Here is a 56,548-nt window from a genome sequence, read left to right as displayed (position 1 = left end):
TTGGGGCTGCTGCGCAGCCCAGCGGGAGCAAGCTCCCTCGCCACAGGTTGGGTGCAGGCTTGAAAATTCGGGTTGAATGATCGCGTGTGGCAGCGGTCGGAACCTGGGTAAGCATCATTCATTGAAGGAGCACCCATGAAAGCCCAATCCCTCGTTGCCTGCCTGTTGCTCGCCACCAGCCTGTCCACCGCCAGCTTTGTCGTGCAGGCCGGTGATACCCCGCAGGAAACCGTGCAGCCTTCCAATATCAACACCCGCGACTTGAAAGAAGGCGACCGTGCACCGGATATCCTGATGCGCAAGGAATCGGCCGTCAGTGACTGGAAAAAGCGCGGCCTCAAGCAGCCTGAAGCTGACAGCCAGTGGTCGCGGGTGGGCGATAAATTCGTGCTGCTCAAGACCACCAACGGCACCATTCTTGAGATCACCCCCGTGAAGAAATGACCTTGCATTTTGTCCCCGCTCCTGAGTTAAGGTAGCCGGCTGTAGAGGCCGCGTTACCTTGAAAAAAGAGAGCAGGATGCTTGCCACAATAAGAAACTACCCCCGCACCGTGAACCTGTTGCTGTCCGCCACGTTGATGCTGACGTTGGCCAAGGCGATCACCTTTCCCTATCTTGTGATTTACCTGACCAGCCACTTCGGCCTGGACATCACCCAGGTCGGCCTGGTGATTGGCAGTTCATTGATCGTCGGTTCATTGCTCAGCGTGTACGGCGGTTTTCTTGTCGACCGCATCAACAGCTACCGGCTGCTGCTTGGCCTGAGTGTGCTGTTTGTGCTGGGCTTTATCGGTACGGTCCTCGCGCAGAATATCTGGGCGTTCTATAGCTGCCTGATCCTGATCAACCTTGCTTACGCGGTTATCGACATCGCGGTGAAAGCCGGCTTCGCCAGCCTGTTGCCGGAAGAGGCACGCAGCGAGGTGTTCTCCATCAAGTACACCCTGACCAATATTGGCTATGCCGTCGGGCCCGCGTTCGGGGCAGTGGTGGCGAAGCTGGATATCAGCCTGCCGTTTATCTTGTCGGCGCTGTTGGGGGTGGTGTTTTTCCTGCTGTACTGGCGCTGGGGCGACCGCACGCTGACCACGGTGGATGCGACGCAGAAGCCGGTGTCGTTTATGGCCGTTGGCCGCGTGCTGTTGAAGGATCACCGACTGGTGTGCTTCACCCTTGGCGGGCTGCTCAGTGCGGTGGTGTTCGGCCAGTTCACGGCCTACCTGTCGCAATATCTGGTGACCACCACCACTGCGGAATACACCTACACCGTAATCAGCGCGGTCCTTACCACCAACGCCGTGCTGGTGATTGCCTTGCAGTACGTGATTGGCCGACGCATTTCCCACCGTCACCTGAGCCAATGGCTGATTTTCGGCTTGAGCATGTTCATGCTGGGGTTGATCGGCTTTGCGCTGTCTACCAGCGTGCTGTGGTGGGTACTGGCGATGGCGGTGTTTACGGTGGGGGAGATTATCGTGTTTCCGGCCGAGTACATGTTTATCGACCGCATCGCCCCGGACCACCTGCGCGGCATGTACTACGGGGCGCAGAACCTGTCCAACCTCGGCGCGGCCCTGGGACCGGTGTTGTGTGGGCTGGTGCTGGCCAGCCTGCCGGCCCACTACATGTTTTACATGCTGGGGGCGTTTATCGTGGGCGGCGGGGTGTTCTATTTCATTGGGGCGTCGCTGAAGGCCAATCCTCCAGCGTGAGCTTGCCGACGGTGTTGCATTGCAGTTCGTAGCGCAGCTCGTCCACCATCTTTGCCACTTCTTGCGGGGTCTGCAGCCGATTGGTGCTGATCCCGGTCACCACCAGGTCAACCCGGCCGGTTTGTGCGTCGTAGACCTTGAGGGTCAGCGACGCATCCCGGCACAGGGTGAATTCACACGTCAGCGGCGACAGGCCTTCTTCGATGCAATTTCGCAGTTGAGAGAGGGTAAACATGCGGGTTCCTTCAGGGCATGAACTTCGACACCTGAAGGTTATTGATTGCCCGCGCGCGCCATAAGGCGAATTCGCACTAGGTGTACTAGTGCATTTGCACTTCAAGCGCCTACTTTTTAAGCCGCAGTTCACCGGCAAACAGCCCGCGTTCACGGGCCCAGACGATGGCAGCGCTGCGGCTGTGCACGCCGAGCTTGGAGTACACCGTGGCCACATGGTTGCGCACGGTGTTGGGGGCCAGTTTCAGGCGTGAGGCGATCTCCTTGTCGGCCAAGCCTTCGCAGATCAGGCCCAGTACATCCCGCTCGCGGGCAGTCAGGTCGGTGAAGGCCACGTTCGGCAGGTTGGGGCTGTTGACGCTTTTGGCGTTGGCCAGCTTCTCGATCAGCGTCTGGCTGAACCAGGAGGCGTCCTGCATCACTTCTTCGATGGCGGCCACCAGTTCAAGCTCCGAGCGTTTGCGTTCGGTGATGTTCATCAGCACCAGCAGGTAGCAGGGCACGTCCTCGATGATCACGGTATCGGCAGACACCACGCAGTCGATCACCTCGTTACCTTTCTTGCGCACCTTGAGGTCCTGACCGTCCAGGTTGCCGGACTTTTCCAGGGTGGCAAACAACTGCGCACCCGCCTGGGGGCTGTCGATGAAGTCGATGTCTTCGATAGCTTTGCCGATCAGTTCTTCGCTGATATAGCCGGTGATGCTCATGAAGGCTTCGTTGACGTCCACCACTTGGCGGTTGTCGGCGCTGCACACCAGGGTCGGTACCGGTGTCAGGCGGAACGACTTGGCGAAGCGCTCTTCGCTCTGGCGCAGGGCGATCTCCGCCTTGCGCCGTGGCTCCAGGTCGGTGAAGGAAAACAGCATGCAGTCTTCCTCGTTCATGTCCAACGGCTGGCCGGCAACGATCACCAGCTTGCTGCCGCCCGCGGGCAATTTCAGCTCGGCCTGCATCTGCGGGATGGTCGCCCCTTCGCCCAGGCGCTGGATGGCCAGGTCCTTGCGCTCGGCGTGTTCCAGCACGTCCAGCTCATAGACGGATTTACCGATGACCTGGTCGCGGTTGTAGCCGGTCATCTCCAGAAAACCCTGGTTGACCTTGATATAGCGCAGGTCGCTCAGGCGGCAGATCACGGCGGGTGCGGGGTTGGCATTGAAGGGTTTTTCGAAGCGCTGTTCGGCGCTGGCCCACTCGGTGGCGTCGCTGAGGATCAGCACCAGCAACTCCGGTGCACCGTGTGAATCGCTGATCACCAGGCTGCGCAAGCGGTGGACCCAGGTCTTGTCCGCATCGTCGGTGGGCGTGACCTCCACCACCACGTCACTGAATTCATCGCCCGCTGCTGCACGGGCCAGGGGATAGTTTTCCAGCAGCACAGGATGGTTGTTGCGATAACGCAGGGCGAAGCGTTCGGCGTATTCCCGGGTGTTGGCGCCCAGCGCCTCGACGTTATCAACACCGTGCATGCTCAGTGCGGCTTCATTGGCCCAGAGGAGGGTCTGGTCGACTTCGGCGAGGATGATCCCGTCGGACAGGCCGGAGATGATCTGCTGCAATTGGCGGCGGTTGGTTTCTTTGGCGAGGACATCTTGGGGCATGGGGGCTCCGGCGGTTGGGCGCATGGGAGTACGACACCTGGAGCTCAGGATAGTGCAGGGGAGTTGCTTCGTGTGGGCGCGCGGTGTCGCTCTGCACTTGCCAAACCCGCTTGGTTCTGGGAAAACCCCAGCCTTCACGCATCCTACGAGACTTTCATGAGCAACGACGAACTCCAGATCACCGACATCCGCCTGGGCGACGGTAAAACCGTGGTCAAGGGCGCGCTGATCACCACCCAATACACGGGCACGTTGGAAGACGGCACTGTGTTCGACTCATCCTGGGAGCGCGGCAAACCGTTCCAGTGTGTCATCGGCACCGGACGCGTCATCAAGGGCTGGGACCAAGGCCTGATGGGCATGCAGGTGGGCGGCATACGCACACTGTTCGTGCCGGCGCACCTGGCGTATGGCGAGCGCTCGATGGGCGCGCATATCAAGCCCGGCAGCAATCTGCGCTTTGAGATCGAATTGCTGGAAGTGCTGACGCGGGATGAGTGAGGCGGGGTGAACATGGACGTTGATCGACAGGTGTTGCCGGGTTGCACCACTGACGGTATTCGGGTGGTTGAGTTGGGCGACCGTGATGAAGCCGAGTTGCAACGGTTTTTCGAGCAGGCGCCAGAGTATTTCATCGCGGTCAACGGCGAGCCCGCCACGCCGACCGAGGCGCGTGAAGAGTTGCAGGGTGCGTTGCCGGCGGGTTGGCGTTGCACTCGGATGTACTGGCTGGGTTATCGCGATGCCGAAGGCCGCTTGGTTGCCGTGGTGAACATCGCCGCGGATTTATTGGCGGTCGGTGTGTGGCATATCGGCTTGCTGCTGGTGGAGGCGCGCTTGCATGGCACTGGGCTGGCTCAGCGGCTGCATGCGGACCTTGAACGCTGGGCTGCCGGGCAAGGGGCTCAATGGCTGCGGTTGACGGTGGTCGTCGGCAATACCAAGGCCGAACGCTTCTGGCCCAGGCTTGGGTACGTGCAGGTGCGGACTCGCGAGGGGATCACCATGGGGCGGCAGGTGAACAGGGTGTCGATTCAGGTCAAGGCGCTGGCGGGTGGGCAGGTTGAGGACTACCTGGTGCGGGTGGTTCGGGATCGGCCCTGACTCGTCCGGGCTCAAGAAAGTGGTTCCTGAACCTATTCTGAAGAAATTTCCTGTTCACAATACGGACACTTTCCTACGGTTTACTCTCCCGCAGTCGGGGCGTAAGCTTCGCCCGTTTTCATCAATAGCGGAGACCCTCAGTGGGTACTTGTTCGAGCGACAGTTGTCGGCCGGTCCTGGTAACCGGCACAGCCTTGGCAAGGTAACGCGCATTTTCCCGATGCCGTTGTCTCGCCCCAAGCGAGAAGCGGCATCCCGGCAGCAGCCATTCCTGGCGCCTGCCTGAATCCCTCTCATCGACGCTGACCCACACCTGGGTAACCCCGGTGTGCGACCTGCTGCCCGGAACTCCCGTTTCTGCAAAGCCGTGCGGCGGCCTTTCAATGTGCCGCAGCGTTCATGGAGTTTTTTCATGCAAGCCATCAATAACATCAACTTCAATTCCCTGGTCGATACCCTGGTCAGCCTGTCCGCCGCGTTTATCCTCGGTGGCCTGATCGGCTTCGAGCGCCAGTACCGCCAGCGCACGGCGGGTTTGCGCACCAATGTGCTGGTGGCGGTGGGGGCGGCGATTTTCGTCGATATGGCCAACCGCCTGGGCGGCGCGGAAGGCGCGGTGCGGGTGGTTGTGTATGTGGTGTCGGGCATCGGTTTTCTCGGTGCCGGGGTGATCATGCGCGAAGAAGGCAATGTACGTGGTCTCAACACCGCCGCCACGCTCTGGGCGTCGGCCGCGGTGGGGGCCTGTGCCGGTGCCGACCTGATTCTCGAGGCGTTGCTGGGCACCTTGTTTGTGCTGGCGGCCAATACGCTGCTGCGGCCAATCGTCAACAACATTAACCGTCAGCCGTTGGATGTGGTGTCGGCGGAGGTCACCAACATTCTTTATGTCGTTGCGCGGCGTACCCAGCAAAAGGCGGTGCTGGCCTTGCTGGAAGCGGAGCTGGCGCGTTGCAACTATCCCGCCAGTGACGTGGATGTGCGCCCGTTTGGCAGCGAAGAAGTGGAGATCGAAGCGACTCTGGCAGTGACGTCTGTCGATGGTGACGAGCTGGACGCGCTGGTCGCACGCATTTCCACCTCGGCCTTGGTGGTGCAGGCCTTCTGGAGCCCAAGTACCACGGAGTAGTGGGTCAAATGCCTGGCATAGGGTTGGCTATGCTTTTGTGAGGAAAAGTCCTACATGCAATCAGGACTAACCCTTCAATTTAAACACCTCGCCGTTGTTAAAGTTGCGCGCTTGCGGCTGCCCAATAACAAAGGCACGGCATCAGCTGGCAGTGGTGGTGTTCTATTGGAGGGGCCAGGTTGAGCCTGGCGAGTGTCCTGATGAAGTGCAGTGCCGTTTGTCGGAACTGTCATTTTTCACAGGTGCTCGGGTCCCGTGTGATATGTCAGGTTACTTTGTCTTCTCAGGTGGGTTTTATGAGCAAAGCTTTGATTGTCGATGATCACCCGTTTATTCGCGCCACGGTCCGCTATCTCTTGAAGCAGGAAGGCTTCGATAAGATTTATGAAGCGGGGAATGGCGCTGACGCTATGCAGGTTGCCCGAGAGGAGCGCCCGGACCTGGTCATCCTTGATCTGGCGATGCCCAAGCTTGGCGGCTTGGAAGTGATCAGCCGAATAAAGGCGTTGGGCTTGCCGTGCAAGATTCTGGTGCTCACGTCCTACCTGGCAGTGTTCTTTTCCACTCGCTGCATGCGTGCCGGCGCCATGGGATTTGTCGCCAAGACCGGTGAGCTGGACGAGCTGCAAAAAGCGATCAAGGCGGTAATGTCCAACTACAGTTGCTTTCCCAGCCTGCCGACCAGTTCGGTGCGTCGCGATGATCTGCAAACCACCGAGCTCGAGTTGGTGGAGGGGCTTTCGGATCGCGAGTTGACGGTGTTGCAGAAGCTGGCCCTGGGCCTTGGCAACAAGGAAATTGCCGAAGACATGCTGCTGAGCCACAAGACCATCAGTACCTACAAGACGCGCCTCAAGGAGAAGCTGCGCATGTCTTCCGTGGTGCATTTGTCTAAATTCGCCCAGCGCAACCATCTGATCTGAAATGGCCACCCCTCGGCTGGCGAAATTCACTGCCATCCTGCTGATGGGGTCTTTGCCCTGGGTGGCGATGGCTCTGGATGAACCTCATGTGCTGCGATTGCTGGGCCATTCCAGTCTTGAAAAATCCACGGTGCAGCTTGATGAAACGGACTGGCGCTGGCTGCGAGAACGGCGCACCTTGGTCATGGGGGTGTCGGCCCCTGATTACGCGCCGTTCGACCTGAGTAACAACAATGACGAACTTGAAGGCATCTCCGCCGATTATGCGGCGCTGATCGCACAGATACTCAATGTCACGATTGAAGTCAGGCGCTACGACACCCGCGATGAAGTGATCGAGGCACTCAAGTCAGGTGCGCTGGATTTCCTAGGGTCGGCCAATGGTTATGAGGCGGCGGATACACAGTTGGTACTGTCACGCTCCTACGCCAATGACCAACCGGCCCTCGTGACCCGGTCAGGCGCCAGCCAGTCGTTGCCGGCCGACCTGGCGGGAAAGCGTGTGGCGATGCTCTACCACTACATGCAGCCCAATGCCGTCCAGGCGTTTTACCCCCGCGCGCAATTGCAGTTGTATGGCTCGACTCACCAGGCTATTGGCGCAGTGGCATTCGGCCAGGCAGATGTCTACCTGGGTGACGCCATCAGCACCCGCTACCTGATCAACAAGAATCATCTCAACAACGTCCGCATTGAGGATTTCTCTGCCTTGGAGGTCAACCCGTTCGGGTTTGCCTTCACCCTGGATAACGAGCGGCTGCTGAAGATCATCAATGCTGCACTGGCCGCTATCCCGGCCGCGCAGCAGATGGAAATCCTGCGTCGCTGGAGCGCCGGTGGCGGTGGTGCCCTGGGGGCTGAGCGGTTGCGCTTGAGCGACAGTGAGCAACGCTGGCTGGAGAAGCATCCGCGGGTGAGGGTGGCGGTACTCGACAAGTTCGTCCCGCTGTCTTTCTTCAACGAGAACGGGCAGTTTGAAGGGTTGAGCGCCGAGGTCCTGTCGCGGATCAGCTTGCGCACTGGCTTGAAGTTCGAGGTGGTGCGGGACAGCTCGCTGTTGCGGCAAATCGACCAGATCAGCAGCGGTCAGGTTGAAATGCTGGCGGTGATCACCCCGAGCGTCGAACGCGCCGATAAATTGCGCTTTACCCGACCTTACTTGTCCAACCCTTACGTGCTGGTGGTACGCGCCGATGATGACAGCGTGGTCACCCTTGAGGACCTGCCGCGCAAGCGCGTGGCGTTTATCGGCGGCAACAGCCTTGCTGCGCAGATTGCCCAGGACTACCCCGGCATCGAGTTGGTCTATGTGGAAAACCCTGAACAGGCCATGGAGTTGGTGGCCAAAAGTAGCGTCGATGCCACCGTCGTTTCGCTGATCAGTGCGCGCTTTATGATTGCGCGCCACTATCGTGACCGGCTGCGTATGACCAGCACGGTGGGTACTGAGCCCGCGCGGATTACCTTTGGTGTCAATCGCAGCCAGTTGGAGCTGTATTCAATCCTCGACAAGGCCCTGTTGAGCATCACGCCGGAAGAAATGGACGAGTTGACCAACCACTGGCGCAGCGAAGTGATCATCGGCGACAGCTACTGGTTGCGCCATCGCACGGCAATCGTTCAAGGCTTCGCCCTGGCCGCGTTGCTGCTGCTGGCGACCCTGGGCTGGGCCATTTACCTGCGCCGCCTGATTCGTACACGGGTTCAGGCCGAGCGTGCCTTGAGCGACCAGATGCGTTTCATGAGCGTGCTGATCGATGGCACGCCCCACCCGATTTATGTACGCGACCGCCAGGGTCGGTTGATGGCCTGCAACAACGCCTACCTCGATGTGTTTGGCTTCAAGCTGGAGGATGTGATCGGCAAGACGGTGATGGAAACCGACCCCGGCAACCCGCCTCAGGCCCAGTCTTTTCATGATGACTATATGCGGTTGATGACGCGGGGCGAACCGCAGATTCAGGACCGCATCCTCCGGGTGCCCAGTGGTGAAGTGCTGACCATCTACCAATGGATGCTGCCCTACCGTGATGGCGATGACAGCGTGGTGGGCATGATCGCAGGCTGGGTGGATGTCAGCGAACGCCAGCGTCTGCTGGGCCAGTTGCAAGACGCCAAGGATGACGCCGACGCCGCCAACCGGGCGAAGACCACCTTTCTGGCGACGATGAGCCATGAGATCCGCACGCCGATGAACGCAGTGATCGGCATGATCGAACTGGCCTTGAAAAACGCCGAACAGGGGCGGGCGGACCGTGATGCGCTGGAGGTGGCGTCGGGGGCCTCGCGCAGCATGCTGGAGCTCATCGGCGATATTCTTGATATCGCGCGCATCGAATCCGGCCATTTGTCCCTGGCCCTGGAACCGGCGAACCTGAAAGAGCAGTTGGCATCAGTCGTACGGGTGTTTGACGGGCTGGCACGGGCCAAGGGCCTGGTGCTACAGGTTGAGCTTGATTCGACGATCGACCGAGCGGTACTGATCGATCCGCTGCGCTTCAAACAGGTCGTGTCGAACCTGTTGAGCAATGCGATCAAGTTCACCGCCAGGGGGCAGGTGCAGCTCGGTGCGCAGGGGGTGGTGGCAGGAGACCAACTGACGCTGCGGTTATGGGTGCAAGACAGCGGCATTGGCATCAGCGCGGAGGACCAGCAACGGCTGTTCAACCCGTTTATCCAGGGAAGCAATACCGAGCAGTCGGCACGCAGTGGCTCTGGTCTGGGGCTGGTGATCAGCCGCAATCTGTGCGAAATGCTCGGTGGCCAGTTGCACTTGAGCAGTGTGCTGGGGCAAGGCACGCGGGTCGATGTGCGGATGGTGTTGGCGGTAACGGCGGCTTTGCCGGCCCAGGTGTTATCGGCGGTGCTGGAGACTCCACCGCCCCAGGCATTGGATATCCTGGTGGTGGACGACTACCGTGCCAATCGACTGTTGCTGGGCCGACAACTGAGCTTCCTGGGGCACCGCATCACCACTGCCGACGACGGCCTGCAAGGGGTGCAATACTGGCAGGCGGGGCACTTTGACGTGGTCATCACCGATTGCAACATGCCGCTGAAGAACGGTTATCAGTTGGCGCATGACATCCGCGCCCAAGAGCGTCAGCGAGGCCTGGTGCCGTGCTTGTTGTTGGGCTTTACCGCGAATGCCCAGCCAGAGGAGGTGGAGCGCTGTCGGCAGGCGGGTATGGACGGCTGCCTGTTCAAGCCCACCAGCCTTGACGACCTGCGGTTGGCACTCGCTTCGCGCGCCGCGCGCGTTGCCCAGGCTGACGGCCTGCCGATGCTGGATCTGAGCACACTGACCGGACTGACCGGGGATGACCGGGGCGCCCTCAAAGAATTACTGATCCCGTTGATCGAAAGCCTGAAAGCCGACCTCGAGTGGTTGTCGTTGCCTCAACAGGCGTTTGATTTTGCCAGGCTGCATGACCTCGCGCACCGTGCCAAGGGGGGCGCACGAATGGTCAAGGCGCAGGCGCTGATCGACCGGTGTGAAGCATTGGAGGCTGCGTGTGAGACACAGGACAGGCAGGCGCTGGGGCCAGCGATTGAGGGGGTAAGCGCAGCGATCAGCAATCTGCATCAGGCATTGAGCGTTTATTGCAATCAACTCTGATTGCCGCTCAGTTGATTTGGGATAACTCCTACGCGAAGAGGGAACATACCTGATTTTGTCTGCGGTATATGTCTGGAAAATGGTCCGCGCTCACTGCCGAGCACTGCCTACCCAGGGGTTTGCCATGCCGAATAAAGCACTGACCATCCTGATTGCCGACGAGCAACATCTGCAACGGTTGTACATCGAGAAAATGCTCAATCAACTGGGATATCACCGGATCGTGCCAGTGCAAACCTTCGACGAGGCCCAGGTGCTTGCCGCCGTTCCGGCTGAGCCGTTCGACGTGCTCATCATCAATGCGGGGCTGGCCGCCCAGGCCAGCGGGCCCCAGCTCCAGGTGCGCCATGTGCTGGTGTATGACCACCTGGACCTGGGCCAGCCTGCCGGCATCACGCCAGCGGTGCTGGTACGGCTGCCTGGCGTGCCGGACAACGTCAACCTCGAACACTTCATGGATATCATCGACCCTCCCGAAGCCGCCCGCGGCCTGCGGGTATTGCCCTGGCTGCGGGAGTTGTCCCGAACGCCCGTCGCCGGGGCTTAGTCCCACAGCGGCGCGATACCCTTGGGGCTGGTCAGGCGGTGGCCGCGTTCCAGGCCGGCAATCTTCGCCAACTCGGCGGCGCTCAAGGTCAGTTGCTGTGCCTTGAGGTTGCTTTGCAGGTTGGCACGTTGGGTAGACGACGGGATCACCGCGTAACCCATTTGCATGGCCCAGGCCAACGTGACTTGTGCCGCCGTCGCCTGGTGGTGTTCTGCGATTTGCTGAATCACCGGATCGTTCAGCACTTCGCCATAGGCCAGGGTCATGTAGGAGGTGATCCGAATGCCGTGGGCGGTAGCAAAATCCACGACCTTGCGGTTTTGCAGGTAGGGGTGCAGTTCGATCTGGTTGGTGGCGATATTTTCGGCGCCCACAGCGGCAATCGCCTGTTTCATCAGGTCCAGGGTGAAATTGGAAATACCGATCTGGCGCGTCAGGCCCAGACGCTTGGCTTCCAGTAACTGCCCCATGAATTCGGCAACGGGTACCTGGTCTTCCGGGGACGGCCAGTGGATCAGGGTCAGGTCGAGATGGTCGGTGCGCAATTTGCGCAGGCTTTCGCGCAGGCTGGGGATCAACTGGCCTTCGGCGAAATGGGCGATCCAGATCTTGCTGGTGATGAACAGCTCGTCGCGCGGGATACCGCTGTCGGCGATGGCCTGGCCAACCTCGGCTTCATTTTCGTAGATCTGCGCGGTGTCGATGGCGCGGTAGCCCAGTTCCAGGGCAGTGCTCACGGAGTCGATCACCACCTTGCCCTGCAAGCGGAAGGTGCCGAGGCCGAAGGCTGGAATGGTGTGTGGGGCGGTGGACATCGGTAGCTCCTGAAGGGATATCAACAATGACGACGAGTATCCGTCCGTTGTGCCTTCGGAAAAACCGCCGATTCTGAAAAGGACTCTTTACCCCAGGTCACGAATCGCGACCGGGGTTTGCATGGTCCAGGTGTGGGAGGGAGGCCCTCCCACATGTCTGGCGGGTCATCGGTCAGGCGAGTGTGGTGCGTTCGCGCAGCCGCTGCGCGGCATTGCGCAGCAGTTGCTCGGTAGCGTCCCAGCCCAGGCAACCGTCGGTCACCGATACGCCGTATTGCATCGATGCACTGAGTGGCTGGCAGCCCTCGAACAGGTGACTTTCCAGCATCATGCCGATCAGCGAGGAGTCGCCTTGCAGGCGCTGCTCCAGCACCTCGTTGAACACCGCTGGCTGACGCAAGGGGTCTTTGCCACTGTTGGCATGGCTGCAATCGACCATGATCCGCGCCGCCACCTTGGATTTGGCCAGGTCGTGTTTCACCTGGGCGACGCTTTGCTCGTCGTAGTTCGGCCCACGGTGACCGCCGCGCAGCACCAGGTGAGTGTCGGGGTTGCCCGGGGTCTGGATGATCGCCGGATGGCCTTGGCTGTCGACGCCGAAGTGACGGTGCGGGTGGGAGGCCGAGCGCATCGCATCGCAGGCAATCGCGACGCCGCCGTCGGTACCGTTCTTGAAGCCCACGGGCATGCCCAGGCCGCTGGCCATCTCGCGGTGGATCTGCGACTCGGTGGTGCGCGCGCCAATCGCTACCCAGCTGAGCAGGTCATCGAAGTAGCCGGCGGCCATGGGTTGCAGCAGTTCGGTGGCAACCGGCAGGCCCAGGCGCAGCATTTCGCGCATCAATTGACGGGACAGGGTGAGGCCGGCGGCCATGTCATCGCTGCCGTCCAGGTGCGGGTCGTAGGCCAGGCCTTTCCAGCCGATGGTGGTACGGGGTTTTTCGACGTAGGCGCGGATCACCAGCAGCATCTGGTCACTGACTTCCAGGGCCAGTTTCTTCAGGTTGCGTGCGTACTCCATGGCCGATTCCGGGTCGTGGATCGAGCACGGGCCGACAATCACCAGCAAGCGCTTGTCTTCGCCATTGAGGATGGCGCGCACGGCTTGGCGATGGGCGTGGATCTGTTCGTTGAGGAACGGGCTGAGAGGTAGCTGGTGCTTGAGCTCAAGGGAGCTGGGCAGGCGCTGGGTCAGGGCTTCATTGGCGCTGGACAGATTGGTAACAGGCAGAGCGGCGGTGGCAGCGTTCATATTCAAGGCTTCCTGGGCAAGCGGCGGGTTATTCCCGCACGCTTGGCCCTACTGGGGTGTTCGACAATTGGCCGTATCGGCTACGTGTGTTGGCTTGCCACCAATAGGTGACCGATCGGAGGCGGCAGGCTGTCCCGAACGGAGCTTGCTAAATCGCCATGCAGTGCAAGTGTCGTAGCGGTAATAGGTGGCGTAGTTCATGTCGTGATTCCTTAAGTGTTCTTGCAAAATTTTATGAAGGGCTTTTGTCTGCAGGCCAAAAAACAAAACCCCCGGTCGGGGAGCCGACCGGGGGTTAGATTTCTCTGGCAGGCGACCCCTTGAGTAGTGGCCGCCGATTTCAGGTATCAGGCGCGCCAGTGGCTAAACCAATACCCAAAATAAAAGCTTACCGCTGCGCTCGAACCGCATACACGGGTAGCCGACACCGAGCGCGGGGCGCTGGCAGCAGGGCAAACCTGGGTGTGGGTGAGTTGCAACATGGTGTGTCTCCAAATGATGGGGGGGAGCTTACTCGAGGCACGCAGGAGGATTCAATGGGTAATCTCTATGGCGTGGGGGTACTTAGCGCTATTGACCGAGATATGCTTGTAACACTTTGATATTGATTGCCTGGACGCGACCATGACTGCCTTTGCCCTTGCTGCTGCTCAAACGATCGCCGTTGCGGGCGACATACCTGCCAATCTCCAGCGGCATCTGGCGTTCATGGGCGTGGCAGCGGAGCACGGTGTGCAAGTGTTGGTGTTTCCAGAGTTGTCATTGACAGGCTATGAGCCGGCATTGGCTGCCGGGTTGGCAATCGCCCCGGATGACACGGTACTCGCGCCGCTGCGTGAAATGGCGCAGGCGCTGAGGCTGACGGCGGTGGTGGGGATGCCGATCCGTTTGGCGCCTGAGGCCGGTGTGTCGATCGGCGCATTGGTGTTGGGGGCGGACGGCTCCCTGGCGGTGTACACCAAGCAGCACCTGCATCCGGGTGAAGAGGTTGCATTTGTCCCGGGGCAGGGCGGTGCTGTACTCGAGTGGGGTGGCGAGCTGATTGCGCTGGCGGTGTGTGCGGACTTTTCCCACGCAAGTCATGCACTTTCTGCCGTTGAAACCGGGGCGAATGTGTACGCCGCAGGTGTGTTGATCAGTGAAGGCGGCTACGCAACAGACAGCGCCCTACTGCAGGGCTACGCCGCCGAGCATGGTCTGTTGGTGTTGATGGCCAATCATGGTGGCCCATCCGGCGGCTACGTGTGCGCGGGCCGCAGTACGATCTGGGCCGATGATGGTCGTTTATTGGCTGCCGCGCCGGGTGTGGGGGACGCGTTGGTAATAGCCCGCCGCGAAAGCGGGCAGTGGTCTGGCCAAGTGATGGCTCTGTAAATGGCATTCCACCTGCGCGCCGCGACGGATCGCGACCTGACATTCGCACGCACACTGACCCATGAGGCCATGAGCGGCTATTACACGCAATATGGCCTGCTGTGGTCCAACGACGGTTTTGATACCGCGTGGGCCGGTCGGGAAAACTGGCTGATTTGCCGCGACGACTGCGTCCTCGGCTTTATCAGCCTGAGTCGTGACAGCCGGGCGCTGTATATCCGCGAACTGCATCTGCTCGAAAGCTGTCGCAAGCAGGGTGCTGGCAGTTGGGTGCTGGAGCAGATGGCGCTCAAGGCCTGTGCACAGGGCTTGTTGCGCTTGACCGTGTTCAAGACCAACCCGGCGAAACGCCTCTATCAGCGCATGGGGCTGAACATCGTCGGGGAGGAAGATTGCTTCTGGCGGATGGAGCGCGTCTGCCCCTCAAGCTAAACCTGCGCCGAATCCTAATAAGCGCATACTGACCTTAGGAGACGACTTCCTGATCGTTGTTTTGGCCATCAGCCTCAGAAAGGATGATCCCTTCTTTCATGCCCAAAAGGACCGCTACCTTATGGGCCTCACCACGCCGTCCCTTTTTGCGTCCAGCGAGCACTTGATAGGTGGTTGCCGGATCAACGCCATGTTCACGGGCGAACGCTTGAACTGACTTTCCTTGATGTTCCAGCCAGGCCTTGGCTTGTGCAGCAGTACGGATTCCGGGCATAGTTCAAAACCGTTCAAGTTCGTTTAACAAAGAGATGAGTGTGTCACCTCTTGGGGTGTGCCAAATAGGATCATACATCCAAATGAGTGGAATCGGTTCGCGTTTGAGGCAAGAAAGAGAGCGACTTGGCCTGTCGCAAAAAGTTTTTGGTGAGATCGGAGGCGTTGAAGCCAATGCACAAGGTAAATATGAAAGTGGAGGGCGCGCGCCTAAAGCGGACTACTTGTCTCGTGTCGCCGAAAGAGGTGTAGATATCCTGTATGTGTTGACCGGGAATGCCACGCCGATTCAATCGGAACACCTAAGCCGGGTCGAAGAGAAAGTATTGGGCGATTACCGGGCGATGTTCAAGGAAGATCAGGATGCTATCCGCCGATTGACTTCAACCCTGGCCGAGCATTCATTTCATTTGAATGGCAAAGCCAAGGCGCAATCCCAGGATTCCTGACGTTTTACCCCGCAAACTCGGTCGCCCGCCATTCGGCGGGCGAGTGCGGTTCGTTCAAACGCTATATATATGACGCTTGCAGCTAGGTCTGCGCCTTGGTTTTTTGCTAAGGTGTTCAGCAACCTATAAGACCATATCGCGAGGTGTCTGCTTGATTAGGGTGCTAGTAGTCGATGACCATGATCTCGTTCGTACAGGCATTACACGAATGCTGGCTGACATCGATGGCCTGCAAGTAGTCGGCCAGGCTGAGTCCGGGGAAGAGTCCCTGATCAAGGCGCGTGAGTTGAAGCCCGATGTGGTGTTGATGGACGTCAAGATGCCGGGCATCGGCGGTCTTGGCGCAACGACCAAGTTGTTGCGCAGCCACCCGGATATCAAGGTCGTGGTGGTGACAGTGTGCGAGGAAGATCCTTTCCCTACGCGCCTGCTGCAGGCCGGGGCCGCGGGTTACCTGACCAAGGGCGCCGGCCTGGCCGAGATGGTGCAAGCCATTCGCCTGGTGTTTGCCGGCCAGCGCTACATCAGTCCGCAGATTGCCCAGCAGTTGGCGATCAAGTCCTTCCAGCCCGTGAGTGATTCACCGTTTGATGCGCTGTCGGAGCGGGAAATCCAGATTGCCTTGATGATCGTCGGCTGCCAGAAGGTACAGACGATCTCGGACAAGCTGTGCCTGTCGCCCAAGACCGTCAACACCTACCGCTATCGCATCTTCGAGAAACTCACCATCAGCAGTGATGTTGAACTGACCCTGCTCGCGGTACGCCACGGCATGGTGGACGCCAGCGCCTGACATGACCACGCCGTTTGATCCGAGTGCCTTTCTCTCAACCTGCAGTGGCCGCCCTGGCGTGTACCGCATGTTCGACAGCGAGGCACGCCTGCTTTACGTCGGTAAAGCCAAGAACCTGAAGAACCGCCTGGCGAGCTATTTTCGCAAGAGCGGCCTTGCGCCCAAGACGGCGGCACTGGTCGCGCGCATCGCCCAGGTCGAAACCACCATCACCGCCAACGAGACCGAAGCGCTGCTGCTTGAGCAGACGCTGATCAAGGAATGGCGGCCGCCCTACAACATCCTGCTGCGCGACGATAAGTCCTACCCCTACGTGTTTTTGTCTGACGGCAACTTTCCACGCCTGAGCATCCATCGCGGGGCGAAGAAGCAGAAGGGCAAGTACTTCGGCCCGTATCCCAGCGCTGGCGCGATCCGCGAGAGCCTGAGCCTGCTGCAAAAAACCTTTTTTGTGCGCCAGTGCGAAGACAGCTTCTACAAGAACCGCACCCGGCCGTGCCTGCAATACCAGATCAAGCGCTGCAAGGCGCCGTGCGTGGGCCTGGTCGAGCCCGCCGAGTACGCCGAAGATGTGCGCCATTCGGTGATGTTCCTCGAAGGACGCAGCAATGCGCTCACCGATGAACTCTCCGCCGCCATGGAACAGGCCGCCAGCACCCTGGATTTCGAGCGCGCCGCCGAGCTGCGCGACCAGATCTCCCTGCTGCGCCGCGTGCAGGACCAGCAGAGCATGGAAGGCGGCACCGGCGACGTCGATGTGATCGCCGCCTTCGTCAACCCCGGCGGCGCCTGCGTGCACCTGATCAGCGTGCGTGGCGGGCGGGTGCTGGGCAGCAAGAACTTCTTCCCGCAGACCGGTATCGACGAGGACGTGGCCGAAGTCATGGCTGCGTTTCTCGGCCAGTACTACGTCAGTAGCCCTGAGCGCGACCTGCCGTCCGAACTGATCGTCAACGTGGTGCACGAAGATTTCCCCACGCTGATCGCGGCGATCCACGAACTACGCGGCCGCGAGCTGGACATCAGCCACCGCGTACGCGGCACCCGGGCCCGCTGGCAAACACTGGCGGTGACCAACGCCGAGCAGGCCCTGAGCGCGCGCCTGGCCAATCGACAGCACGTTGCCGCACGCTTCGACGCCCTGGCCGAGGTCCTCAACCTGGACGAGCCACCGCAGCGCCTGGAGTGCTATGACATCAGCCACTCCAGCGGCGAGGCCACCGTGGCCTCCTGCGTGGTGTTCGGGCCGGAAGGGCCGATCAAGTCCGACTACCGGCGCTACAACATCGAAGGCGTCACCGCCGGCGACGACTACGCCGCCATGCACCAGGCCCTGACTCGGCGTTTCAGCAAGTTGAAGGACGGCGAGGGCAAGTTGCCGGATATCCTCTTGGTGGACGGCGGCAAAGGGCAGCTGTCCATGGCCCGTGACGTGCTCAACGAACTGGCGGTGCCCGACCTGATCCTCCTCGGCGTCGCCAAGGGCGCCACGCGCAAGGCCGGCTTCGAAACGTTGTACTTGAATGATGCCGCCCATGAGTTCACCTTGAAGGGCGACTCACCCGCACTGCACCTGATTCAACAGATCCGCGACGAAGCCCACCGTTTTGCAATTACCGGCCACCGCGCCCGTCGCGGCAAAACCCGGCGAACCTCAACCCTGGAAGGGGTGGCGGGGGTTGGCCCGACGCGACGTCGCGACTTGCTTAAACATTTTGGTGGCTTGCAAGAGCTCTCCCGTGCCAGCATTGACGAAATAGCCAAAGCACCCGGTATCAGTAAAAAGCTCGCTGAGCTGATTTATGCCAATCTGCACAGCGAATAGAATGCCTTTCCACCTCGTAGCCAGTTGTGCCGATGAATATCCCTAATCTGATCACCGTTCTACGCGTCCTGCTTATTCCGATTTTCATTCTGTTGTTCTATTTGCCGTACGAATGGAGCTATGCCGCCTCCAGCTCCGTGTTCGCCTTTGCGGCTGCCACTGACTGGCTCGACGGCTACCTGGCCCGCCGTCTTGAACAGAGCACGCCCTTCGGTGCGTTCCTCGACCCCGTGGCTGACAAACTCATGGTGGCCGTAGCCCTGGTCCTATTGGTGCAGGAACACGGCAACCTGTGGCTGACCTTGCCAGCCGCCGTGATCATCGGCCGCGAGATCGTCGTCTCGGCGCTGCGCGAATGGATGGCTGAAATCGGCGCCCGCGCCCACGTCGCCGTGTCCAACATGGGCAAGTGGAAAACCGCTGCGCAGATGCTCGCGCTCGTGATCCTGCTGGCCAACCCATCGGACTTCTCGTTCTGGGTCCTGACTGGCTACGCTTTGCTGCTGATCGCGGCGGGCCTGACGCTGTGGTCCATGCTCCAGTACCTGCGTGCCGCCTGGCCTCATCTGCGCACCACCGTTGAAAAGAAATAAAACTTTTTTGAATCAAAGGGTTGACCGGTTACGAGATTTGTATAGAATGCGCATCACCAAGCGGGAATAGCTCAGTTGGTAGAGCACGACCTTGCCAAGGTCGGGGTCGCGAGTTCGAGTCTCGTTTCCCGCTCCAAACAAAAGAAAAAGCCACTCAATAGAGTGGCTTTTTTTTGCCTGCGATTTGAGCCTGATGTGCTCACTCCAACCGCCACCCAACCGCCCGCTGGCGTTCCCTCCAGAACCCCGCATACCGTCCGTTCTGCCCCAGCAACTGCGCATGAGTGCCGCACTCCACCAGCCCCCCTTCATCCAGCACCAGAATCTGGTCGGCCGCCATGATGGTCGGCAGGCGATGGGCAATCACCAGCACCGTGGCGCGGTGCATCAGCGTGCGGATAGCGGCTTGCACGTAAGCGTCGTTCTGCGGGTCGAGCGCCGCAGTGGCTTCGTCCAGCAACAGGATCGGCGCGCGTTTGAGCAGGGCCCTGGCGAGGGACACGCGCTGGCGTTCGCCGCCGGAGAGGCTGGCGCCGCCTTCGCCCACGGGGGTGTGCCAGCCTTGGGGCAGGCGCGCGATGATTTCATCGACCCCGGCCAGGCGCGCCGCTTCGGCCACCTGCTGCGCAGTGGCGTCGGGGCTGCCGACGCGGATGTTGGCTTCCAGGCTGTCGTCGAACAGGTACACGTCCTGCATCACCAGGGACAACTGCGCCATCAGCTGCGAGTTGGTGAGTGCACGCACATCCACGCCACCCACCTTGACCTGGCCCTCGCTGGCATCGAAGAAGCGCATCAACAGACGAGTGATGGTGGTTTTACCTGAACCCGAGGCGCCGACGATGGCTGTCATGGAATGGGCCGGGACTTTGAAACTCAGGTCCTTGAGCACCGAGGGGCCACTGGGATAGGCAAAGCTCACGCGTTCAAACGCGAGGCTGCCGGGCGCCGTCAGGGGCTGGCTGCTTGCCGGTTCCGGCAGGCCGGGTTCGCGCAGGATACTCACCAGTTGATCGAGGTCGTTGCCGGCCATGCGCAACAGGCCACTGCGCGCGGCAGCTTCGGCCAGCGGGCCGACGAAGCGGGCGGCGAGGGCCAGCAGTGCGACCAGTTGGATGGCGTCGATTGCACCGGTTGCCGCCAGGGCGATGCCGACGCCCACCAGCAGGGCGAAGGCCAATTGCACGGTCAGGCCACCGGCGAGCAACTTGGGAAAGGTCTGCGCCAGCATCGAACCGCCCGCGTGTTTCTGCGCCAGGTTAGCCGCGTGCAACGGTGCATAGCCGTCCCGCGCCTGGCCAAAGGCGCGCAGCACCGGCTGGTAGCGGGCGAACTCGACCACGCGGTTGCCGGCCAGGGTCGCGGCGGCTTCGACGCGCTGGTCATTGGCGGCAATGGCGTTAGCCGACCAGTGATGGGTGGCGTAGATCAGCGGCGCACAGAGCACGGCGGTCAGTCCCAGGCGCCAGTCGAACACAAACAGCGTGAGGGCCACCGTGGCCGGCACCACCACCCCGCACACCACTGGCCCCAGGTAATGGGCAAACAGCCCGGTGACCATCAGCGTGCCGCTGGTGGCGCTGCGCGACAGGCGCCCGACCTTTTCCGCGTTGAACCAGCCCAGGGGCAGGCGCATCAGGTGTTGGCCAAGGCGCTCATGCAGGGTCGTCAGCACCAGCAGCGCCAGGGCAAAACCGCGCATTGCCTGCTGGTAGTGGGCGATGCACGTCAGCACCACCATGGCCGCCAGGGCACACAACCAGGCGAGTGCCGCCGGCAAGTCGCCGGCGAACAGCGCGTGCAGGATCGGCACCAGCAACGCCACGGCCAGGCCTTGCAGCACGGCACTGGCCACCAGCCAGGCGAGGTAACGGTAGAGGCGCGCGGCATGGGCCGGGCCCAACAGGGTGAGCAGGCTGCGGATCACAAGGACATCTCCAGGTCGGGGGTGGTGGCGCGCCACATGCGGGCGTAGGCGCCATCGGCGTGCAGCAGGTCAGGGTGACGGCCGCACTCCACCACGCGGCCGTGATCGAGGACGACGATTTGATCGACCCCGCGGATGCTGGCCAGGCGATGGGCGATCACCAGCACCGTGCGCCCTCTGGCCAGCGCCGACAGGGCGTCCTGGATCAGCGCTTCGGAGGCTGGATCGGCGTGGGAGGTGGCTTCATCGAGGATCAGCACCGGCGTATCGGCCAGCAGCGTGCGGGCGATGGACAGTCGCTGGGCTTCGCCGCCGGAGAATATCGCGTCCTCGCCAATCACCGACTGGTAGCCACGGGGCAGCGCCTCGATACGCGTGTGGATCTGCGCCGTACGCGCGGCCGCCTGCACGTCCTCGTCACTGGCCTCTGGCCGGCCCAGGCGCAGGTTTTCAGCCACACTGCCGTGCACCAGTTGTGCGTCTTGCAGCACAAAGCCGACGTGCCGGTACAGTTGGTGCGGGTCGATCTGGCGCACATCGGCACCCCCGACCAATACCCGCCCAGCGTTGACGTCGTGAAAGCGCGGCACCAACTTGGCCAGGGTCGACTTGCCTGCGCCCGACGCTCCCACCAGCGCGGTGACCGTGCCTGCCGGGCAATGCAGCGTGATGCCGTCGAGGATCAGGTGGGCGGGGTCATAGCCAAACTGCACGTTGTCGAAGGTAATGGCACTGCCTTCGGGCGATTGGCAGGCGGTCGGGCTGGGCAGTTCGTCGATGTTCAGCAGGGCTTCGATGCGTGCCGCAGCTGCCAGGGCGGTGCGTTGCGCGGTCAGGCTCTGGTTGATCACCAACAACGATTGCGGGATCACCACCGCCACCAGGGTTTCGGCGAACAACTCCAGCGGCGTGACCCAGCCCCGCGCCAACAGCAGGCTGCCCACGCCCAGGCTGGCCAGCAGAATCAGCGGCACGCTCAAGGCCATCGATGACAACGCTTCAAGGCGCAACAACGGACGCACCCAACCCGCGTACTGCTGGCTGAACTGGTTGACCGCCTGCTGATAGCTGCGATGGGCCTGGCCGCCGCGCCCGAAGGCCTTGACCACCGCAATCCCATGGACGAACTCGACAATCGCCGCGCTGACCCGGGTCATGCTCTGGTCCAGCAACTGCATCTTGCTGCCGAAGCCGCGCATCATCAGGGCGTAGGCCAGCGCGTAGACCGGCAGGGTCAGCACCGCCAGCACCACCAGGTAGCCGTTCAGGCTGGCCAGCCATACCAGCCCGGCGAGGGGCGTGACGACGGCGGCGGTGAGTTCCACGGCGTGATGGGCGACGAGGTGGTGCAGGTCTTCGAGGTCATCCTGCACCACTTTGCGCACCGCGCCGGACGTGGTGTCGCTGTACCAGCCAAGGGGCACGCGCCCGAGTTTGCGCACCATCGCGTCACGCAAGCCGGCTTGCAGGCGGTGATCGGCCACGTGGGTAAGCCACAGCGCCACGCCGTTGGCCATCCAGCCCAGGCTCAGGGCGATCACCACCAGCGCCGCCCACGACCACAAGGTGTGACGCGCGGCGTCGCTGGCCAGGAGCAGCCGGGCCAATTCGGTCAGGCCGATGAAGGGCACCAGGTTGACCAGCGCGCCAATCGCGGCAAACAGCACACCCAGGCGGATCAGTGGGTTGACCGGGCGTTTCAAGGTGTCCAGGGCAGTTGTCATCGGTGTTCCGTAGGTCTTCTGCGGGGCAAACGATGCTAGTCACTCCAGATTTGACGGCTACCCGCATCGAGTCCAATTCGCCCCGCATTCGACATCCCGACCCCACCAGCGGCGCGATACGGTTGGAAAATGACTTGAATCGGGTAGAGGCCCACCGGTGGCCCTGGCTACCGTTCCAGGCTGCCTGTTTCGTGGGCAGGTATTTCCCCCAACCGGTGTCCTTGGAGTGGCAGATGTCAGTCGATTCAGGTTTGCAAGTGCGCGGTCTGCGCAAGCGCTACAACAACGGCGTCGAAGCGCTGCGCGGCGTGGACCTGAGCGTGGGCCCCGGCATGTATGGCTTGCTGGGGCCCAATGGCGCCGGCAAAAGCAGCCTGATGCGCACCTTGGCCACGCTGCAACCGGCGGACGCCGGCAGTATTCATCTGGATGGCGTGGACGTGCTGGCTGACGCCGATCACCTGCGCCAGCGCCTCGGTTATCTGCCGCAGCAACTGGGCGCTTATCCCGGCGTGAGTGCGCGTGACCTGCTCGACCGCTTCGCCTGGCTCAAGGGGCGCACCGATGCCCGGCAACGCCGCGAGGAAATTGAAGGCCTGCTGGGCAAGGTCAACCTGCAAGACGCCGCGCACCGTGCGTTGGCCACGTATTCGGGCGGCATGCTGCGCCGCTTTGGCATTGCCATGGCACTGGTGGGCGCGCCGCGCTTGTTGATTGTCGATGAGCCCACGGCGGGCCTCGACCCGGCGGAACGCAACCGTTTCCACCGGGTGCTGGCGGACGTCGCCGCCGAGTCGGTTGTGCTGCTGTCGACCCATATCGTCGAAGACGTCGAAAACCTGTGCAGTCGCCTGGCCGTCCTGGCGGCTGGGCGGATCATCGTCGAAGGCCGCCCGGCGGACCTGCTGGCGGCCGAGCAGGGGCGCCTGTGGCAAGCGCCGTTTGGCCGTGGCGAACCCTTGCCGGCCGCGTTGCATGTGGCGGCCAGCCCGCAAGGCAGTCGGGTGATCGTGCACGGCGAACGGCCCCTTGATCCGCGTTTTACGCCCCACGCACCGCGCCTGGAAGATATCTATTACCTGGCCTTGGCCCAGGCCGGCGAGGCGCCCGACGCATGAACCACTTTGCCCTGATGCGCCGCGAAGCCTGGGTGGAACTGCGTGCCGGGCTGCGCAGCGGGATTCCCGTGCTGGTGTTCCTCGGCCTGGCCGGCTACTTGCTGATGTCCCTGACCAACGCCGACTACGTGCAGAAAATGGGCGCCAGCGATATCCCGCGCAACGCCCCGAGCCTGATCTACCTGATGTCCTGCGGTTGCATGTTCTTCCTGTTTTTTGCCTGGGCCTGGGTGTTTGCCCAGCCAGCCCTGCGCGACCGCAAGGCGCAGTTGGAAGAGGTGCTGCTGGTCTTGCCGGTGTCGCTGCCGGCGCTGTTGTGGGGGCGCTTTATCGGCGCGGCAATGGTCGGCGGGTTGCTCGCCAGCGCCCTGGTTGTGGGCTTCTTACTCAGCCCGATCCTTGCCTGGCTGGGCTGGGTGCCAGCGGCGAGCATCGGCGCGCCCGCGTGGTCGGCGCTGGGGTTCGCCTGGGTGGCCTTGTTGTTGCCGGTAAGCACCGGCATCGGCGCGCTGTATTACCTGCTGGCGTTGCGCAGTCGCGGGTTGGCGGCGCCGTTTGCGTTGGCCACGGTACTGATGCTGTTGTGGATGTTTGCGGTGGTGGTGCTCAAGGGCGGGCAGATCAACCCGTTGCTGGCGGCCAGCCTCGATCCGTCGTTGTTTACCTTTGCCCAGGCCCAGGTGGAAACCTGGACGGCGGCGCAGAAATCCGAGGCCCTGCTGGCCCTGACCCCAGGCTTCTGGCTCAACCGCAGCCTGTGGTGTGCGCTGCCCTTGGTGCTGTTGGCCTGGGTCTTGGCGCGCACCACGCGTGAGGGCCTGATGGGCCGCCGTTCCGGCGCTGTACTGGCAGAGCCGCCGATGCGCTTGGCCGAGGGTACCGCGGTGCTCGGCCCCGTGCTGCGCAGCCATTGGCTTCGGGCGTTGTGGTACGAAGCCCGTTGGCAGTCACGCCAAATTTTCGCCCGCAAGGTGTGGTGGCTGGCCCTGGCGCTGCTGATGGTGATGGGCGTGCTCAGCGGCTTTGTCCATGGGGTGTGGCACGCCCGTGGGCCGATGGTGCCGAGGGCGGACTTGAGCTTGCCGTTGCTGTCCAGCGCGCTGTTCCTGGTGCTCGCGTTTGTATTGGCGGCGCTGGTGGGGTTGGTGTGCCGACGCGATGACGTCGAAGGCCTGGGCGCGATGCTGAACGCCACGCCGGCCCCGGCGTGGGTGCGCCTTTTTGGACGGGTGCTGTGTGTGGCGGTGGCGACGGTGCTGTTGGCACTGGTGCCGGGTGCCGCCAGCCTGTTGATCACTGCGCTGGTTGCACCGCAAAGCCTGGCCCCGGGGTTTGTGCTGACCTATCAACTGCTGGTATTCGCACCACCGTTGCTGGAATTGGCACTGCTGACGCTGCTGGTACACACGCTGATCCGCCGCACCGGCCTGGCTTACGCGACGTCGATGCTGCTGACGTTTTTCCTGGTGCTCAATCACGAGCTTGGGCTGGTGAGTTACCCGCCCTATGAAATGGCGATCCCGGCCCATGTGGCGTTGTCGGCGTTGACCGGCTGGGCGCCGTGGTGGCCGTATCTGGCGACGCTGGCGGGCTGGAAGCTGGCGGGGTGTGCGGTGATGGTCGCACTGGCGGCCTTGCTCGCGCCCCGTGGAGTCGGACGTTTACCCGCGTCGCTGCTGGCACTGGGTGTGCTGGGCTTGCTCGGCACTGGTGTGTTGTTGCATCGCCACCTGGTGGAGCAGGGCGATTACCGCTCCAGCGCTGACGAGCTGGCCGAACGTGCTGCCTGGGAACAGCGTTGGCTGGCCGATGCAGGCGCATGGCAGGTCGCCGGTGGACAGGTGCAGGTGCAGATCGACAGCGGGCGTCGGCAGGTGCAAGGGCAGTGGCGCCTGGACCGGGTGATCGCCGCCAACGGCCATCTGGACGCCGAACTGCCGCCGGGTTTACACGTGACCGGCGCCAGCGTCATGGGTCAAGCGGTCGCCGTCGAGCAGGCCAGCGACCACCTGCGCATCCCCTTGGGGTCGTGTGCGGCGGCCGGGTGCAGCGTGACGTTGCACTGGACCGTCAGCGCCAGCGGTTGGCCCGCCGACGGTGACGGCCTGTGGCTGACGCCCCAGGCCACATGGCTGGAAGCGCGCCGGGTGCTGCCGCGCCTGGGCCTGGACCCGGAGCGCGCCTTGCGTGCCCCCGCGCAACGCATTGCCGCCGGGTTGCCCGCGCTGATGCCGGTGTTACCGATGGGCGCGGCCGTGGCGGCGCAAGCCGTGGCCCCGGCCGGGGATTGGCAATGGACGATCAGCCTGGATGGGCAGCCGTTCAGCGGCCACAGCCAACATCCCCTGGACTTCGCTTACCGCCCGACGCCACTGGCCTCGGTCCAAAACCTCGACGGCGTGCAGGTGCTGGCCGATGCCAGCCGCCAGCACACCGCCCGCGAAGTGCGCGACGACCTCACGGCGATGACCGCGTGCGTGGCCCGGCGCCTGGGCGCTAGCCCCATCGTCAGCGAACTGAGCCAGTGGCCCAGCGGCATGGGCGCCAGTCGCCTGAGCAACGCGCACCTGCTGCTGGCGCAGACACCGCACTGGGACGTGGCGGCCAGCGGCGTCGGGCGCTGGGCGCGGCGCGCGCAGATCGCCGAACTGCTGGCGCGCCAGCAGCTGATCAGTGCCAGCGACCTGCGCGAACAACCGGGGCATGTGTGGCTCAGCCAGGGCGTGGCCGGGGCCTTGGGCTTGCTCTGTGTGGGCGAGGTGGACGGTCCACAGGCCCGCGCTGCCTTGATCACGCTGATGGCCGATGACCTGACCCGCGCATTGGGCAGCGACGGCGAGCCCGTCGGCACCCTGGCCAGCGCCCGTGCGCAGGGCTGGGCCGCGTTCTATGCACCGCTGGCCAGCCTCGACTGGGTCGCCAGCCAAAGCCCCGAACAACTGCTGGCAATGACTGCCGCCGTGCGCACTGGCCAGGGATGGCCCGTTTCGATCCAGGGCCTGCTCGGCGCGCCCTCGGAAGCCGTGGTGACCCAGGCGCGTGAGCGCTGGGGAACACCGGAATGAATGTCCTGAAACCCTTATCCCTGGAGTTCTACATGCCTGCCCAAGTCACCCTCAAACCCCTGCGCCGACCGCCAGGCTGGCGTGCCAACGTGCTCACCCAAGCCTTGGCCCTGGCCCTGTCCAGCCAGATGTGCAGCGCGTTTGCCGCCGACTACCGGCCCAGCCCCGAGACCCTCGAACTGGCGCCGCTGACGGTCAGCGCGCGGCTGCATCAGGAGAGCGCCAAGGACATCCCGTTCGGCCTGACGGTGCTCGACGGCCAGGCCCTGGAGACCCGGCGCCTGCGCACCCTCGAAGACGCGTTGCGCGCCACGCCGGGGGTGGACGTCAATTCGTGGGGCGGCGCCAACGATGCCAACGTGCGCATCCGTGGTGTCGGTTCGCTGAACCAGATGAGCATGGATGACGGCTCGGTGCAGCTGAATGTAGACGGCGTGCCGATGTCGGTGCGCAATGCGGCCATGGCCACCCTGGATGTACAGCAAGTGGAAGTGCTCAAGGGCCCCCAGGGCACGTTGCTGGGACGCAACAGCGAAGCCGGCGCGATCAACGTCACCACGCGCAAGCCGAGCCGTGAAGTGCAAGGTTATGTGCGCGGCGAAGTCGGCCAGCAAGGCCAATTCATGACCGAGGGCGCGGTGGGCGGGCCATTGACCGACACCCTGGCCGGGCGCATCGCCGTGCGCCGCTCAGGCTTTGACAATTGGGTCGATGATCAACAGGACGGCGACCCATTGACCCGTCCCCGCGACCTGGCCCTGCGCGGCAGCCTGCTGTGGGACAACGACAGCGGCACCACGGGCCTGCTGGTGGCCGAGCGCCAACGCGCCGAGCATTACGCCGGGCTGGAAATGCTGCGCCCGTTCGGCCACCGCCCGCGCCTGGACTACACCCCCGGCGTATTTGACGGCAACCAGAAGACCCACGAGCGCTACTCCTTCGAACTCAACCACGACCTGGCGCAGGCGCGCCTCACCTCGATCAGCGCCTATACCCGCACCGATTTCAATGGGGTCAAGGGCTACGACCGCAACATCACCCGCGCCCTTTACGGTGCGCCATTCGAATACCTGATCGAAGACACCGCCCGCGAGCAAGTGTGGAGCCAGGACCTGCGCCTGGGCTCATTGCCGGACGCCGAGGTGTTCTGGGTCGGCGGGATGAACCTGGCGCGCTCCGAGCGCAGTTTCGATTCGGACAACTTCACCAACGGCTCCTGGCAACAGCGCGACTTCAGTACCAACAGCTACGCGGCCTATGGCGAGATCACCGTGCCGCTTGCCGAGCGCTGGAAGCTCACCACCGGCCTGCGCCACAGCTGGGACCGCAAGACCTATGGCGCCGACTACGCCAGTGGCGGCGCGGTGACCGGCGACAGCCGCCAGCTGCAAGACCACTACAGCACCGGCCGCGTGGCCTTGGCCTATGCGCTGACCGCGCAGACCAACCTGTATGCCGTGTTGTCGCGTGGCTACAAGTCTGCGGGGTTCAATGATTACGCCACCTCGGTCAAGGACAGCGAGCCGTACAAAGCAGCCAAAGTGAATGCCGCCGAACTGGGCTTCAAGCATGAAAGTACCGGCGGTGCGCTGAGTGTGGAAGGCGCGCTGTTTATCACCCGTGTCGCCGATGACCATTTGCTCGGGTACGACTTCACCAGCCTGGCCGTCAGCGCAGTGAACGCCGACACCCGCAGCAAGGGCGCCGAGCTGTCGACGACCTGGCATGTGAACGATGAACTGACCCTGGGCAGTGCCGTGAGCTACACCAACGCGGTGGTGACCTCCGACGCACCGGGCGTCTCCGGCGGCGATGTGGCCGCGGGCAGCCGTGTCCCGGATGTGCCGCTGTGGAGTGGCAATTTCAGTCTGGCCTGGACGCGCGACTTGCCGAACCTGCTGGGCCTGCCCGCGCCACGCCTGAACACTTTGCTCAACTACCGCGTGCAGAAAAACCGCCCGGCCGACGCGCAGAATCACTATGACCTCAAGGGCTACGCCAAGCTGGACCTGCACCTGGGCCTGGAAAGCGGCGGTTCGGAAATCTACCTGTGGGGCGACAACCTGCTGGATGCGCGGTATGACCTGTACGGCGCCTACTCGACCGACGCAGTGCTGACGGGGATGCCGGCGCGCGGGCGTTCGGCGGGAGTGGGGTACAGCTACGCGTTTTGAAGCGCGGGGAGTCGGCACGCCGGCTCCCCGGTTTATTCAGAACTGATAGGTGTAGCCGACGCCCAGGGTGCGGCGGCGTGCCGGGGCGCCATAGGCCACCGGGTCGCTGTAGAAACCGTAGGTGTCGTAGGTCTGGTTCAGCAGGTTGTCGGCGAAGGCATACACCTCGCCGAAGCGGCTTTCGAGGCCTGCGCGCAGGTCGAGTTTCTCGTAGTTGTCCAGGTTGAAATGGTTCTGCGGGTCGGCCGCGCGCTCGCCCACCAGGTGGTAGTTGAGGCTGGTGTTCAATGTGGTGTCGCCGAGGCTGGCGAAGCTGCCCAGTGGGTGTTTCCAGCTGGCATTGAAGTTACCGCTCCAGCGCGGCACGTCCGGGGTGCGGTTGCCGGCGTTGACGTCACCGGCCTGGATGCCCAGCACTGCGCTGGTGATCTTGGCGTCGAGGTAGGTGGCGCTGGCGGCCAGGGTCAGGCCGTGGTCGAAGTGCCAACTGCCTTCGAGTTCGGCACCGCGGGTGCGGGTGTCGGCGTTGAACGCGTTGGTGGCAAAGGTGGCGGCGTCGTAGCCGAGCAGGTGGTCGTCGTGGACGCGGGTAAAGAACAGCGCGCCATTGAGGCTGCCACGGCGGTCGGCGGTTTCGCTCTTGAAGCCCAGCTCGGCGGTTTTGCTGACGGCGGCCTTGTACGGTTGGCTGTCGCTGACCTGCGAGGCATAGTCATTGAAACCACCGGACTTATAGCCCCGCGCCAACTGCACATAGACATTGGTCTGCGGGCTGATGGCGTAGCTCAGGGCCGCACGGCCGGTGCCGTAGTGGTCGGTGAGTTTGCGCGAGTCGTTGACCGCGTCGCTGCCGGCGAAATACTGCCCGTCATAGGTCTTGCGGTCCCAGGAATGGCGGTAGCCGGTGGTCAACTTCAGGCGCTCGGTCAGCGGGAAGGTAGCTTCGCCGTAGCCCGCATAGGTGGTCGTGGTGAAATCGCGGAACTTCGCCCCGGAGGTGCCGTAGGTATTGCGCGGGGTGTCGTAGCTGCGTTCGTTGCGCGTGGCAGCGAGGCCGGTGACCCAGAACACGTCGGCGTCGGGCAGGGCGCTCAGGTGCACGTCCTGGCTCCAGCTGCGCTCGAAGGATTTGTCCACCACCCAGAACTCGCTCGGGGTGCCGTAGAGGGCACCCATCAGTTTGCTGTCATAGGCGATCAGGCCCTCGAAATCGGCGGTGCTGGTGGCGGTGGTGGAGGTCAGGCGGCTGTTGGCGAAGTCGTGGTCGAGCTTGATCGCATAACGCTCGATGGTCTTGTAGTTGTCATCGAACAGGCCGGGGCTGAGGTCCAGGCTCGGGTCGCTGCCGTAGGGGCGCAGCACCAGGGAGTTGGTCGCGCGTTTGGTCTTTTGTCGCTCGGCGCTGAGCAGCACGTGGGTGTCGTCGTTGACGTCCCACAGCAGGCTGCCACGGAAGGCTTCGTTGCGCGGCTTGGTCAGGGGGTGGTTGGTCTGGTCGTTGTCGATCCAGCTGTCATAGCCCGCGCTGCGCATGGCCAGGCGCCCGCTGAGTTGGTCACTGATCGGGCCGCCGATCGCACCTTCGCTGAGGAACTGGCCTTGCTGGCCGACTTCGCCGCGCACATAACCTTGCAGTTCGCGGGTCGGTTGGCGGGTGGTGATGTTCACCGCGCCGGCCTGGCCGATGGCCCCGGACAGCGTGCCTTGCGGGCCCTTGAGCACTTCGATGCGCTCCACGTCCAGCGTCTCGAACCCCAGGCTGCGCGACGACACGGGCACGCCATCAATGTTGAAGGCGACGGAGCTGTCATCCATCGACATCTGGTACAGCGAACCCACGCCACGGATCAGCACGTTGAAGTCATTCGGCCCGCCGGACGAGTTGACGCTGACCCCGGAAGTGTTGCGCAGGGCGCTTTCCAGGGTGTCCAGGCGTTGCACGCGCAGCTGTTCGCCGCTGATCACGCTGAGGCTGATGGGCACTTCCTTGGGGTCTTCCTGAGTCATGCGGGCGGTGACGGTGGAGGCGGGCAGTTGCAGCGCTTCGGCGGGCGCGTCGGCGTAGGCGGAATGACTAAGTGTCAAACTGATGGCTATTGTTATAGTGTAACTACTTTGCGCGAATCGGCGAGTCGACATGATGGGGCCTTGGCTGAGGGTTTTGGAGAGTCGCGATAACGGCCAAGATGCTAGTGATTATCAATTGCGCGACTCTACCCCGATGTGGTCTGATTCGAGCCGTATCCGGTCAGCAGGGAGATTCAACGATGTCAGCTGTTCAGGCACCCACGCCGGTCTCGCAGATCATTGCCAACGGCTATCGCGGCGAATTCGGCCCCGGCAACCAGTGCCGGGTCACCCGCGTGACCTTGCACGGCGGGCTGGACCTCGTGCGCTGGCAAAGCACCTTTGCGCAGCCGGTGGAGCTGCCATTGCAGGACGACAGCGAACGCATCCACTTCAGCTTCACCCACCGCCTCAAGGGCAAGGCCCATTGCAGCTTTCACGACGGTCGCCGGCACACACGCCATGCGATCAATGAAGGCGCCGGCAGCATCAGCTTCGGGCGCAGCCGCGAGGGCCTGTATCACCAGCAGGGTGAGATCGACAACATCACCGTGATGATCAACCCGCAGTTGCTGGCCCAGTGGGACGTGGAGATTGATCCGACCCTGGGCAGTGCGCTGGCGTGTGAGCATTGCTTCCTCGACGGCTACCGCAGCGGCGAAATGAGCGCCACCGCGCACCTGCTGTGCAACGCCATGGACCTGTCCCAGTCGCGCAGCAGCCTGTGGCTGTACGGCCAGAGCGTCACGTTGGTCAGCCTGTTCCTGCAAGCCCGGCGCAACCTCGCCTGCACCTGCCGCCTCAGCCCCCTCGACCGCCAACGCTTGCTGCACGCCCGCGAGTATCTGCTCGCGGACCTGGGCAAGGCGCCCAGCCTGCCCGAGCTGGCGCGGGAGGCCGGGATGAGCCAGCCGAAGTTGACGCGGGGCTTTCGCCAGCTGTTTGCCAACAGCGTCTACGGCGTGTTCCAGCACGCGCGCATGACCCAGGCGCGCAGTCGCTTGATGGAGGGGGAGGCGTCGGTGATGCGGGTGGCGTCGGACCTGGGCTATGCGAATGCCAGCCATTTTGCGACGGCGTTTCGCAAGCAGTTCGGGATCAACCCGTCGAGTTTCAAGGCCGGTGCGGGTCACGATTGACCTGTCAGCTGCAAAAAACCGCCACTCGTACGAGTGGCTTTTTTTTGCCTGGGATGATCGTTCCCACGCGGAGCGTGGGAACGATCAGTTAACCGGCGCGGCGTTTTCAGCCACTTTTACCGGCAAGACAGCATTCCAAAAGCGACCCGATACTTTCCTGAGAGCGACCTGTCGATTTTTTAATGCCTGCGGTTAAGCGATTGAATTCAAACGAGAAAATATAATATCAATTGTGTTTTGTCTGAATTCTATATGTATACAGAGAAAATACATCCTATTGACCGACCCTTTTGCCCATGCCAGTCTGGCTTCACCCAGCCGCGTTTGCGGTGCCGAATTTACCCGTTGTCCCCTCACATCGACCTCCATCCCAGGAGGCTTGAAACTATAACTACAACGTAGATCGAGGCATGCCATGAAGACATTTTGGAAAACCGTTTGTGCGGTTGCGTTAGTGGGGCTGGTGACACTTCCGGTGCAGGCCGAAGAAAAAACCATCACCGTCGGCACCATGTCCTGGGAAGACCTGACGCCCATTACCGGCGTGACCAAGAAGGTCCTGGAAAACGCCGGCTACACCGTCAAGGTGGTCGAGTTCTCCGAGGTTGGCATTGCGTATGCCGCGTTGACCAAGGGCGATGTGCAAGTCCTGGCGTCGCAGACCGACTACGCCACCCAGGATTACTGGAACAAGAACAAGAACCGCCTGGAAAAACTCTCGCCGGTCTCCTACGGCCTGTACCAGGCCATCGCCGTGCCGAAGTACGTCGATATCGACTCGCTGGAACAACTCAACGACAACGCCGACAAGTTCAGCGGCAAGATCATCGGTATCGAGCCGGGTTCGGGCTTGATGAGCGATGCCAACAAAGCGGTGAAGGACTACGGCTTCAAGCTGCAACTGCTCGAAGGCAGTACCGCCGCCATGACCGCCGCCCTCAAGTCCGCCGTTGACCGCAAAGAATGGGTCGCCGTGACCATCTGGGAACCGTCGTGGATGGCGCAGAAGTTCGACCTCAAGTTCCTCAAGGACCCCAAAGGCTCCTTCGCCCCGCCGCAAGCCTACTACTGGATCGGCCACAAGGGCTTCGCCGCCGAAAACCCCCATGCCCGAGAAGTCATCGCCAGCGTCTACGTGCCCCTGGCCGATATCACCGCGATCAACGGCGCCGTCAAGGATGGCCAGACCATGGACCAGGCCGTCGCCGCCTGGGCCGACAACCACGCCGACCTGATGAAGCGCTGGGCCAATATCAAACAATAACCCTCGAAGCATTTTTGCCACTGCCAGGTACGGACAACGCGTTCTGATCCATTAGAAAAACCAGCCCGACTGGTTCAATAGGCTTAGCAATGACAACGGTCAAAATAGACACCAACGAAGTGCTTGTGGATTGCCAGTCGGTCTGGAAAATCTTTGGTCAGAATGCCAAGGCGGCGATGGACGCGGTCGTCCACAAGGGCCTTGGCAAAACCCAGGTCTTGCAGGATTTCAGCTGCGTGGTCGGGGTGTCGGATGTGAGCCTGCAGGTTCGCCGCGGTGAGATCTTTTGCATCATGGGGTTGTCCGGCAGTGGCAAATCCACCCTGATCCGCTTGCTCAACAAATTGATCTCCCCTAGCGCCGGCAAGGTGCTGGTCAAGGGCCAGGACTTGTCCGCGTTGTCGCCCGCGCAACTGCGTGACGTGCGCGCCAAAAACATCGGCATGGTGTTCCAGAGCGTGGCGCTGCTGCCCAACCGCACCGTGCTGGAAAACACCGCGTTCGGCCTGGAAGTGCAGGGCGTCGGCAAGGCCGAGCGCTACAAGGTGGCGGAACGTGCGCTGGCCAAGGTCGGGCTGAGCGACTGGGCCGCGCGCTACCCCAGCGAACTCTCGGGCGGCATGCAACAGCGTGTCGGCCTGGCGCGAGCGTTGACCGCCGACCCGGAGATCATCCTCATGGACGAGCCGTTCAGCGCGCTCGATCCCTTGATCCGTCGCCAGTTGCAAGACGAATTCCGCCAGCTCACCAAAGAGCTGGGCAAGTCCGCCGTGTTCATCACCCACGACCTGGAAGAGGCGATCCGCATCGGTGATCGCATCGCCATCATGAAGGACGGGGTGATCATCCAGGTCGGCACCGCCGAAGACATCGTGTTGAACCCGGCCGACGACTATGTCGCCGAATTCGTCGCGGGCATCTCGCGCTTGCACTTGGTCAAGGCCCACTCGGTGATGACGCCCATCGCGGCGTACCGCCAGGCCTTCCCGCTGTGTGATTTTTCGCGATTACCGCAGACCTCGCCCGATACCGACATCGACGCCTTGATCGGCCTGACCATCGGCGCCGACCTCGAACCGCTGGCGGTGGTCGAGCACGGCGTGGTGGTCGGCATCATCACGCCCAAGGATCTGCTGCGTGGTGTGCAAGGCATCCCCAATGAGGCCCACGCCGTGGCGCCGGTGCTGGATACCACGCCATGACCACCCCGGATTTTTCCGCCCAGTTCGACGCTGCCGTGGACGCGGGCCTGATGTGGTTGCAGGACAACGGCGAGTTCTTTTTCGAAACCGTCAACACCGCGCTGAACGGCGTGTTCAAGGGCGTGTTGTGGTGCCTCGCCGCGCCGCCATTCTATGTCATCGCCCTGGTGATCGGCCTGTTGGGCTGGCGCATGGTGGGGCTGCGGTTTGCCGTGTTGGCGGCGCTGGCCTTGTTGCTGTGCAGCTTTATCGGGCTGTGGCCCGAGACCGTCAGCACCCTCGCGCTGGTGCTCACGGCGACGTTGCTGGCGCTGCTGGTGGCGGTGCCGTTGGGCGTGTTGGCCGGGCTGGCGCCGGCGTTTGACCGCGTGGTCGACCCGTGCCTGGACCTGGTGCAGACCCTGCCGCCGTACATCTACCTGCTGCCGGCGATTGCCTTGCTCGGCTACGGCCCGGCGACGGCGTTGCTGGCGACCTTTATTGTCGCCGTGCCACCGGCCTTGCGCCTGACCTCGCTGGGCATCCGCATGACGCCCAAGGAGTTTGTCGAACTGGGCGATGCCAGCGGCGTCACCGGCCTGCAGATGTTCTTCAAGATCCGCTTGCCGTTCGCCATGCCGAGCATCATGGCGGGGGTGAACCAAAGCCTGATGATGGCGTTCGGCATGGTGGTGATCGCCGGGATCGTCGGTTCCGGTGGGCTGGGTGAAGCCATCTACGGCGCGGTGCGCACCCTGGATATCGCCAAGTCGATCAACGCCGCGTTGGCCATCGTCATCCTTACGATGATCCTCGACCGCCTTGCCCAAAGCGCCGCTGAATCGCGCACCGGAGCCAGCCAATGAACCTGACGGACTTTCGCTTCTCCCCCGGTGCTTTCCTGGCGCCGGCGATTGATTGGCTGAATGCCAACCTGCACGGCCTGTTTGTGCTGATCAGCAAGATCATCGAAGCCACCCTCGGCGCCATCGAAACCGCGCTGCTCGCGCCTCACGCTTATGTATTGATCGCCATCGTGGTGCTGCTGGCGTGGGTGCTGTCCAACTGGCGCGTGGCCGTATTCGCCGGCCTGATGTTGGCGTTCTGCTTGTTTGCCGGCCTGTGGGTGGCGTCGATGCAGACCATCGCGCTGGTCTCGGTGGCGGTGCTGATCTCGGTCAGCGTGGCGTTCCCGCTGGGCATCCTGGCGGCGCGGGTCAAGCGCGTGGATGCGGCGCTGCTGCCGATCCTCAACATCATGCAAACCGTGCCGCCGTGGGTGTACCTGATCCCGGCGGTGATGCTGTTCAGCCTGGGGCGCGTACCGGCGATCATTGCCACCATCGTCTATGGCATCCCGCCGATGCTGCGCCTGACCACGTTGGCGTTCAAACAACTGCCCAAGGACTTGCTGGAGTTGGGCCAGGCCATGGGCGCTTCGCCGCGGCACATCCTGTTCAAGATCGAGTTGCCCACGGCGGCGCCGACGCTGCTGGTGGGGCTGAACCAATGCATTCTGCTGTCGCTGGCGATGGTGGTGCTGGCCGGCTTGGTCGGCGCGGGAGGCCTGGGCGCCGAAGTGACGCGCGGCCTGACCCGCATGGAAATGGGCCTGGGCCTGCGTGCCGGGCTGGCGATTGTCGCGGTGGCTTTGTTGCTCGATCGCTTGTCACGCGGCGCCTTGCAGCGCCAGGCACGGCGGACGTGACGTGGTAGCGCGACGCCAATTCAGCGATGTCATGCAGTGCAAGAACCTGCGTTATCTCAACGATCACCCCGGCCAGGAAGTGCGCCGGGCGCGCGCCGGGTTTGTGCTGCTGGAGCATTTTTCGCTGCCGGCCTTTACCCAGGCGCTGGACACGATTGTCACCGCCAACCTGATCCGGCCCGAGTCGTTTGCCACGCAAACCTTTGGCCTGGCGTTTGACGAAGTGGTCAGCGACCTGGGCCTGGTGATCCGGCCCGATGCGCGCCTGAGCCTGGACGCGGTGCTGCAACTCGACGTGCTGGTGATCTGCGGCGGCTACCGCACCCCGCTGCGCTACAACGATGAGCTGAGCCTGTTGCTGGGCGCAGCGGCGGAGCAGGGCGTTGCACTGGCGGGCATCTGGAATGGCGCCTGGTTTCTCGGCCGGGCCGGGGTGTTGGAGGGCTATCGCTGTGCGATTCACCCCGAGCATCGCCCGGCGCTGGCGGAGATTGCGCGGCTCAGTCATGTCACCAGTGAAGCCTATGTGGTGGATCGCAATCGCCTCACGGCATCGAGTCCCACGGGCGCCTTCTATATGGCGCTGGAGTGGATCCGCAGCCTGCACGGCAAGACCCTCACCGATGGCATCGAGGACATCCTCGCGTTCGAGGCCTCGCGTTTTCGGCGGGCCAAGCCGCTGTTGAGCGTTTCGGTCAGCGGGCCGCTGCGCGAGGTGATCAACCTGATGGACGTGAACCTCGAAGAGCCGCTGCAAATGGAGGACCTGTGCCTGTATGCCGGCCGCTCGCGACGGCAGATCGAGCGGCTGTTCAAGGAGCAACTGGGCACCTCGCCGCAGCGCTACTACATGGACCTGCGCATCACCGAGGCGCGGCGCTTGTTGCAGCACACCTCGCTGACCATCGTCGAGGTCTCGGTGGCCTGTGGGTTTGTCTCGCCCAGTCATTTCAGCAAGTGCTACAGCGCTTATTTCGGGCATCGTCCGTCCAAGGAAATTCGCCTCGTCAAATAGCCGGTAAAGCCCGCAGGCACAGGGCTATCGACGATGTTTTTACTGTGTATATTAATTGTAGACAATTAGAATATTGTTGTTTTATAGTGCGAATACAGGTAGTAGACCGTGTGCACTTACTACTTAGGAAGGTTTCACCATGGCTACCAAAGAACTCACTACGCCGGCTCCGGTCGAGCCCAGCATCGACCGCAAGGCGGTTTTGGGTGAAGCGCTGCGCCGCCGCATCCTCAGCATGGAACTGGCACCGGGTGCCGTAGTGGACGAGTTGGCGCTGTGTGATGAGTTCGGTTTGTCGCGCCCACCGGTGCGGGAACTGATGCGGCAAATGGCGGCGGAAGGGTACATCGACCTGGAAGCCAACCGGGCCGCGCGGGTATCGGCGATGAGTTACCAGTCGCTGCGCAGTTTTTTCCTCGCGGCGCCGTTGATTTATATCGCGACGACGCAACTGGCCTGTTCCCACGCAACCCCGGCTGAAGTGGTGGAATTGAAGCGCATCCAGGCGCTGTTCCGGACCGCCATCGAGGAAAAGGATGTGGAGAACCGGGTGTTGTACAACGACGAGTTCCACCTGCAGATCGGCAAGATGGCCCACAACGCCTACCTGATGCCGAGCTTGCAGCGCTTGCTGATCGACCACGCCCGTCTGGGCAAGATCTTCTACCGCCACCCGACCACGGTGGACATGCAGGAAGACCTGGAAGTGGCCGCCCAGCAGCATGACGACATGATCCGCGCAATCGAACACCACGATCCGGTCTTGGCCGGGGAAATCGTGAAGGCCCACCTCGAACTGTCCCGTCGGCGGATGTCCGAGTACGCGGCGCCCGAAGGCCTGGATGTAGCGCTCACGCTTTGACCTTTTGATGCAGGCCGAAGCGACGCGATGCAGACGGGTAGCTGTTAGCTCTAACAACTATAAAAGAACCCAGGTCGCGAATAATGGCACTCATCAGAAACACCCCGGCAGACGATTCAACCTGTGGCTGGTTCCACCTGAGCCCGCCGCGCGTGGCACGTGCGCGCCATAGTGGTATCAGCGCCACGCGCTGGGCCGTGGTCGGCGCAGGCTTCACCGGCCTTGCGGCGGCGCGCCAGCTGGCGCTGAACTTCCCGGATGACGAGATCGTGTTGATCGAAGCCCAGGAAGTCGGCTACGGCGCTTCCGGGCGCAACGCCGGCTTTGCCATCGACTTGCCCCACGACATCGGCGCCGAAGACTATATCGGCGACATCGCCACCGCCAGGATCAGCATGGAACTCAACCTCGCCGGGCAGTCCATGCTGCGCGCGCTGGTCGAGCAGCACGGCATCGACTGCCAGTGGCGCGATTGCGGCAAGTACCAGGCCGCCATCGAAGACCGTGGCATTGCCGTGCTGGACGCCTACCGCCGTGGCCTCGACAAGCTCGGGCAGGCCTACCAGGTGATCGACGCTGCTGACTTGCCCAGCCGCATCGGCACCGATTTCTATCGCAAGGCGCTGTTCACCCCAGGCACCGCGCTGGTGCAACCGGCGGCGCTGGTCAAAGGCCTGGCGGACACCTTGCCGGCCAACGTGACCCTCTACGAAAACACCCCGATCACCGCCGTCGAGTACGCCGACAAAACCGTGCTGATCCACAAGAACGGCCGCATCATCGCCGACAAGCTTGTGCTTACCAACAACGCCTTCGCCATGAGCTTCGGCTTCCTCAAAAGCCGCATGCTGCCGATCTTCACCTACGCCAGCCTGACCCGGCCACTGAGCGAAGACGAGCAGGCGCGCCTGGGCGGCGACCCGTTCTGGGGCGTGATCCCCGCCGACCCGTTCGGCACCACCCTGCGCCGTACCGTCGACAACCGTCTGCTGGTGCGCAACAGCTTCAGCTACAACGCCGACGGGCGCAGCAATCCCAAATACCTGCAACGCTTTGTGAAACGCCACAAAGAATCCTTCGACCGGCGCTTCCCGCTGCACCGCGACGTCACCTTCGACTACACCTGGGGCGGTTCCCTCAGCCTGTCGCGCAACCACATGGCGCACTTCGGCGAGCTGGCCAAAAACGTCTACGGCGCCCTGTGCTGCAACGGCCTGGGCGTAACCCGTGGCACCGTCACCGGCACCTTGCTGGCCGAGTGGCTGGCGGGCAAAAGCAATCACCTGGTGGACTTCCTGTTGACGTCCCCGGGCCCCAGCAGAAACCCACCGGAGCCGCTGTTATCAGCGGGTGTAAACATGAACTTGTTATGGGGACAAAGCCGCGCCGGCCAGGAAAGCTGATTCGCACCATCATCAACACGTAATACCGAACTTAATCTATTGATTGGACAACAGCAGGCGTTTCAGCGACTGCGGTTTCTGATTGAGACGGCTTTCATTCGCCTGGATTTCAAGTGTGCGTTGTACCCCGGCGAATGAACGAAGCGAAGTAGGAGATAATAATGACAAGTCCGAATGCCTCAGTTGAGGATGTACCTCTTAATAACTTTCACCGATTGCTCACGGCCCGTTCGGGCGGTGGTTCATTTGTCGATGGTTATGTTTTAAGCATTATCGGTATTGCCATGTTGCAAATAACCGATGCGCTGCAATTGACCGAGTTCTGGCAGGGTTTGATTGCCGCATCGGCCTTGATTGGCGTGTTCTTTGGCGGTTTTATCGGCGGTTGGTTGACCGATAAGTTGGGGCGCAAGAAAGTTTATTTCATTGGCCCCTCGTTATTTATCCTGTGTTCCCTGGCGCAGTTCTGGGTTGAATCGGCGTGGCTCTTGTTTGCCCTGCGTTTCATCATCGGCCTGGCCGTGGGCATTGAATACCCGGTGGCCACTTCGTTATTGGTGGAGTTCCTGCCGAAGAAACAACGCGGGCCACGGCTCGCCGCGTTGACCATCCTGTGGTTCGCCGGTGCGGCGTTTGCCTATGTGGTCGGCAACGCCATTATCAACACCGGCGCCGACGATGCCTGGCGCTATGCGCTGGCCAGTGCGGCGGTGATCGGCCTGGTGCTGTTCGTATTGCGCCTGGGCACCCCGGAATCGGCGCGCTGGTTGCTCAGCAAAGGCCGCGACGTCGAGGCCGAGCAGGTGATCAAGCGTGTGTACGGCACGCACTATTCGCTGCGCGACCTGCCGGAGCAGCCGGACGAACGCAAGATGACCTTCCGCGACCTGCTGCGCTCGGGTTACGGCCAGCGCCTGTTCTTTGTCTCGGTGTTCTGGTCGTGCTCGATCATCCCGGTGTTCGCCGTCTACGCCTTCGCCCCCAAAGTCTTGCAAGCCCTCAACCTGAAAGGCGAGTGGGCCTCCTACGGCTCGATGTTCATCACGCTGCTGTTTGTGGTCGGCTGCATCCTCGCCACCCGGCTGATCAACACCATCGGCCGGCGCAGCATGCTGATCCACAGCTTCCTCTGGTCGGGCCTGGCGCTGTTGCTGCTGGCGGCGTTCTCCAACAGCCATGAACTGCTGGTGTTGTGCCTGTTCGGCGCCTACGCCGTGTTTATCGGCGGCGCCCAGGTGCTGCAACTGGTGTACCCGAATGAATTGTTCCCCACCGAAATCCGCGCTTTTGCCGTCGGCATCGGCACCTCGCTGTCGCGGGTCGGCGCCGCCGTGGGCACCTACCTGGTACCGCTGTCGCTGACCTCGATTGGCATCGGCAACACCATGTATGTCGCCGCCGGCGTGACTTTTATCGGCCTGGCCGCCGCCTGGGCCATGGCCCCGGAAACACGCTCGTTGAACTTGCGGGACGCAGCGGCCTTGAGCAGCTGAGCGAAAACACACCTCTTTCACTGTTGGAGAAACACCCATGAAATTTGAAGGCATCTACACCCCGGCAATCACCCCATTGACCGCCACCGGCCAGATCGACAACGCAGCCTTCGCTGACGTGCTCGAATACCTGATCGAATCCAAGGTGCACGGCATCATCATCGGCGGCTCCACCGGCGAGTACTACGCGCACACCGCTCAGGAGCGCATCGACCTCGCGGCCCACGCCAAGGAAGTCATCGGCAACCGCGTCGCGCTGATCGTCGGCACCGGCGCCATCCGCACCGAAGATTCGGTGGAATACGCCAAGGCCGCCCGCGCCATCAAGGCCGATGCGATCCTCGTCGGCTCGCCGCCGTACGCGCTGCCCACCGAACAGGAAAACGCCATCCACGCCCTGGCCGTGGACCAGGCCGCCGGCCTGCCGATCATGCTCTACAACTACCCGGGCCGCATGAGCGTGAGCATGGGCGATGACTACTTCAAGGCCGTCAGCGCCTCGAAGAACGTCGTGGCGATCAAGGAAAGCTCGGGCGACATGGCCCAGGTCCACCGCCTTGCAACTCAGTACCCGCACATCGCGCTGTCCTGCGGCTGGGATGACCAGGCCCTGGAATTCTTCGCCTGGGGCGCGCGCAGCTGGGTGTGTGCCGGTTCCAACTTCGTGCCGCGTGAACATATCGCCCTGTACGAAGCCTGCGTGATCGAAAAAGACTTCGACAAAGGCCGCAAGATCATGAGCGCCTTCATGCCGCTGATGGACTTCCTCGAAGGTGGCAAATTCGTCCAGGCGATCAAGGCCGGTTGCGCCTTCAACGGCCTGCGCACCGGCAGCGTACGTGCACCGCTGCAACCGCTGTTCGAAGACGAAAAACAGGCGCTGGAAACCGTCATCAGCAATCTCAAGCGTGACGTCGCGCGCATTGTTGGAGGTGCATGATGACCCACCTGCTCAGCGCCGCCGAATACGCGGCCATCGCCAAGGATATCCAGTTCCCCACCACGTCCTTTATCAACGGCGCGCCCTACACCTCGGTGTCGGGCAACACCTTCAGCACCACCAACCCGGCCACCGGTGAAGTGCTGGCGCAAATCACCGCGTGCAACAGCGCCGACGTGGATGTCGCCGTGGCCTCGGCCAAACAGGCTTTCGACGATGGCCGCTGGCACAAGCTCAGCCCCGGCACGCGCAAGAAAGTCCTGCTGCGTTTTGCCGACCTGCTGGAGCAACACTCCCACGAACTGTCCGTGCTCGAAAGCCTCGACAGCGGCAAGCCGGTGCGCGAGTGCCAACTGACCGACGTGCCGGAAACCATCCACATGATCCGCTGGCACGCCGAGCTGATCGACAAGATCTACGACAACACCGCACCGGTGGGCCACGACGCCCTGACCCTGGTGGTGCGCGAAGCCATCGGCGTGGTCGGCCTGGTGCTGCCGTGGAACTTCCCGCTGCTGATGCTCGCCTGGAAAATCGCGCCGTCCCTGGCGGCTGGTTGCTCGATCATCGTCAAGCCGGCCAAGGAAACCACCTTGACCGCCCTGCGCGTGGCCGAGCTGGCGTCCCAGGCTGGCGTGCCGGATGGCGTGTTCAACGTGGTCTCCGGTGGCGGTCGCGAAGTCGGCGAGCCGTTGGGCCGGCACATGGACGTGACCATGGTCAGCTTCACCGGCTCCACCGACACCGGTCGGCTGTTCCTGCACTACGCCGCCGAGTCCAACCTCAAGCGCATCGTCCTGGAACTGGGCGGCAAGAACCCCGCCGTGGTGATGAACGACGTCGCCGACCTCGATTTGGTGGCGGGGCATATCGTCAACGGTTCGTTCTGGAACATGGGCGAGAACTGTTCGGCCTCGTCGCGGTTGATCGTCCACGCCGACGTCAAGGATGAACTGCTCAAGCGCATCGGCGTGCAGCTGCAGGCCTGGAAGATGGGCAGCCCGCTGGACCCGGACAACCGCCTGGGCTCGATGGTCAGCCAGGCGCACTTCGACAAAGTCAGCTCGTACCTGGTGCAGGCCGGCCACGAAAACCTGCGCGTGGTCTTCGGTGGCAAGACCGAAGAGGGTATCTACGTGCAGCCCACCGTGGTCGACGGCGTCAGCGCCGATAGCCTGCTGTTCAAGGAGGAAATCTTCGGCCCGGTGCTGACCGTGACCACGTTCACCACCCTGGACGAAGCCATCGCCCTGGCCAACGACACCATCTACGGCCTGGCCGCGTCGGTGTACACCGACAACCTGCGCCATGCGATCAAGCTGTCCCGCGAGATCCGCGCCGGTATCGTCACGGTCAACTGCTTCGGCGAGGGCGATGCTTCAACGCCGTTCGGCGGCTACAAGCAGTCCGGCTTCGGCGGGCGTGACAAGTCGATCTGGGCCCACGACCAGTACACCGAGATCAAGACCATCTGGATCGACGTGTCCGAAGGCTAAAAAAACCAGGCGCCTCCCTACAAAGCTCCACGCAAGCGGCGATCGAGGCGCCTCCCTTTCCACCGGGTCAACAATAAGAAGTCCACGGCCCAGCTCGTTTTCGCGAAGCTCTTTTCATGACTGCCTATCGTACTGCCCTTACTTCTGCCCATATCACTGCACTGCTGTTTGGCTTGACCGGTATTTTTGGCGCACTGATCCACGCCAGCGCCAGTGTGATCACCTTTGGCCGCGCAGCGTTTGCGCTGCTGGCCCTGGCGGTGTTCGCACAGCTGCAAGACCGTGCGCTGCTGCGCGGCCTGAACCTCAGGAAACTCTCGATTTATGCACTTTCGGGGCTGATGCTCGCCGCGCATTGGGTGACCTTTTTCATCGCGATCAAGGTCGGTGGCGTGGCGGTTGCCACCCTTGGCTTTGCCAGCTTTCCGGCCTTTATCACCCTGCTCGACATGGCGGTCTTCCGTGACCGGCCGCATCTGGCCGAAGCGCTGTTGTTGCTACTGGTGACCCTGGGCCTGGTGTTGGTGACGCCGTCGTTCGAACTCGCCAACCAGGGCACCGTCGGCTTGTTGTGGGGCCTGGCCTCGGGGCTGTCGTTCGCCTTGCTGGCCATGACCAACCGCCGCGCCACCGACGGGCGCAATGGCGTGCAAGTGGTGTTCTGGCAGAACGCCACGGTGGCGCTGATCATGGCGCCGTTTGCGGTGTTTGACCTGGTGGAACTCGATGCCGTTGACTGGACTCACCTGGCCATCCTCGGCGTGCTGTGCACCGCTGTCTCCCAAGCCCTGTTCGTCAAAAGCCTCAAGGGCCTCAACGCTCGCAGCGCCGGCATGATCATCTCGCTGGAACCGGTGTACGCCATCGCCTGCGCCTGGTGGTTGTTCCACGAAACGCCCTCGTGGCGGATGCTCGCCGGCGCGACGCTGATTGTGCTGGCGATCCTGATGTCGGCGCAGGGGGAGGGCAAAAGCGCCGCCGTCATCGACTGACGCAGCGGTGAAAAGTACAAGCGTCTCCATGGAACATCCATTTCACCGCTGACCCGCGCTGGCAATACTGGACACCAAATCCAATAAAAACAGGTGTCCTGATGCAGCCTTCCAATTCCTTGCTTGAAGACCTCAAGCCTCTCCTGCCGACGATCGCCGCAAACGCCCCGCAAGCCGAGCGCGAGCGAAAAGTGCCAGCGCAGAACATCGCCTTGCTCAAAAGCATCGGCCTGCACCGCGCGTTCCAGCCCAAGGCCTACGGCGGCCTGGAAATGTCCCTCCCGGCGTTTTGCGACTGCATCGCACTGCTGGCGGGTGCGTGTGCCAGCACGGCCTGGGCGGTGAGTTTGCTGTGTACCCACAGCCACCAACTGGCAATGTTTCCCCGGCAACTGCAGGACGAGCTCTGGCTGGACCACCCCGATGCCACTGCCAGCAGCAGCATCGCGCCGTTCGGCAAGGTCGAAGAGGTCGAAGGTGGCGTGCGGTTCAGCGGGCAGATGGGCTGGAGCAGCGGCAGTGACCATGCCGAATGGGCCATCCTCGGCTGCCGCCGACAGAACAGCGAGGGCGGCCAGGACTACTGCTTCGCCGTGTTGCCCCGCAGCGACTATCAAATCCTCGACGACTGGTTCGCCCTCGGCATGCGCGGCAGCGGCACCAAGACGCTGAGCGTCGAGGGCGCGTTTGTGCCCAACCATCGCATCCAGAAAGCCAGGGACATGATGGAAGGCACATCCGCCGGTTTCGGCCTGTACCCCGACAGCCAGATTTACTTCACGCCCTATCGCCCGTATTTCGCCAGCGGTTTCTCAACGGTCAGCCTGGGTGTCGCCGAGCGCATGCTTGAGGCTTTCCGGGAGAAGACGCGTCATCGGGTGCGCGCCTATACCGGCGCCCAGGTTGGCGCGGCCACGCCGGCCCTGATGCGCCTGGCCGAATCGACCCATCAGGTGGCCGCAGCCCGCGCCTTCCTCGAAAAGACCTGGCAGGAACACGCCGAACATGGCGCGCGCCAGGTGTACCCGTCCAGGGAAACCCTGGCGTTCTGGCGCACCAACCAGGCGTATGCGGTCAAGATGTGTATCCAGGCGGTAGACCGCTTGTTTGAAGCCGCCGGTGGCGGGGCGTGGATGGAGAGCAATGAGTTGCAACGGTTGTGGCGCGACGCCCATATGACCGGGGCACATGCCTACACCGACTATGACGTCTGCGCGCAGATCCTCGGGCGTGAGCTGATGGGGCTTGAGCCTGACCCGACGATGGTCTGATCGGCCTGTCCACCACACCCATCATCGGCGCCGCGTGCGATGGCGCCAGGAGTCTTGCATGTCTACTGAATTTGATACACGCGCCTTTCGCCGTGCCCTGGGCAACTTTGCTACCGGCGTCACGGTGGTCACCGCCGCCACCGAGCGCGGCCAACAGGTCGGGGTGACGGCCAACAGTTTCAACTCGGTGTCCCTGGACCCGCCCCTGGTGCTGTGGAGCATCGACAAACGTTCCAGCAGCCATGCAGTGTTCGAGCAGGCGAGCCACTTTGCGGTGAACATTCTCGCGGCCCACCAGATCGCGCTGTCGAACAATTTCGCCCGCCCCCGCGAAGACCGCTTTGCGGGCATCGCCCATGAACGCGGTGAAGGCGGGGCGCCGGTGTTTGCCGACTGCGCCGCGCACTTTCACTGCGAGAAGTACCAGCAGGTGGACGGTGGGGATCACTGGATCATGATCGGTAAAGTCGTGCGCTTCGATGACTTTGGCCACGCGCCGTTGCTCTACCATCAGGAGGCGTATTCGATGGTGCTGCCCCATCCCCAGTCAGCGCAGTGATCAACGGATGAGCCACCTGCCGGGGAGTGGCGTGCCTGCCCAGCGTCCTCGAGCCGATAGGCGCGGTTAAAATCGTGGGAGCGGGCTTGCCCGCGATGACAGTGTGTCAGTCACCGGATGCATCAGCGGATACTCCGCTATCGCGGGCAAGCCCGCTCCCACGGGTTGATCGTTCCCACGCTCTGCGTGGGAATGCCGACTATGACGCTCTGCGTCATGCCCTCACGCCGCCGCTTGCCGCCCCGGAATCGCCGCAATCAGCTCGCGGGTGTACGCCGTCGCGGGGCGGTTGAAGATGTGTTCCACCGAGCCATGTTCGATCACGCGGCCTTGGCGCAACACCAGCACCTGGTGCGCGAAGTTGGCCACCACCGACAGGTCGTGCGACACCAGCACATAGGCAATGCCCATCTCCCGTTGCAGCTCTTCCAGCAGGTCGAGAATGTGCGCCTGCACCGACACATCCAGGGCGCTGACCGGTTCATCCAGCAGCAACAGGTCCGGTTTCAACGCCAGGGCGCGGGCGATGGCGACGCGTTGGCATTGCCCGCCGGAGAGTTCGCGGGGCAGGCGGTCCAGGTAGCTGATGGGCAGGTGCACGCGGCTGATCAGTTCGCGCGCGGCCTGTTCCAGGGCGGCGCCCTTGAGCAGGCCGAAGGATTCCAGCGGCTCGACGATACTCTCGAAGATCGTCAAGCGCGGGTCCAGCGCGGCGAACGGGTTCTGTTGCACCAGCTGGATACGCTGGCGCAGCGGGCGGAATTCGCGCCAGCTGAGGTCGGTGATGTCCCGCTGTTCGAAGTGCACGCGGCCGTGGCTGGGCTTCTCCAGGCCGAGGGCGATGCGCAGCGCCGTGCTCTTGCCCGAGCCGGACTCGCCGACAATCGCCAGGGTCTGCCCGGGGTACACCTCCAGGCTCAAGTCCTCCAGGGCCAGGAAGGTGCTGGCTTCGCCCTTGACCTTGGGCAGCGCGAAGGTCTTGCCCACGTGGTGCAGGCTGAGGATCGGCGCCTGCGTCGGGTCCAGGTTCAGCAAGGGCTCGCGGCGCCGGGCAAACGCCGGTGCGGCGGCGATCAGGGCGCGGGTGTAGTCGTGCTGCGGCGCGTCGAGGATCTGCCGGGGCGGGCCCTGTTCCACCAGTTCACCGTGCTGCATCACCAGGATGCGGTCGGCGCGGTCGGTGGCCACGCCGAGGTCGTGGGTGATGATCAGCAGCGAAATCCCGCGCTCACTGACCAGGCGTTGCAGGTGGTCGAGGATCTTGCGCTGCACGGTCACGTCGAGGGCGCTGGTGGGCTCGTCGGCGATGATCAGGCGCGGGTTGCCGGCCAGGGCGATGGCGATCAGCACGCGCTGGCGCATGCCGCCGGAGAGTTCATGGGGATACTGGCGGGCGCGCAACACCGGTTTGTCGATGCCCACCTGTTGCAGCAGCTCGACAATATCGGCATCCACGCCGGGGTAGCGTTTGCCGTGCGCCAGGATCAGCGCTTCAGCGATCTGCTGGCCCACGCGCAACGTCGGGTTGAGGCTGACCATCGGGTCCTGCGGCACCAGCCCGACGGTGCGGCCGCGCACGCCGCGCTTCTGGCGTTCGCTGGCGTGGGTCAGGTCATTGCCGGCGATCCACAGCGCGCCGCCGCTGATCTGCGCGTTGTCCGGCAGCAAGCCGAGGATCGCGTTGGCCAGGGTCGATTTGCCCGAGCCGGACTCGCCGACAATCGCCACGGTTTCACCCTCGGCAATCGCCAGCGACAGCTGTTTGACGGCGGCGGTGAGTTGCCCGCCGGAACGGTAGCTGACACTGAGTTGGCGCACATCCACTAAAGCGCTCATCGCTGGGTTTCCTCGAAGGTGCGGGCGATATGGTTGAGGCTGAACACCACGGCCACCAGGAACAGGCCGGGCAACAGGGACACCCACGGCGCGGTGATCAAAAAGTGCCGGCCGTTGGCGATCAACGTGCCCCATTCGGCGGCCGGGGGCACCGCGCCGAAACCGAGGAAGCTCAGCCCGGCGGTGGCAAGGATCGCCGCGCCGAAGTCCAGGGTCGCCAACACCGCCACCGGGCCCCAGGCATTCGGCAGGATATGGCGCAGCAAGGTGCGCCCCCAACTGGCGCCGCCCAGGCGCGCGGCCTCGACATAGGGCAGGGTCTTGACCCGCAGCACTTCGGCGCGGGTGGTACGGGCGAACCCCGGAATGATGCCGACGCCCACGGCAATGGCCACCGGCACCGTGCCAAAGCCGATAGCGGTGACAATCGCCAGGGCCAGCAGCACCCCGGGCAGGGCCAGCAGTACATCGACAACACGCATGATCAGCGAGTCGATCCGCCCACCGGCAAAGCCCGAGAGGATGCCCAACCCGAGCCCGCCCACCAGCGCAATGCCCACCGCCAGCGACGCCGCCAGCATCGACAGGCGCGCGCCGTAGACCACCCGGGTAAACAGGTCGCGGCCCAGTTCATCGGTGCCGAACCAGTGGGTGAAATTGGGCGCGCGCAGCTTGTCGGCGGGGGCGGTGGCGTAGGGGTCAAAGCCGGTCAGCAAGTGCGGCACCACCGCGCTGAGCAGTGCGAACAGCACCAGCAACAACGCCAGGCTGAAACCGGGTTTGCGCAACAACGGCAGCAACACCGCCGTGGCGCGTTGCAGGCGACTGCGGCGGCGCCACAGCGGTTGGCCGGCCGGTAGCGCTTTGCCGCGCAGGTTCTGCTCAAGGATGGTCATGGTCTAGGACACCTTTGGCGTGTGGGAGATACGCGGGTCGAGCCACGGGTACAGCAGGTCCACCAGCAGGTTGACCAGCACAAACGCCGCCGCCGACACCGCGACGATGGCCAGCACCACCGGGATGTCCTGGCGCAACACGGCTTCCTGGGCCAGGCGGCCGATGCCGGAGCGGGCGAAAATGGTTTCCACCAGCACCGCACCGGACACCGTGTTGCCCACCTGCAAGCCGATCAGCGTAAGGATCGGCAGCGCCGCATTCTTGAAGCCGTGGCGCGCCTGCACCTGGCCGCGGCTGAGGCCCTTGGCGTAGGCGGTGACGATATACGACTCTTTCCACACGCCCTGGAAACTGCGTTGCAGCACCTGGGCGTACACCGCCGCGCTGGGAATCGCCAGGGTCACCGCCGGCAATATCAGGCTTTCAAAGCCCTTGCTGCCGGTGGCCGGAAACCAGCCCAGGCCAAACGCAAACACCTGGATCAGCAACAGGCCCATCCAGAACACCGGCACCGAAAAGCCCAGCGACGGCAAGCGTGTCAGGGCCTTTTTCAACGGCTGCCAGCGGACGTAGGCGGTGAGGTAGGCCAGGCCAATGCCGCCGAGCAACGACAACACAATGGCCAGGCCGGCCAGGGACAGGGTTTGCGGCAGGCGCTCCACCAGCAAATCAGCCACCGGGCGGTTCATCGACAGCGACTGGCCGAAGTCACCGCGCAACGCGCCCCACAGCAGGTCGAAGTACTGCTCGAACACGCCCTTGTCCAAGCCGTAATAAGCGCGTGCCTTGGCCAGGTCTTCCACCGACAGCGCATCGGCCTCCATGCCCGAGGCGCTGAGCATCAGGGACAGGGTGTCGCCCGGCAGCAGATACAGGATGAAGTAGGTGATGCTGTAGGCGCCCCACAACACCAGCAGCGCCTGGCCGACACGGCCGATCAGGTAGCGGCTCATGGCGTGCCGATCTCGATATCACCCAGCAGGGCGAACCCTTCGGCGGTCCAGCGGAAGTTTTTCACCTTGGCCGAGGTCGCGGCCTGCCACACCCGCTCATACACCGGGAAGGCCGAGCTTTCATCAATCAGCAGGTCTTGCAGGGCGCCATAGGCCGCCGCGCGTTGCGGGCCCTGGGTGGCGGTGATGCCGGCATCGAACAAGCCCTTGGCTTTTTCCAGTGTGGCCGGCTCGTAGGTGTTGGTGGCCACGGTGGAGCTGTTGGCGGTGCGTGGGTCGAGGATGGTTTGCAGGATGATCGGGTCGGCGCGGGTCATGTAGTTGATCGTCAGGTCGTAGTTGCCGGCGGAGTTGTTGGCCACCCACTCGGCGCGGGTGACCACGCTGAGTTTCAACTCGATGCCGACCTTGCGCAGTTGGTCCTGGATCAACACGTCGCCGGCGGTTTCCGCCGGGCTGATGTTGTAGCTCAGGCTCAGGCGCTTGCCGTTTTTCTGCCGGTAACCGTCGGCGCCCTTGGCCCAGCCGGCGCCATCCAGCAGCTGTTCGGCGCCCGCCGGGTCGTAGCCGAGCTTGGCCGCCTGGCTCTTGGCGAAGGGCGTGGTCACGTCGAAGATGCCTTGCACCACCGGGAACTCGGCGTTGTACACGGTGCTGGCGTAGCTCGTGCGGTCGATGGACTTCTGCACGGCCAGGCGCACTTGGCGGTCGGCGAGGATGCGTTCGCCACGGGTGTTGGGGTACAGGTTCAACGCCGGGCCCGGCAGCGAGCGGCTCTGGATGGTTGCGCCCTTGGACTGGAACAGCTTGAGGTCCACTTCGGAGAACGGGTTGCGCGGCCACAGGATGTCGGCCTTGCCTTGCAGGAACAGGCCGTTGCGCACGCTTTCTTCGGGGATGTAGCTGACGTCGATCGCATCCAGATGGGCTTCGCCCTGGTTTTTCATATTGGCCGAGGCCCAGGCATAGCCTTTGCGTTTGGTCAGGTGCGCGCCGACTTCCGGGGTGTAGCTCGCCAACACGAACGGCCCGGTGCCGATGATCTTGCCCAGGGAGCGTTCCTTGACCGTCAGCGCATAGGAGGCGGGCGCGAGGATCGCCAGGTTGGTGGTGGAGGTGGCCTGCAAGAAACCCGCGTTGGGCCGCGACAGCACCAGCTTGACGGTGAAGTCATCGACCACTTCGGCATGGTCGTAACCCGCCAGGTAGGTCGCGCCAAACGTGGCCGGCAGCTCGGTGGCCAGGGCCTTGTCGCTGTCGAACGCAGTCTTCACCGCCTTGGCATCGAAGCGTTCGCCGTTGCTGAAGGTCACGTTGTCGCGCAGGTGAAAGGTGTAGGTCAGCGCGTCGTCACTGACCTCCCAGCTTTTGGCCAGCCACGGGATGATCTTGCCGGTTTCCGGGTCCTGGTCGGTGAGGGACTCGGCGACATTGCGCAGCAGCACCCGGTGTTCCAGCCAATAGACCTGGAACGGGTCGACGCTGACCAGAATAGTGTTGTCGCCAAAGAACGCGATATTCAGGGTTTTGTTGGCCTGGGCCTGCTCACCCGCAGGCGAGCAACCGGCCAGGGCCAGCGCCAGGGCGCACGGGGCCAGCAAGCGGCTCATCAAGTTGGAGGTAGTCAATGGGTAGCCCTCATGTGGCGGTTCGGGTGCATGCACGGTGTGGATCAGAAGTCGTAGGCCAGCTTGGTGTACCAGTAGCCGCCGCCCGGGTAGAACGGCGGGTTGCCGTAGGCCGCCAGGCCCAGGTTGCTGTACACCGCGTGCTTGTCGGGGCGCACGTCGAAGATGTTGGTGCCGCCGATGCTCACGGTGAGGTGGTCGACGAAGGTGTAGCTCACGTCGAGGTCGGTGATCCATTTGGCGCCGAAGCTGCGGTCGCCGCTGGGGTTGACCGCGAGGGTCTTGACCGCGCCGTAGCGCGCGGTTTGCAGGTTCACCGCGAGGTCGTCGATCTTCCAGTTGGCGCCGAGGATCCATTTGGTCTTGGGCGAGGCGTCGGTAAGGTCGCCGGCGCGGTCGCGGCCCACCAGGGTCACGCCGGTGTTGGCCAGCGCGGCCGGGGTGTCGCGGCTGTCCTGGATGGTGGTCTTGTTCCAGTTGAAGCCCAGGCTCCAGCGCACCTCGCCATAGGCATCCAGCGGCGTGGTGTGGTCGGCGACCACGTCCAGGCCCTTGGTGCGGGTGTCGAAGGCGTTGGTGTAGTAGTTGACCCAGGTGCCGGACGGCACGCCTTGGGCGGTGAGGATCGCGTTGATCGCGCCGTTGCCGCGGTCGTAGATATTGCTGGTGAGGGCGATGCGGTCGTCGATGTCGATCAGGTAGGCGTCGGCGGTGATGCTGGTGCGCGGCGCCGGTTGCCAGGTCAGGCCGAGGCCGAGGTTGCGCGATTTTTCCGGCTTGAGGTCATCGCCACCGAGGGCCTTGGCCAGGTTGCTGCCGGATGGGGTCAGGCGGGTCACGGCGGGCACCACGTTGCCGTCGGCATCCAGGGCTACGCGGTTGTCGGCGACGGTGTAGCCGATCTGCGTCAGGGACGGCGCACGGAAGCCAGTGCCGACGGTGCCGCGCACGGCCACGCTGTCGGTCAGCTCATAGCGTGAATTGACCTTGAGGCCGAAGGTGTTGCCCGAGTCGTCGTCGTAATGTTCGACGCGACCGGCCACGTCGAGGAACCATTTATCGGTCAGGTCAAAACCCAGGTCCAGGTAACCGGCGACGTTGTTGCGGATCAGGCTGACTTCATCTTCCGGGCGGATCGTCACCGCCGCCTGCGCGCCCGACGCGGCGGGGTAGGTGCCGGTGATATAGGCCTCGCGGTCACCGGCGAAGGTGCTGAAGTGCTCCCAGCGATGTTCCAGGCCGGCCGACACCTGCACCGGCGTGGTCAGGTTGAACAGGCTGTCGTAGCGGCGGGTGAAGTCGAGGTTGTTGACCCACTGTTCAAAACGAAAGGTCGCCAGGTTGTCGAACTTGGTCGGCGACGCGGTGCCCAGGGACGGGTTGATATTCAGGTCGCTGGAGTGGTGCACGTTGTTGCGCCCGTAGGTGGTGCTCAGGTCCCAGTTCCACTCGGCCAACTCGCCCTTGCCGCCAAACAGCAACTGGTAGTCGCGGTCCTTGATGTTGTTCAGCGGGAAGTAACCGTCGGGGAACACCTCGGGCACGGCGGCGGTGCCGGTGGGCAGGCGGAAATAGTTGGCGGCTTCGGCATCGCGTTCGCCGTAGGTGGAGAACGAGTACAGCGTGAGGTTTTCCAGGGGCAGTTCGGCGTTGTAGGCGAGGTTGAAGGCCTTGAGGTCGGGGTCGCCGTTCTTGATCGCCACGCGGTCCCAGGCCGCTTCCTTGGCCGGGTCGTTGAAGGCCTTGACGCTGCGGTCGGCCTTGTCGTTCCACGACGCATTGCCGCGTTTGCGCGCGTCGGCGGAGAGGTGGAAAAAACCGCCCTGGCCCAGCTCGAAGCCTTGGTCGCCGGCGACCTTGATCGTCTCGCCTTCGCCTGAAAACAGCTGGCCGTAGCTGGTTTCCAGGTGGCCACCGCTCTTGGTGTTTTTCAGGATGATATTGATCCCGCCCGCCACCGCATCCGAGCCGTACTGCGCAGCCGCGCTGTCCTTGAGCACTTCGATATGGTCCACGGCGCTGACCGGGATCAGGTCGATGTCCACCGCATTCGCGCCGCTGTTGTCGATGGAACCGCGCTGGCCGGTGGCGCCGTTGTGACGGCGTTTGCCGTTGACCAGCACCAGGGTGTACGCCGGGCCCAGGCTGCGGTTGCTCAAGGGCCGCGTCACCGAGTTGTAGCCGGCGATATTGGTGCCGAAGTTGAACGACGGCAGCAACTTGGCAATCGCCTCGGACAACTCCGCGCGGCCGGTCTTGAGCAACTGGTCGCTGTTGATCACGTCAATCGGCGCCGGGCTGTCGGCCACGGTGCGTTCCTGGCCGCGCAGGCCGGTGGAGATCACGGTCACGGTGTCGAGCTTGGCGTCATCGGCAAACGACGGTGCGGCCGCCAAGAGCAGGGAACTGGTCAGCAAGGACAGGTGGAACTTCTTCAGCGGTAGGGCGCAGGTGATATCGGGCATGTCAGCAATAGTCCATTGATTCTGGTACTGGCCCGTGGCGTGGGTACAGCGTCGAAAGCGAGGTAGGGGAAACGATTAAGGTGGGGTTGAACTGAATTTATTACTATAAAAAACCTGAGTGAAATTCTTTTTTCGAATAAGCTAATTATTAAATATTGTTATTTAGATAATTTATAAAATTATTAATTTTCATGACCTGCACTGATGATCGTTCCCGCGCTCCGCGTGGGAATGCATCCCGTGACGATCCGCGTCACACAAGCGGACGCAGAGCGTCCGAAGCGGCATTCCCACGCAGAGCGTGGGAACGATCAGGTGGTGTGTGTTGAGCCGGATACATTTGACCGGTTACGCCGCGAATGAGATGGATTATCAATTCTGTTTATTTCGGCGTTTTTATCCCTTAAACTCCGCGCCGCTGGCGTTTGGCTACCTGTGCGCCCGCAGAAAAACAATAACTATCTGGCGTAGGGGTGCAGGGCGTGAATGTCAAAAAAACTACAATCGCGATGGCCGTAGGGTCCATGGCGTGCCTGGCGAACGGCGCCTGGGCGGCTGAGAGCAACAGCCTGGAAATCGCGCCGATCACCGTCAGCGGCGAAAAAATCAACCGCACCCTGGAACAGACCCAGTCCAGCGTGGTGGTGGTGACCGAACAGCAACTACGCGACAAGGCCGACCACAGCCTGGTCGACGTCTTCGCCCGTACGCCCGGTGTGTACAGCCAGGCCGGCAATGAAAACTGGGGGATTCGCGGCGTGCCGGTGTCCGGTTTCGACGACCAGGGCCCGGCGACCCTCAATGGCGCGGTGTCGGTGTATGTCGATGGCGCCGTCCAGCCCAACCGTACCCTCACGCTGACGCCGACCGGCTTGTGGGATGTGGAGCAGGTCGAAGTGTTCCTCGGCCCGCAGTCCACCACCCAGGGCCGCAACTCCCTGGCCGGCGCCGTGGTGATCCAGACCCGCAACCCGACGTTCCAGCCGACGTTCTCGGCGCAGACCAACGTGGGCAACTACGGCGAAAAAGGCGCGGCCGTGGCCGGTGGCGGGTCCATTGTCGACGACAAGATCGCCGGGCGTATCGCCCTGGACTATCAGGACGGCGACGGCTACATCGACAACATCGCCCTGGGCAAGGACGCCAACCCCCATCGCACCAGCAATGCGCGCGGCAAATTGCTGATCGTGCCCACCGACGACCTCGATGTGCTGCTGACTTACGCCCACAACGAGCACCGCCAGGGCGACAACTCGGTGATGCGCAACAAGGACAAGGTGCGTTACTACAAGATTTCGTCCGACACCCAGGCCTACGACAACCTGATCCAGGACACCGTCAGCGCCAAGCTCGACTACCGCCTCGACGAGCACTGGTCGCTGACCAGCCTCACCGCCAACACCGCCTCCGACTACAACAACCGCCTGGACTTCGACCAGAACGCCGTCGACAACGAAGTGATCCGCCGGCGCCAGGATGGCAACCTGTTCAGTCAGGAACTGCGCCTCAACTACAGCTCGGACACGGTGAAGAGTTTTGTCGGCGCCTACTACGGCCACAACACCAACAACTTCCATGATCAGCTGTTGTTCGATGGCGACCTGGCAGCCACCGTCAAAGGCGCCACCACCATTGAAAACAAGGCGCTGTTTGGCGAAGTCGACTGGACCTTCGCCCCGCGCTGGACCCTGGTCACCGGCCTGCGCTACGACCGCGAGAGCAACGACACCAATATCAAGCAGGACGACTTGTCCGACGCAGGCAAGGTCAACAAATCCTTCGCGGCCTTGTTGCCCAAAGTGGGCATCAACTACGAACTCGCCGCCGGCCAGTACCTCGGTTTCATGGTGCAGAAGGGCTATCGCGGCGGCGGCGTCAACGTGCGTTCCGGCAGTGGCCACGAGGCCTATGACCCGGAATACACCACCAACTATGAGCTGTCGTATCGCGGTTCTTTCTTCGACGACACGCTGCGCGCCCGCGCCAACCTCTACTACACCGACTGGAAAGACCAACAGGTCAGCGTGCGTCAGGCCAACACCAATATCATCAACGTGTACAACGCCGGTCGCAGCGACATCAAGGGCCTGGAAGTGTTCGTCGAAAAAGACCTCAGCGAACAGCTGACCCTGACCCTCGGCGGCGCGATCACCGACAGCCAGTACAAGGACTTCGTCACCGACCGTGGCCAGGACCGCAGTGGCGAAGCCTTCCTGTATGCGCCGAAGTACAAGGCGTCGGTGGGCGCCCTCTACCGCGTCAACGAACGCCTGACGTTGAACACCGACGTCACCTACCAGAGCAGTGCACCATCGGCGTATGAATTCAACGCGGCCGGCAAGGTCACGGGCGAGCGTCGCAGCGACAACTATGTGCTGGCCAACTTCAACGGCGAGTACAAGGTCACCCAGAATGTGGCGGTGTCGGGGTTTGTGAAAAATGCCTTCGACAAGCAGTACGTTACCAACAACCGCGACGACGAAATCATCGACGCTGGAGCGCCGCGTACCTTTGGTATGGCGGTGCGGTACGACATGTAAGCCGAACCCTTGTATTCCCCGGTTTCAATGTGGAACCGGGCTTATGTGGGAGCTGGCTTGCCTGCGATAGCGGTCGGTCAGTTACAGGTGTGTTGTCTGATCCGCCGCCATCGCAGGCAAGCCAGCTCCCACAGTTGATCGGCGTTGTTCGGCA

General features: G+C 62.8%; 44 protein-coding genes, 1 tRNA gene and 1 pseudogene. 33 read left to right on the top strand and 13 right to left on the bottom strand.

Annotated features, from left to right (window positions below; all coding sequences use genetic code 11):
- Window positions 1–135 precede the first annotated feature (135 nt).
- The gene (locus tag B348_RS0118090) at window positions 136–444 is read left to right on the top strand and encodes an RcnB family protein (protein WP_017737483.1); all 309 of its coding nucleotides are present in this window, start codon (window positions 136–138) and stop codon (window positions 442–444) included.
- Window positions 445–520: 76 nt separating this feature from the next.
- Window positions 521–1,714 carry an MFS transporter gene (locus B348_RS0118085; protein ID WP_026136873.1) on the top strand — a complete coding sequence of 398 codons (1,194 nt, stop codon included), beginning with the start codon at window positions 521–523 and terminating at the stop codon, window positions 1,712–1,714.
- Here the strand turns inward: B348_RS0118085 and B348_RS0118080 are convergent.
- Window positions 1,677–1,949: a DUF1652 domain-containing protein gene (locus tag B348_RS0118080; RefSeq protein ID WP_017737481.1), complete on the bottom strand. Its 273-nt coding sequence runs from the start codon at window positions 1,947–1,949 to the stop codon at window positions 1,677–1,679. The two genes, B348_RS0118085 and B348_RS0118080, sit on opposite strands and share 38 nt — an antisense overlap.
- A 109-nt stretch (window positions 1,950–2,058) precedes the next feature.
- A complete protein-coding gene (locus B348_RS0118075) occupies window positions 2,059–3,549 on the bottom strand; it encodes a PAS domain S-box protein (RefSeq protein ID WP_017737480.1) in 1,491 nt (496 codons plus the stop codon).
- A 156-nt stretch (window positions 3,550–3,705) separates the two neighbouring features.
- Here B348_RS0118075 and B348_RS0118070 point away from each other — a divergent pair, with 156 nt between their 5' ends.
- From B348_RS0118070 to B348_RS0118045, 6 genes are all read left to right on the top strand, one after another.
- Window positions 3,706–4,050, top strand: coding sequence for an FKBP-type peptidyl-prolyl cis-trans isomerase (locus B348_RS0118070; protein ID WP_017737479.1), 345 nt, complete (start codon window positions 3,706–3,708; stop codon window positions 4,048–4,050).
- Between the two features lie 12 nt (window positions 4,051–4,062).
- Window positions 4,063–4,653, top strand: coding sequence for a GNAT family N-acetyltransferase (locus B348_RS0118065; RefSeq protein ID WP_017737478.1), 591 nt, complete (start codon window positions 4,063–4,065; stop codon window positions 4,651–4,653).
- 412 nt (window positions 4,654–5,065) lie between these two features.
- Complete coding sequence (locus B348_RS0118060) at window positions 5,066–5,782, top strand: MgtC/SapB family protein (RefSeq protein WP_017737477.1); 717 nt, start codon at window positions 5,066–5,068, stop codon at window positions 5,780–5,782.
- Between the two features lie 296 nt (window positions 5,783–6,078).
- Window positions 6,079–6,705, top strand: coding sequence for a response regulator transcription factor (locus B348_RS0118055; protein WP_017737476.1), 627 nt, complete (start codon window positions 6,079–6,081; stop codon window positions 6,703–6,705).
- A gap of 1 nt (window position 6,706) precedes the next feature.
- On the top strand, window positions 6,707–10,324 hold the full coding sequence (locus B348_RS0118050; protein ID WP_017737475.1) for a transporter substrate-binding domain-containing protein: 3,618 nt from the start codon (window positions 6,707–6,709) through the stop codon (window positions 10,322–10,324).
- 124 nt (window positions 10,325–10,448) lie between these two features.
- Window positions 10,449–10,871: a hypothetical protein gene (locus B348_RS0118045; protein WP_017737474.1), complete on the top strand. Its 423-nt coding sequence runs from the start codon at window positions 10,449–10,451 to the stop codon at window positions 10,869–10,871.
- On the opposite strand, the gene dkgB is transcribed toward B348_RS0118045, so the two are convergent.
- Entirely contained in the window at window positions 10,868–11,686 is an 819-nt protein-coding gene (dkgB, locus tag B348_RS0118040) for a 2,5-didehydrogluconate reductase DkgB (RefSeq protein ID WP_017737473.1), read from the bottom strand. The genes B348_RS0118045 and dkgB overlap by 4 nt on opposite strands.
- Before the next feature lie 172 nt (window positions 11,687–11,858).
- The gene (locus tag B348_RS0118035; protein WP_017737472.1) at window positions 11,859–12,938 is read right to left on the bottom strand and encodes a 3-deoxy-7-phosphoheptulonate synthase; all 1,080 of its coding nucleotides are present in this window, start codon (window positions 12,936–12,938) and stop codon (window positions 11,859–11,861) included.
- A gap of 624 nt (window positions 12,939–13,562) precedes the next feature.
- Between B348_RS0118035 and B348_RS0118030 the strand changes: the two genes are divergently transcribed.
- Together B348_RS0118030 and B348_RS0118025 are read left to right on the top strand one after the other, a co-directional pair.
- Entirely contained in the window at window positions 13,563–14,312 is a 750-nt protein-coding gene (locus B348_RS0118030) for a carbon-nitrogen hydrolase family protein (RefSeq protein ID WP_026136872.1), read from the top strand.
- Window positions 14,313–14,744: a GNAT family N-acetyltransferase gene (locus tag B348_RS0118025; RefSeq protein WP_017737469.1), complete on the top strand. Its 432-nt coding sequence runs from the start codon at window positions 14,313–14,315 to the stop codon at window positions 14,742–14,744.
- 34 nt (window positions 14,745–14,778) lie between these two features.
- Here the strand turns inward: B348_RS0118025 and B348_RS0118020 are convergent, their stop codons facing one another.
- Window positions 14,779–15,018 (bottom strand): DNA-binding protein, encoded by a 240-nt coding sequence (locus tag B348_RS0118020; protein ID WP_017737468.1) that lies wholly within the window; start codon window positions 15,016–15,018, stop codon window positions 14,779–14,781.
- Between the two features lie 82 nt (window positions 15,019–15,100).
- Here B348_RS0118020 and B348_RS0118015 point away from each other — a divergent pair, with 82 nt between their 5' ends.
- The 5 genes from B348_RS0118015 to B348_RS0117995 all read left to right on the top strand — a co-directional run bounded on the left by B348_RS0118015 (window position 15,101) and on the right by B348_RS0117995 (window position 18,813).
- Window positions 15,101–15,466, top strand: a complete 366-nt coding sequence (locus tag B348_RS0118015; protein WP_017737467.1) for a helix-turn-helix domain-containing protein — start codon at window positions 15,101–15,103, stop codon at window positions 15,464–15,466.
- Between the two features lie 151 nt (window positions 15,467–15,617).
- Complete coding sequence (uvrY, locus tag B348_RS0118010; protein WP_026136871.1) at window positions 15,618–16,259, top strand: UvrY/SirA/GacA family response regulator transcription factor; 642 nt, start codon at window positions 15,618–15,620, stop codon at window positions 16,257–16,259.
- A gap of 1 nt (window position 16,260) precedes the next feature.
- Window positions 16,261–18,084: an excinuclease ABC subunit UvrC gene (gene uvrC, locus B348_RS0118005; RefSeq protein ID WP_026136870.1), complete on the top strand. Its 1,824-nt coding sequence runs from the start codon at window positions 16,261–16,263 to the stop codon at window positions 18,082–18,084.
- Between the two features lie 32 nt (window positions 18,085–18,116).
- The gene (gene pgsA / locus B348_RS0118000) at window positions 18,117–18,677 is read left to right on the top strand and encodes a CDP-diacylglycerol--glycerol-3-phosphate 3-phosphatidyltransferase (RefSeq protein ID WP_003232771.1); all 561 of its coding nucleotides are present in this window, start codon (window positions 18,117–18,119) and stop codon (window positions 18,675–18,677) included.
- Window positions 18,678–18,737: 60 nt separating this feature from the next.
- Window positions 18,738–18,813 (top strand) — tRNA-Gly (locus B348_RS0117995).
- A gap of 63 nt (window positions 18,814–18,876) precedes the next feature.
- On the opposite strand, the gene B348_RS0117990 is transcribed toward B348_RS0117995, so the two are convergent.
- Both B348_RS0117990 and B348_RS0117985 read right to left on the bottom strand, forming a co-directional pair.
- Complete coding sequence (locus B348_RS0117990) at window positions 18,877–20,604, bottom strand: ABC transporter ATP-binding protein (protein WP_017737464.1); 1,728 nt, start codon at window positions 20,602–20,604, stop codon at window positions 18,877–18,879.
- Window positions 20,601–22,328: an ABC transporter ATP-binding protein gene (locus B348_RS0117985; protein WP_017737463.1), complete on the bottom strand. Its 1,728-nt coding sequence runs from the start codon at window positions 22,326–22,328 to the stop codon at window positions 20,601–20,603. Before B348_RS0117985 ends, B348_RS0117990 begins: the two co-directional genes overlap by 4 nt.
- A 233-nt stretch (window positions 22,329–22,561) precedes the next feature.
- Between B348_RS0117985 and B348_RS0117980 the strand changes: the two genes are divergently transcribed.
- The 3 genes from B348_RS0117980 to B348_RS0117970 are packed head-to-tail and all read left to right on the top strand — an operon-like array spanning window position 22,562 to window position 28,685.
- Window positions 22,562–23,446, top strand: a complete 885-nt coding sequence (locus B348_RS0117980; protein ID WP_017737462.1) for an ABC transporter ATP-binding protein — start codon at window positions 22,562–22,564, stop codon at window positions 23,444–23,446.
- A complete protein-coding gene (locus B348_RS0117975; RefSeq protein WP_017737461.1) occupies window positions 23,443–26,511 on the top strand; it encodes an ABC transporter permease in 3,069 nt (1,022 codons plus the stop codon). The genes B348_RS0117980 and B348_RS0117975 overlap by 4 nt, the downstream gene beginning before the upstream one ends.
- Window positions 26,512–26,543: 32 nt before the next feature.
- Window positions 26,544–28,685, top strand: a complete 2,142-nt coding sequence (locus tag B348_RS0117970; RefSeq protein WP_017737460.1) for a TonB-dependent receptor — start codon at window positions 26,544–26,546, stop codon at window positions 28,683–28,685.
- A 36-nt stretch (window positions 28,686–28,721) separates the two neighbouring features.
- On the opposite strand, the gene B348_RS0117965 is transcribed toward B348_RS0117970, so the two are convergent.
- Window positions 28,722–30,770 carry a TonB-dependent receptor gene (locus B348_RS0117965; RefSeq protein WP_017737459.1) on the bottom strand — a complete coding sequence of 683 codons (2,049 nt, stop codon included), beginning with the start codon at window positions 30,768–30,770 and terminating at the stop codon, window positions 28,722–28,724.
- Window positions 30,771–30,952: 182 nt separating this feature from the next.
- On the opposite strand from B348_RS0117965, the gene B348_RS0117960 reads away from it, so the two are divergent.
- The 14 genes and pseudogenes from B348_RS0117960 to B348_RS0117895 all read left to right on the top strand — a co-directional run.
- Entirely contained in the window at window positions 30,953–31,891 is a 939-nt protein-coding gene (locus B348_RS0117960) for an AraC family transcriptional regulator (RefSeq protein WP_017737458.1), read from the top strand.
- Window positions 31,892–32,306: 415 nt separating this feature from the next.
- Window positions 32,307–33,155, top strand: coding sequence for a glycine betaine ABC transporter substrate-binding protein (locus tag B348_RS0117955; RefSeq protein WP_026136869.1), 849 nt, complete (start codon window positions 32,307–32,309; stop codon window positions 33,153–33,155).
- An 89-nt stretch (window positions 33,156–33,244) separates the two neighbouring features.
- Window positions 33,245–34,357, top strand: coding sequence for a glycine betaine/L-proline ABC transporter ATP-binding protein (locus tag B348_RS0117950; protein ID WP_017737456.1), 1,113 nt, complete (start codon window positions 33,245–33,247; stop codon window positions 34,355–34,357).
- On the top strand, window positions 34,354–35,202 hold the full coding sequence (locus B348_RS0117945; protein WP_017737455.1) for a proline/glycine betaine ABC transporter permease: 849 nt from the start codon (window positions 34,354–34,356) through the stop codon (window positions 35,200–35,202). Before B348_RS0117950 ends, B348_RS0117945 begins: the two co-directional genes overlap by 4 nt.
- Window positions 35,199–36,044, top strand: a complete 846-nt coding sequence (locus tag B348_RS0117940) for a proline/glycine betaine ABC transporter permease (RefSeq protein WP_017737454.1) — start codon at window positions 35,199–35,201, stop codon at window positions 36,042–36,044. The genes B348_RS0117945 and B348_RS0117940 overlap by 4 nt, the downstream gene beginning before the upstream one ends.
- A 1-nt stretch (window position 36,045) precedes the next feature.
- Window positions 36,046–37,059, top strand: a complete 1,014-nt coding sequence (locus B348_RS0117935; RefSeq protein WP_026136868.1) for a GlxA family transcriptional regulator — start codon at window positions 36,046–36,048, stop codon at window positions 37,057–37,059.
- 139 nt (window positions 37,060–37,198) lie between these two features.
- Window positions 37,199–37,921: a GntR family transcriptional regulator gene (locus tag B348_RS0117930; RefSeq protein ID WP_017737452.1), complete on the top strand. Its 723-nt coding sequence runs from the start codon at window positions 37,199–37,201 to the stop codon at window positions 37,919–37,921.
- An 83-nt stretch (window positions 37,922–38,004) separates the two neighbouring features.
- Window positions 38,005–39,324, top strand: a complete 1,320-nt coding sequence (locus B348_RS0117925; protein WP_017737451.1) for an FAD-binding oxidoreductase — start codon at window positions 38,005–38,007, stop codon at window positions 39,322–39,324.
- Between the two features lie 161 nt (window positions 39,325–39,485).
- Window positions 39,486–40,817 carry an MFS transporter gene (locus B348_RS0117920; RefSeq protein ID WP_026136867.1) on the top strand — a complete coding sequence of 444 codons (1,332 nt, stop codon included), beginning with the start codon at window positions 39,486–39,488 and terminating at the stop codon, window positions 40,815–40,817.
- A gap of 37 nt (window positions 40,818–40,854) precedes the next feature.
- Window positions 40,855–41,757 (top strand): dihydrodipicolinate synthase family protein, encoded by a 903-nt coding sequence (locus tag B348_RS0117915; protein WP_017737449.1) that lies wholly within the window; start codon window positions 40,855–40,857, stop codon window positions 41,755–41,757.
- Window positions 41,757–43,253: an aldehyde dehydrogenase gene (locus B348_RS0117910; protein WP_017737448.1), complete on the top strand. Its 1,497-nt coding sequence runs from the start codon at window positions 41,757–41,759 to the stop codon at window positions 43,251–43,253. The genes B348_RS0117915 and B348_RS0117910 overlap by 1 nt, the downstream gene beginning before the upstream one ends.
- 116 nt (window positions 43,254–43,369) lie before the next feature.
- Window positions 43,370–44,245: a DMT family transporter gene (locus tag B348_RS0117905; protein WP_017737447.1), complete on the top strand. Its 876-nt coding sequence runs from the start codon at window positions 43,370–43,372 to the stop codon at window positions 44,243–44,245.
- Between the two features lie 101 nt (window positions 44,246–44,346).
- Window positions 44,347–45,516 (top strand): p-hydroxyphenylacetate 3-hydroxylase oxygenase component, encoded by a 1,170-nt coding sequence (locus B348_RS0117900; RefSeq protein WP_017737446.1) that lies wholly within the window; start codon window positions 44,347–44,349, stop codon window positions 45,514–45,516.
- 58 nt (window positions 45,517–45,574) lie between these two features.
- Window positions 45,575–46,057: pseudogene (locus B348_RS0117895) on the top strand (flavin reductase family protein); the annotation flags it as partial.
- A 240-nt stretch (window positions 46,058–46,297) separates the two neighbouring features.
- Here the strand turns inward: B348_RS0117895 and B348_RS0117890 are convergent.
- The 5 genes from B348_RS0117890 to B348_RS0117870 form a co-directional block, all read right to left on the bottom strand.
- Entirely contained in the window at window positions 46,298–47,911 is a 1,614-nt protein-coding gene (locus B348_RS0117890; protein ID WP_017737444.1) for an ABC transporter ATP-binding protein, read from the bottom strand.
- Complete coding sequence (locus tag B348_RS0117885; protein ID WP_017737443.1) at window positions 47,908–48,807, bottom strand: ABC transporter permease; 900 nt, start codon at window positions 48,805–48,807, stop codon at window positions 47,908–47,910. Before B348_RS0117885 ends, B348_RS0117890 begins: the two co-directional genes overlap by 4 nt.
- A gap of 3 nt (window positions 48,808–48,810) precedes the next feature.
- Window positions 48,811–49,761, bottom strand: coding sequence for an ABC transporter permease (locus B348_RS0117880; protein WP_017737442.1), 951 nt, complete (start codon window positions 49,759–49,761; stop codon window positions 48,811–48,813).
- On the bottom strand, window positions 49,758–51,371 hold the full coding sequence (locus B348_RS0117875; RefSeq protein WP_017737441.1) for an ABC transporter substrate-binding protein: 1,614 nt from the start codon (window positions 51,369–51,371) through the stop codon (window positions 49,758–49,760). The genes B348_RS0117880 and B348_RS0117875 overlap by 4 nt, the downstream gene beginning before the upstream one ends.
- Before the next feature lie 62 nt (window positions 51,372–51,433).
- Window positions 51,434–53,854: a TonB-dependent siderophore receptor gene (locus B348_RS0117870; protein WP_017737440.1), complete on the bottom strand. Its 2,421-nt coding sequence runs from the start codon at window positions 53,852–53,854 to the stop codon at window positions 51,434–51,436.
- Window positions 53,855–54,336: 482 nt separating this feature from the next.
- Here B348_RS0117870 and B348_RS0117865 point away from each other — a divergent pair, with 482 nt between their 5' ends.
- Window positions 54,337–56,394 carry a TonB-dependent receptor gene (locus tag B348_RS0117865; protein WP_026136865.1) on the top strand — a complete coding sequence of 686 codons (2,058 nt, stop codon included), beginning with the start codon at window positions 54,337–54,339 and terminating at the stop codon, window positions 56,392–56,394.
- The last annotated feature ends 154 nt before the right edge of the window (window positions 56,395–56,548 follow it).

It is taken from the genome of Pseudomonas sp. CBZ-4, from assembly GCF_000346755.1.
Lineage (GTDB): Bacteria > Pseudomonadota > Gammaproteobacteria > Pseudomonadales > Pseudomonadaceae > Aquipseudomonas.
Note: the sequence above shows the minus strand (reverse complement) of the source record. Positions and strands in the feature narration are given on the sequence as shown.

Bases quoted from the DNA above. Each gene is read 5' to 3' on its own strand.
- B348_RS0117970 (WP_017737460.1), top strand. From the start codon at position 26,544: ATGCCTGCCCAAGTCACCCTCAAACCCCTGCGCCGACCGCCAGGCTGG.
- B348_RS0117910 (WP_017737448.1), top strand. From the start codon at position 41,757: ATGACCCACCTGCTCAGCGCCGCCGAATACGCGGCCATCGCCAAGGAT.
- B348_RS0117915 (WP_017737449.1), top strand. From the start codon at position 40,855: ATGAAATTTGAAGGCATCTACACCCCGGCAATCACCCCATTGACCGCC.
- B348_RS0117900 (WP_017737446.1), top strand. From the start codon at position 44,347: ATGCAGCCTTCCAATTCCTTGCTTGAAGACCTCAAGCCTCTCCTGCCG.
- B348_RS0117940 (WP_017737454.1), top strand. From the start codon at position 35,199: ATGAACCTGACGGACTTTCGCTTCTCCCCCGGTGCTTTCCTGGCGCCG.
- B348_RS0118055 (WP_017737476.1), top strand. From the start codon at position 6,079: ATGAGCAAAGCTTTGATTGTCGATGATCACCCGTTTATTCGCGCCACG.
- B348_RS0118050 (WP_017737475.1), top strand. From the start codon at position 6,707: ATGGCCACCCCTCGGCTGGCGAAATTCACTGCCATCCTGCTGATGGGG.
- B348_RS0117925 (WP_017737451.1), top strand. From the start codon at position 38,005: ATGGCACTCATCAGAAACACCCCGGCAGACGATTCAACCTGTGGCTGG.
- B348_RS0117885 (WP_017737443.1), bottom strand. From the start codon at position 48,807: ATGACCATCCTTGAGCAGAACCTGCGCGGCAAAGCGCTACCGGCCGGC.
- pgsA (WP_003232771.1), top strand. From the start codon at position 18,117: ATGAATATCCCTAATCTGATCACCGTTCTACGCGTCCTGCTTATTCCG.
- B348_RS0118080 (WP_017737481.1), bottom strand. From the start codon at position 1,949: ATGTTTACCCTCTCTCAACTGCGAAATTGCATCGAAGAAGGCCTGTCG.
- B348_RS0117960 (WP_017737458.1), top strand. From the start codon at position 30,953: ATGTCAGCTGTTCAGGCACCCACGCCGGTCTCGCAGATCATTGCCAAC.
- uvrC (WP_026136870.1), top strand. From the start codon at position 16,261: ATGACCACGCCGTTTGATCCGAGTGCCTTTCTCTCAACCTGCAGTGGC.
- B348_RS0117985 (WP_017737463.1), bottom strand. From the start codon at position 22,328: ATGACAACTGCCCTGGACACCTTGAAACGCCCGGTCAACCCACTGATC.
- B348_RS0118085 (WP_026136873.1), top strand. From the start codon at position 521: ATGCTTGCCACAATAAGAAACTACCCCCGCACCGTGAACCTGTTGCTG.
- B348_RS0118015 (WP_017737467.1), top strand. From the start codon at position 15,101: ATGAGTGGAATCGGTTCGCGTTTGAGGCAAGAAAGAGAGCGACTTGGC.
- dkgB (WP_017737473.1), bottom strand. From the start codon at position 11,686: ATGTCCACCGCCCCACACACCATTCCAGCCTTCGGCCTCGGCACCTTC.
- B348_RS0118090 (WP_017737483.1), top strand. From the start codon at position 136: ATGAAAGCCCAATCCCTCGTTGCCTGCCTGTTGCTCGCCACCAGCCTG.
- B348_RS0117920 (WP_026136867.1), top strand. From the start codon at position 39,486: ATGACAAGTCCGAATGCCTCAGTTGAGGATGTACCTCTTAATAACTTT.
- B348_RS0117955 (WP_026136869.1), top strand. From the start codon at position 32,307: ATGAAGACATTTTGGAAAACCGTTTGTGCGGTTGCGTTAGTGGGGCTG.
- B348_RS0117870 (WP_017737440.1), bottom strand. From the start codon at position 53,854: ATGCCCGATATCACCTGCGCCCTACCGCTGAAGAAGTTCCACCTGTCC.
- B348_RS0118020 (WP_017737468.1), bottom strand. From the start codon at position 15,018: ATGCCCGGAATCCGTACTGCTGCACAAGCCAAGGCCTGGCTGGAACAT.
- B348_RS0117875 (WP_017737441.1), bottom strand. From the start codon at position 51,371: ATGAGCCGCTTGCTGGCCCCGTGCGCCCTGGCGCTGGCCCTGGCCGGT.
- B348_RS0117905 (WP_017737447.1), top strand. From the start codon at position 43,370: ATGACTGCCTATCGTACTGCCCTTACTTCTGCCCATATCACTGCACTG.
- B348_RS0117975 (WP_017737461.1), top strand. From the start codon at position 23,443: ATGAACCACTTTGCCCTGATGCGCCGCGAAGCCTGGGTGGAACTGCGT.
- B348_RS0118070 (WP_017737479.1), top strand. From the start codon at position 3,706: ATGAGCAACGACGAACTCCAGATCACCGACATCCGCCTGGGCGACGGT.
- B348_RS0117890 (WP_017737444.1), bottom strand. From the start codon at position 47,911: ATGAGCGCTTTAGTGGATGTGCGCCAACTCAGTGTCAGCTACCGTTCC.
- B348_RS0118030 (WP_026136872.1), top strand. From the start codon at position 13,563: ATGACTGCCTTTGCCCTTGCTGCTGCTCAAACGATCGCCGTTGCGGGC.
- B348_RS0118025 (WP_017737469.1), top strand. From the start codon at position 14,313: ATGGCATTCCACCTGCGCGCCGCGACGGATCGCGACCTGACATTCGCA.
- B348_RS0118045 (WP_017737474.1), top strand. From the start codon at position 10,449: ATGCCGAATAAAGCACTGACCATCCTGATTGCCGACGAGCAACATCTG.
- B348_RS0117980 (WP_017737462.1), top strand. From the start codon at position 22,562: ATGTCAGTCGATTCAGGTTTGCAAGTGCGCGGTCTGCGCAAGCGCTAC.
- B348_RS0117880 (WP_017737442.1), bottom strand. From the start codon at position 49,761: ATGAGCCGCTACCTGATCGGCCGTGTCGGCCAGGCGCTGCTGGTGTTG.
- B348_RS0118075 (WP_017737480.1), bottom strand. From the start codon at position 3,549: ATGCCCCAAGATGTCCTCGCCAAAGAAACCAACCGCCGCCAATTGCAG.
- B348_RS0118035 (WP_017737472.1), bottom strand. From the start codon at position 12,938: ATGAACGCTGCCACCGCCGCTCTGCCTGTTACCAATCTGTCCAGCGCC.
- B348_RS0117930 (WP_017737452.1), top strand. From the start codon at position 37,199: ATGGCTACCAAAGAACTCACTACGCCGGCTCCGGTCGAGCCCAGCATC.
- B348_RS0117950 (WP_017737456.1), top strand. From the start codon at position 33,245: ATGACAACGGTCAAAATAGACACCAACGAAGTGCTTGTGGATTGCCAG.
- B348_RS0118060 (WP_017737477.1), top strand. From the start codon at position 5,066: ATGCAAGCCATCAATAACATCAACTTCAATTCCCTGGTCGATACCCTG.
- B348_RS0118065 (WP_017737478.1), top strand. From the start codon at position 4,063: ATGGACGTTGATCGACAGGTGTTGCCGGGTTGCACCACTGACGGTATT.
- B348_RS0117945 (WP_017737455.1), top strand. From the start codon at position 34,354: ATGACCACCCCGGATTTTTCCGCCCAGTTCGACGCTGCCGTGGACGCG.